This window comes from Acrocarpospora corrugata, from assembly GCF_009687845.1.
Lineage (GTDB): Bacteria > Actinomycetota > Actinomycetes > Streptosporangiales > Streptosporangiaceae > Acrocarpospora > Acrocarpospora corrugata.
Genome location: NZ_BLAD01000061.1, coordinates 56,845 through 113,245, shown reverse-complemented (window position 1 = coordinate 113,245; position 56,401 = coordinate 56,845). Strand labels below are relative to the sequence as shown.

Annotated in this window: 56 protein-coding genes (2 of these 56 running past the window's edge); 27 read left to right on the top strand and 29 right to left on the bottom strand. The window is 69.5% G+C overall.

Annotated features, from left to right (window positions below; translation table 11 throughout):
* On the top strand, positions 1-1,247 hold the 3' portion of the coding sequence (locus Acor_RS24080) for a P-loop NTPase family protein (RefSeq protein WP_155338997.1). It extends 466 nt beyond the left edge of the window; 1,247 of the gene's 1,713 nt are visible here — the last part of the coding sequence; its start codon lies beyond the left edge, outside the window; it ends in the stop codon at positions 1,245-1,247.
* Positions 1,244-2,869 (top strand): GTPase family protein, encoded by a 1,626-nt coding sequence (locus tag Acor_RS24075; RefSeq protein WP_155338996.1) that lies wholly within the window; start codon positions 1,244-1,246, stop codon positions 2,867-2,869. The genes Acor_RS24080 and Acor_RS24075 overlap by 4 nt, the downstream gene beginning before the upstream one ends.
* A 21-nt stretch (positions 2,870-2,890) precedes the next feature.
* Here the strand turns inward: Acor_RS24075 and Acor_RS24070 are convergent, their stop codons facing one another.
* The 9 genes from Acor_RS24070 to Acor_RS24030 all read right to left on the bottom strand — a co-directional run bounded on the left by Acor_RS24070 (position 2,891) and on the right by Acor_RS24030 (position 9,759).
* A complete protein-coding gene (locus tag Acor_RS24070) occupies positions 2,891-3,127 on the bottom strand; it encodes a hypothetical protein (protein ID WP_155338995.1) in 237 nt (78 codons plus the stop codon).
* Between the two features lie 19 nt (positions 3,128-3,146).
* Positions 3,147-3,536 carry an anthrax toxin lethal factor-related metalloendopeptidase gene (locus Acor_RS24065; protein WP_155338994.1) on the bottom strand — a complete coding sequence of 130 codons (390 nt, stop codon included), beginning with the start codon at positions 3,534-3,536 and terminating at the stop codon, positions 3,147-3,149.
* Positions 3,537-3,849: 313 nt separating this feature from the next.
* Positions 3,850-4,029 (bottom strand): hypothetical protein, encoded by a 180-nt coding sequence (locus Acor_RS24060; protein WP_155338993.1) that lies wholly within the window; start codon positions 4,027-4,029, stop codon positions 3,850-3,852.
* A 44-nt stretch (positions 4,030-4,073) separates the two neighbouring features.
* Positions 4,074-5,108 (bottom strand): SPFH domain-containing protein, encoded by a 1,035-nt coding sequence (locus tag Acor_RS24055; protein ID WP_422664832.1) that lies wholly within the window; start codon positions 5,106-5,108, stop codon positions 4,074-4,076.
* A 50-nt stretch (positions 5,109-5,158) separates the two neighbouring features.
* The gene (locus Acor_RS24050; protein WP_155338991.1) at positions 5,159-5,590 is read right to left on the bottom strand and encodes an NfeD family protein; all 432 of its coding nucleotides are present in this window, start codon (positions 5,588-5,590) and stop codon (positions 5,159-5,161) included.
* 56 nt (positions 5,591-5,646) lie between these two features.
* Positions 5,647-6,828, bottom strand: coding sequence for a L,D-transpeptidase (locus tag Acor_RS24045; RefSeq protein WP_155338990.1), 1,182 nt, complete (start codon positions 6,826-6,828; stop codon positions 5,647-5,649).
* 26 nt (positions 6,829-6,854) lie between these two features.
* A complete protein-coding gene (locus Acor_RS24040) occupies positions 6,855-7,889 on the bottom strand; it encodes a fumarylacetoacetate hydrolase family protein (RefSeq protein ID WP_155338989.1) in 1,035 nt (344 codons plus the stop codon).
* Positions 7,890-9,050: a homogentisate 1,2-dioxygenase gene (locus tag Acor_RS24035; protein ID WP_155338988.1), complete on the bottom strand. Its 1,161-nt coding sequence runs from the start codon at positions 9,048-9,050 to the stop codon at positions 7,890-7,892.
* A 73-nt stretch (positions 9,051-9,123) separates the two neighbouring features.
* Positions 9,124-9,759: an IclR family transcriptional regulator gene (locus Acor_RS24030; RefSeq protein ID WP_155338987.1), complete on the bottom strand. Its 636-nt coding sequence runs from the start codon at positions 9,757-9,759 to the stop codon at positions 9,124-9,126.
* A 34-nt stretch (positions 9,760-9,793) separates the two neighbouring features.
* On the opposite strand from Acor_RS24030, the gene Acor_RS24025 reads away from it, so the two are divergent.
* Both Acor_RS24025 and Acor_RS24020 read left to right on the top strand, forming a co-directional pair.
* Complete coding sequence (locus Acor_RS24025) at positions 9,794-10,897, top strand: NAD(P)/FAD-dependent oxidoreductase (RefSeq protein ID WP_155338986.1); 1,104 nt, start codon at positions 9,794-9,796, stop codon at positions 10,895-10,897.
* Between the two features lie 43 nt (positions 10,898-10,940).
* Entirely contained in the window at positions 10,941-12,158 is a 1,218-nt protein-coding gene (locus tag Acor_RS24020) for a hypothetical protein (protein WP_155338985.1), read from the top strand.
* 3 nt (positions 12,159-12,161) lie between these two features.
* On the opposite strand, the gene Acor_RS24015 is transcribed toward Acor_RS24020, so the two are convergent.
* Together Acor_RS24015 and Acor_RS24010 are read right to left on the bottom strand one after the other, a co-directional pair.
* The gene (locus Acor_RS24015; RefSeq protein WP_155338984.1) at positions 12,162-12,368 is read right to left on the bottom strand and encodes an EF-hand domain-containing protein; all 207 of its coding nucleotides are present in this window, start codon (positions 12,366-12,368) and stop codon (positions 12,162-12,164) included.
* A gap of 59 nt (positions 12,369-12,427) precedes the next feature.
* A complete protein-coding gene (locus Acor_RS24010; RefSeq protein ID WP_170317054.1) occupies positions 12,428-13,471 on the bottom strand; it encodes an alpha/beta hydrolase in 1,044 nt (347 codons plus the stop codon).
* A 139-nt stretch (positions 13,472-13,610) separates the two neighbouring features.
* Here Acor_RS24010 and Acor_RS24005 point away from each other — a divergent pair, with 139 nt between their 5' ends.
* Entirely contained in the window at positions 13,611-14,387 is a 777-nt protein-coding gene (locus Acor_RS24005; RefSeq protein ID WP_155338982.1) for a tyrosine-protein phosphatase, read from the top strand.
* Here the strand turns inward: Acor_RS24005 and Acor_RS24000 are convergent.
* Positions 14,375-15,376 carry a ketopantoate reductase family protein gene (locus Acor_RS24000; protein WP_155338981.1) on the bottom strand — a complete coding sequence of 334 codons (1,002 nt, stop codon included), beginning with the start codon at positions 15,374-15,376 and terminating at the stop codon, positions 14,375-14,377. The two genes, Acor_RS24005 and Acor_RS24000, sit on opposite strands and share 13 nt — an antisense overlap.
* A 163-nt stretch (positions 15,377-15,539) precedes the next feature.
* Between Acor_RS24000 and Acor_RS23995 the strand changes: the two genes are divergently transcribed.
* Positions 15,540-15,893: a hypothetical protein gene (locus Acor_RS23995; protein WP_155338980.1), complete on the top strand. Its 354-nt coding sequence runs from the start codon at positions 15,540-15,542 to the stop codon at positions 15,891-15,893.
* Between the two features lie 163 nt (positions 15,894-16,056).
* On the opposite strand, the gene Acor_RS45545 is transcribed toward Acor_RS23995, so the two are convergent.
* The gene (locus Acor_RS45545) at positions 16,057-18,075 is read right to left on the bottom strand and encodes a cellulase family glycosylhydrolase (RefSeq protein ID WP_155338979.1); all 2,019 of its coding nucleotides are present in this window, start codon (positions 18,073-18,075) and stop codon (positions 16,057-16,059) included.
* Between the two features lie 542 nt (positions 18,076-18,617).
* Here Acor_RS45545 and Acor_RS23985 point away from each other — a divergent pair.
* The 7 genes from Acor_RS23985 to Acor_RS23955 all read left to right on the top strand — a co-directional run bounded on the left by Acor_RS23985 (position 18,618) and on the right by Acor_RS23955 (position 26,263).
* On the top strand, positions 18,618-19,910 hold the full coding sequence (locus Acor_RS23985; RefSeq protein ID WP_170317053.1) for a cytochrome P450: 1,293 nt from the start codon (positions 18,618-18,620) through the stop codon (positions 19,908-19,910).
* Positions 19,911-19,914: 4 nt separating this feature from the next.
* On the top strand, positions 19,915-20,808 hold the full coding sequence (locus Acor_RS23980; RefSeq protein ID WP_155338977.1) for a terpene synthase family protein: 894 nt from the start codon (positions 19,915-19,917) through the stop codon (positions 20,806-20,808).
* A complete protein-coding gene (locus tag Acor_RS23975) occupies positions 20,805-22,355 on the top strand; it encodes a prenyltransferase/squalene oxidase repeat-containing protein (RefSeq protein ID WP_246239040.1) in 1,551 nt (516 codons plus the stop codon). The genes Acor_RS23980 and Acor_RS23975 overlap by 4 nt, the downstream gene beginning before the upstream one ends.
* A gap of 253 nt (positions 22,356-22,608) precedes the next feature.
* Entirely contained in the window at positions 22,609-24,945 is a 2,337-nt protein-coding gene (locus Acor_RS23970; RefSeq protein WP_246239039.1) for a sensor histidine kinase, read from the top strand.
* Positions 24,926-25,342, top strand: a complete 417-nt coding sequence (locus Acor_RS23965) for a roadblock/LC7 domain-containing protein (RefSeq protein WP_422664831.1) — start codon at positions 24,926-24,928, stop codon at positions 25,340-25,342. Before Acor_RS23970 ends, Acor_RS23965 begins: the two co-directional genes overlap by 20 nt.
* Positions 25,339-25,698 (top strand): DUF742 domain-containing protein, encoded by a 360-nt coding sequence (locus tag Acor_RS23960; protein WP_308805684.1) that lies wholly within the window; start codon positions 25,339-25,341, stop codon positions 25,696-25,698. Before Acor_RS23965 ends, Acor_RS23960 begins: the two co-directional genes overlap by 4 nt.
* Positions 25,679-26,263, top strand: coding sequence for a GTP-binding protein (locus Acor_RS23955; RefSeq protein ID WP_155338974.1), 585 nt, complete (start codon positions 25,679-25,681; stop codon positions 26,261-26,263). Before Acor_RS23960 ends, Acor_RS23955 begins: the two co-directional genes overlap by 20 nt.
* 7 nt (positions 26,264-26,270) lie before the next feature.
* Here Acor_RS23955 and Acor_RS23950 read toward each other — a convergent pair whose 3' ends face one another.
* Positions 26,271-28,226 (bottom strand): family 20 glycosylhydrolase, encoded by a 1,956-nt coding sequence (locus Acor_RS23950; protein WP_281353253.1) that lies wholly within the window; start codon positions 28,224-28,226, stop codon positions 26,271-26,273.
* Positions 28,227-28,343: 117 nt separating this feature from the next.
* On the opposite strand from Acor_RS23950, the gene Acor_RS23945 reads away from it, so the two are divergent.
* The 7 genes from Acor_RS23945 (at position 28,344) to Acor_RS23915 (ending at position 37,449) form a co-directional block, all read left to right on the top strand.
* Complete coding sequence (locus Acor_RS23945; protein ID WP_155338973.1) at positions 28,344-29,471, top strand: metal-dependent hydrolase family protein; 1,128 nt, start codon at positions 28,344-28,346, stop codon at positions 29,469-29,471.
* A gap of 93 nt (positions 29,472-29,564) precedes the next feature.
* Positions 29,565-30,377: a class I SAM-dependent methyltransferase gene (locus Acor_RS23940; protein ID WP_155338972.1), complete on the top strand. Its 813-nt coding sequence runs from the start codon at positions 29,565-29,567 to the stop codon at positions 30,375-30,377.
* Entirely contained in the window at positions 30,377-31,564 is a 1,188-nt protein-coding gene (locus Acor_RS23935; protein WP_155338971.1) for an isochorismate synthase, read from the top strand. Before Acor_RS23940 ends, Acor_RS23935 begins: the two co-directional genes overlap by 1 nt.
* A gap of 36 nt (positions 31,565-31,600) precedes the next feature.
* Entirely contained in the window at positions 31,601-32,479 is an 879-nt protein-coding gene (locus Acor_RS23930; protein WP_155338970.1) for a 1,4-dihydroxy-2-naphthoyl-CoA synthase, read from the top strand.
* A gap of 150 nt (positions 32,480-32,629) precedes the next feature.
* Positions 32,630-35,023: a glycoside hydrolase family 99 protein gene (locus Acor_RS23925; protein WP_155338969.1), complete on the top strand. Its 2,394-nt coding sequence runs from the start codon at positions 32,630-32,632 to the stop codon at positions 35,021-35,023.
* A 51-nt stretch (positions 35,024-35,074) separates the two neighbouring features.
* Complete coding sequence (locus Acor_RS23920) at positions 35,075-36,154, top strand: tetratricopeptide repeat protein (RefSeq protein WP_155338968.1); 1,080 nt, start codon at positions 35,075-35,077, stop codon at positions 36,152-36,154.
* The gene (locus Acor_RS23915) at positions 36,151-37,449 is read left to right on the top strand and encodes a DUF4331 domain-containing protein (RefSeq protein WP_155338967.1); all 1,299 of its coding nucleotides are present in this window, start codon (positions 36,151-36,153) and stop codon (positions 37,447-37,449) included. The genes Acor_RS23920 and Acor_RS23915 overlap by 4 nt, the downstream gene beginning before the upstream one ends.
* Positions 37,450-37,493: 44 nt before the next feature.
* Here Acor_RS23915 and Acor_RS23910 read toward each other — a convergent pair whose 3' ends face one another.
* Complete coding sequence (locus Acor_RS23910) at positions 37,494-38,111, bottom strand: hypothetical protein (protein ID WP_155338966.1); 618 nt, start codon at positions 38,109-38,111, stop codon at positions 37,494-37,496.
* A gap of 81 nt (positions 38,112-38,192) precedes the next feature.
* Positions 38,193-38,993: an IclR family transcriptional regulator gene (locus Acor_RS23905; RefSeq protein ID WP_155338965.1), complete on the bottom strand. Its 801-nt coding sequence runs from the start codon at positions 38,991-38,993 to the stop codon at positions 38,193-38,195.
* Between the two features lie 54 nt (positions 38,994-39,047).
* On the opposite strand from Acor_RS23905, the gene Acor_RS23900 reads away from it, so the two are divergent.
* Positions 39,048-39,794, top strand: coding sequence for an IclR family transcriptional regulator (locus Acor_RS23900; protein WP_170317052.1), 747 nt, complete (start codon positions 39,048-39,050; stop codon positions 39,792-39,794).
* A 191-nt stretch (positions 39,795-39,985) separates the two neighbouring features.
* On the opposite strand, the gene Acor_RS23895 is transcribed toward Acor_RS23900, so the two are convergent.
* The 5 genes from Acor_RS23895 to Acor_RS23875 form a co-directional block, all read right to left on the bottom strand.
* Positions 39,986-40,777 carry a class I SAM-dependent methyltransferase gene (locus tag Acor_RS23895; RefSeq protein ID WP_155338963.1) on the bottom strand — a complete coding sequence of 264 codons (792 nt, stop codon included), beginning with the start codon at positions 40,775-40,777 and terminating at the stop codon, positions 39,986-39,988.
* Positions 40,778-40,971: 194 nt separating this feature from the next.
* The gene (locus tag Acor_RS23890; RefSeq protein WP_155338962.1) at positions 40,972-41,268 is read right to left on the bottom strand and encodes a hypothetical protein; all 297 of its coding nucleotides are present in this window, start codon (positions 41,266-41,268) and stop codon (positions 40,972-40,974) included.
* A gap of 300 nt (positions 41,269-41,568) precedes the next feature.
* Positions 41,569-41,928 (bottom strand): hypothetical protein, encoded by a 360-nt coding sequence (locus Acor_RS23885; RefSeq protein WP_218034445.1) that lies wholly within the window; start codon positions 41,926-41,928, stop codon positions 41,569-41,571.
* A gap of 129 nt (positions 41,929-42,057) precedes the next feature.
* Entirely contained in the window at positions 42,058-42,825 is a 768-nt protein-coding gene (locus Acor_RS23880; protein ID WP_155338960.1) for a hypothetical protein, read from the bottom strand.
* 468 nt (positions 42,826-43,293) lie between these two features.
* Positions 43,294-43,824 (bottom strand): TetR/AcrR family transcriptional regulator, encoded by a 531-nt coding sequence (locus tag Acor_RS23875; RefSeq protein WP_155338959.1) that lies wholly within the window; start codon positions 43,822-43,824, stop codon positions 43,294-43,296.
* Between the two features lie 114 nt (positions 43,825-43,938).
* Here Acor_RS23875 and Acor_RS23870 point away from each other — a divergent pair, with 114 nt between their 5' ends.
* Positions 43,939-45,168, top strand: coding sequence for an FAD-dependent monooxygenase (locus Acor_RS23870; RefSeq protein WP_155338958.1), 1,230 nt, complete (start codon positions 43,939-43,941; stop codon positions 45,166-45,168).
* 159 nt (positions 45,169-45,327) lie between these two features.
* On the top strand, positions 45,328-46,161 hold the full coding sequence (locus tag Acor_RS23865) for an alpha/beta fold hydrolase (RefSeq protein WP_155338957.1): 834 nt from the start codon (positions 45,328-45,330) through the stop codon (positions 46,159-46,161).
* 9 nt (positions 46,162-46,170) lie between these two features.
* On the opposite strand, the gene Acor_RS23860 is transcribed toward Acor_RS23865, so the two are convergent.
* The 3 genes from Acor_RS23860 to Acor_RS23850 form a co-directional block, all read right to left on the bottom strand.
* A complete protein-coding gene (locus Acor_RS23860; RefSeq protein ID WP_155338956.1) occupies positions 46,171-46,464 on the bottom strand; it encodes a putative quinol monooxygenase in 294 nt (97 codons plus the stop codon).
* Positions 46,465-46,480: 16 nt separating this feature from the next.
* Positions 46,481-46,909, bottom strand: a complete 429-nt coding sequence (locus Acor_RS23855; RefSeq protein ID WP_155338955.1) for a cellulose binding domain-containing protein — start codon at positions 46,907-46,909, stop codon at positions 46,481-46,483.
* A gap of 138 nt (positions 46,910-47,047) precedes the next feature.
* Positions 47,048-47,860 carry a trypsin-like serine peptidase gene (locus Acor_RS23850; RefSeq protein ID WP_155338954.1) on the bottom strand — a complete coding sequence of 271 codons (813 nt, stop codon included), beginning with the start codon at positions 47,858-47,860 and terminating at the stop codon, positions 47,048-47,050.
* A gap of 342 nt (positions 47,861-48,202) precedes the next feature.
* On the opposite strand from Acor_RS23850, the gene Acor_RS23845 reads away from it, so the two are divergent.
* Positions 48,203-49,081: an aminoglycoside phosphotransferase family protein gene (locus tag Acor_RS23845; RefSeq protein WP_218034444.1), complete on the top strand. Its 879-nt coding sequence runs from the start codon at positions 48,203-48,205 to the stop codon at positions 49,079-49,081.
* Between the two features lie 14 nt (positions 49,082-49,095).
* Here the strand turns inward: Acor_RS23845 and Acor_RS23840 are convergent, their stop codons facing one another.
* Entirely contained in the window at positions 49,096-50,004 is a 909-nt protein-coding gene (locus Acor_RS23840; protein ID WP_155338953.1) for an NADP-dependent oxidoreductase, read from the bottom strand.
* A gap of 95 nt (positions 50,005-50,099) precedes the next feature.
* On the opposite strand from Acor_RS23840, the gene Acor_RS23835 reads away from it, so the two are divergent.
* Positions 50,100-50,747, top strand: a complete 648-nt coding sequence (locus Acor_RS23835; protein ID WP_246239038.1) for a TetR/AcrR family transcriptional regulator — start codon at positions 50,100-50,102, stop codon at positions 50,745-50,747.
* 72 nt (positions 50,748-50,819) lie between these two features.
* On the opposite strand, the gene Acor_RS45540 is transcribed toward Acor_RS23835, so the two are convergent.
* From Acor_RS45540 to Acor_RS23825, 3 genes are read right to left on the bottom strand one after another with little or no spacing between them, the layout of a single operon-like run.
* Positions 50,820-50,951: a hypothetical protein gene (locus Acor_RS45540; RefSeq protein ID WP_281353252.1), complete on the bottom strand. Its 132-nt coding sequence runs from the start codon at positions 50,949-50,951 to the stop codon at positions 50,820-50,822.
* A 35-nt stretch (positions 50,952-50,986) separates the two neighbouring features.
* Positions 50,987-53,164, bottom strand: coding sequence for a peptidase domain-containing ABC transporter (locus Acor_RS23830; protein ID WP_155338952.1), 2,178 nt, complete (start codon positions 53,162-53,164; stop codon positions 50,987-50,989).
* A 51-nt stretch (positions 53,165-53,215) separates the two neighbouring features.
* On the bottom strand, positions 53,216-54,205 hold the full coding sequence (locus tag Acor_RS23825; protein WP_155339003.1) for an aldo/keto reductase: 990 nt from the start codon (positions 54,203-54,205) through the stop codon (positions 53,216-53,218).
* Positions 54,206-54,358: 153 nt separating this feature from the next.
* On the opposite strand from Acor_RS23825, the gene Acor_RS23820 reads away from it, so the two are divergent.
* Positions 54,359-55,288: a helix-turn-helix transcriptional regulator gene (locus Acor_RS23820; RefSeq protein WP_155338951.1), complete on the top strand. Its 930-nt coding sequence runs from the start codon at positions 54,359-54,361 to the stop codon at positions 55,286-55,288.
* Here the strand turns inward: Acor_RS23820 and Acor_RS23815 are convergent.
* Positions 55,177-55,620: an Rrf2 family transcriptional regulator gene (locus Acor_RS23815; RefSeq protein ID WP_218034442.1), complete on the bottom strand. Its 444-nt coding sequence runs from the start codon at positions 55,618-55,620 to the stop codon at positions 55,177-55,179. The two genes, Acor_RS23820 and Acor_RS23815, sit on opposite strands and share 112 nt — an antisense overlap.
* Before the next feature lie 79 nt (positions 55,621-55,699).
* Between Acor_RS23815 and Acor_RS23810 the strand changes: the two genes are divergently transcribed.
* Positions 55,700-56,401, top strand: partial view of an SDR family oxidoreductase gene (locus Acor_RS23810; RefSeq protein WP_155338949.1) — the 5' portion only. It continues 168 nt past the right edge of the window; the window shows 702 of its 870 coding nt (coding positions 1-702); its start codon is at positions 55,700-55,702; its stop codon lies off the right edge, out of view.

Here is a 56,401-nt window from a genome sequence, read left to right as displayed (position 1 = left end):
ATCGTGAGCTGGCCGCTCAGCTGCTCGCCGCCGCCGATCTGTGGCTGTTCGTCACCACCGCGTCCCGGTACGCCGACGAGGTGCCGTGGGGATTCCTCCGTACAGCCAAGGAGCGCAGCACGGCGCTGGGGATCATTCTGCAGCGGGTCCCGGCGGAGGCGCTCGACCCGGTGAGCAAGGACCTGCGGCGGCTACTGGCGGCGAACGGGCTGGGCGAGACGCCGCTGTTCGTGGTGCCTGAGCTGATCCTGCCGGCGGAGAACGCCCGCCTGCCGGAAACCGCCGTACGGCCGGTCAAGGAATGGCTGGCGGCGCTGTCCGCGGACGCGAGGGCGCGCGGGGACGTGGTGCGGCAGACCTTGGCGGGGGCGCTGGACAGCCTGGCGGTGCGGGTGCCCGCGCTGGCGGACGCGGCCGACCGGCAGCGGCTGGGGATCGGCGAGCTGCGCGGGATGGCGGAGCGCAGCTACGACGTGGGGATGAGCGGGTTCGACGAGGGCATGCGGGACGGCACCCTGCTCCGCGGTGAGGTCCTGGCCCGCTGGCAGGATTTCATCGGCACCGGCGACCTGATGCGCTCCCTGGAGAGCCGGGTCGGCTGGCTGCGGGACCGGATCGTGGCCGTCGTCACCGGCAGGCCCGCGCCGGACCGGCAGCTCAGGACGGCCCTGGAGAGCGGTGTGGAGTCGCTGATCCGGGCCACCGCCGACGGTTCGGCGGAGCGCGCGGTGGAGGCGTGGCTGGCCACGCCGTCGGGGCGGGACCTGCTGGAACGCGCGGGGGTGGCGACGGCGGGACGGCTGGGGCGGTCGACGCACGACCTGGCCGTGAAGGCGGGCGCGGCGGTCCGCGACTGGCAGGGGTACGTGCTGGATCTCGTCAGGTCGGAGGGCGCGGGCAAACGCAGTTCGGCCAGGGCGGCGTCGTTCGGAGTGAACGGGCTCGGGCTGCTGCTGATGCTGGCCGTGTTCGCGTCCACCGGTGGCCTGACGGGGATCGAGATCGGGATCGCGGGCGGTACCAGTGTGCTCAGCCAGAAGCTGCTGGAAGCGGTTTTCGGCGATCAGGCGGTGCGCAAGCTCACCGATCAGGCGCGGGCGGATCTGCGGGCCCGGGTGCGTTCCCTGCTGGACGATGAGGAGAGCCGGTTCACGGCGCTGCTCGATGGGCTGGGGACGCCGGATTCCGGGGAGTTGCGGGCGGCGGCGAGAGCCGTACAGGAGCGGAAACGGGAGTTGCCGGCGTGAAGATTCTGCGCAGGCAGCGGGAGGTGCCGCTGGAGGAGCGGCTGGGGGCGCTGGGGGCGGCGGCGGAGCTGGCCGAGGGGCGGCTGGACGGGGCGGTGGTGGCGGAGGCGCGGGCCGTGGTGGCGCGGGCCGGGGTACGGGGGAGCCTGTCGGTCGATCACACCGTGGTGGCGCTGGCGGGGGCGACGGGGAGTGGGAAGTCGTCGCTGTTCAACACGTTCACGGGGTCGGCGCTGGCGTCGGTGGGGGTGACCCGGCCGACCACGTCGAAGGCGCAGGCGGCGCTCTGGGATCCGGACGGGTCGGGGCCGCTGCTGGACTGGCTGGACGTGCCGCGGCGGCATGTGATGGGCAGCGGCGACAATCCGCTGTCGGGGTTGATCCTGCTGGACCTGCCCGACCATGACTCGATCGAGCTGTCCCATCGGCTGGAGGTCGACCGGCTGGTCGCCGTCGTGGACCTGCTGGTGTGGGTGCTGGATCCGCAGAAGTACGCGGACGCGGCCATCCATGAGCGATATCTGCGCCCGCTGGCCCGCCACAAGGACGTCACGGTCATCGTGCTCAACCAGATCGACCGGCTGCCCGGCACGGCGGTACGGCGCTGCCTGGACGACCTCGGACGCCTGCTCGCCGAGGACGGTCTGGGCGGAGTCCCGGTGATCGGCGCGTCCACGCGCACCGGGCAGGGCCTGACCGAGCTGCGCGGCCTGCTCACCCAGAAGGTGGCCCGCCGCCGCGCCTGGGCCGGACGGCTGACCGCCGACGTGGTCACCGCCGCCGACACCCTGGCCGAGGCCGCCAACCTCACCGGCGAACCCGCCACGGACTCCGTCGACCGTCTCACGAAGCCACTCGCGGGCTCGCTCGCGGAAGCCGCGGGCGTGCCCTTGGTCGTCGAGGCCGTCGCCAAAGCCCACCGGCATCGTGCGATCGCGGCCACCGGCTGGCCGATCACCCGCTGGGTCCGCCGGTTCCGTCCTGATCCGCTGCGGCGTTTCCACCTGACGCCGTCCTCCGGCGGTTCGTCCAGCGATGTCTGGGTGGCCGGGCGGACGTCGCTGCCCAGCCCGACGGCGGTGCAGCGCTCCCAACTGGACACGGCCATCAGGCAGGTCGGCTCCGACGTCGCCGCCCGAGTCCCGGAACCGTGGGCGACAGCGGTACGGCAGGCGGCCCGGAGCCGGACCGACGACCTGGCCGACACCCTCGACCAGGCCGTGGCGACCACGTCACTGGGCGCGTCCAGACGCCCGCACTGGTGGCGGGCGGTCGGCCTGGTGCAGTGGCTGCTCTTCGCGGCCATGATCGTGGGCGCGCTCTGGCTACTCGCCTACTTCGGCCTCAGCTACCTGCAACTCCCGGAAGCGACCGCCCCGACGATCGGCCGCCTACCGTGGCCGACCGCGCTCCTCCTCGGCGGCGCACTCGCCGGACTCATCGTCGCGCTGCTCTCCCGGGTCGCGGCCTGGCTCGGCGGACGCCGCCGCGCCCGCAAAGCCGGCAAAGCCCTTCAATCCAGCGTCACCGAGGTAGGCGAAAAGCTCGTCCTCACCCCAGCCCAGGAAGAACTAATCCGCTTCCGCAAATTCACCGAAGCAATCACCAAGGCCGCCAGCTGATCGCCGCTATCCGGCGCCGCACTAGGCGGATTTGCGGGAATCGGCGTCGTTGAGTGCTGACCACCTGGCGATGAGCAGGGCATCTTGCTCCGGGTCACCCTGCAGTTCGTCTTCGGCGATCGCGGTGGCCGCGTGCTCCTCGTAGCCAAGGTCACCGGGCCGGAGTTCGACCCCGCCATCGGCGTGCCAGCCGTCGGGAGTCTCAACGTGGAAGGGTGCCAGAAGGGTGCCATCATCCCTACGGATAGTGGTCCACATGCTGTTCGCCCCTCCCTCCCTAGACGCCGTAGTGCCGACGAGAGTATCCCCAGACTACCGCTGCGAGATTCTCTTGACCATTGAGCATGCGCAGAAGGCGGCTGGCCTGCCCGGAGGCACACAGGGCGTAGGCTTCGGCGAACCACTCCACCGTGTCGAGATATCGCGGGTGCTGAATGTGCGGACTGATCATCTTCATGACGGTGGTCCACTCCGCTGAGGACGACATTCCATCCCACATGTCCAGGGCGTGCCCGACCTCGTGAAGGACGAGGCTGGCCGACACATGCGCGCTGGTGCCGATGGCGATGACCCGGCCCGTGCACATCCCCGGCACGACATCCCAGCGAGCCCCTCCCGACCCGGTGGCCTGTCCACGCAGATGGCCGAGATCATCAAGATCGGGCACCGCGCCCGGCCCCAGCCAGATCGCGTCGAGTTCCTCCGCCAGCCGGGTGGCGATATGGACGGAAGATTGGCCAGATCGTCCACCATGTGGATGAGCTCAGCCGCAGGCGGCATGTCGCCGCTCGGTATCCACTGACGGCGCAGCACTCGTTCCAGAACCCCACAGTGTCGCCGGCCATCACGCGGAATGGGGTGGGTGTTCGCTGCCCACGGCAGACACAGGAGGGGGAAGCCACGAGCGCCCATTCTGCCCCGGGCGCTCCCAGCACATGGTCATTTCGCCTGGAGAACCGGCGGGCTGTATTCACGCCGGTTCACGCGAGGCTGTGCTCGCTGCGGATCTCCCTCGGTAGTCCGTAGCGCTCCCAAACGGGAGCCGACAGCAGCGCGCCGTGCGCCTGGACGAGGTGCGAGCGGCGAGCCGGGTGCGCTTCTGGTGCCAACTGGCCACGTCTGATCGACCAGTTGTCCGCCGTGGGTTCGGGTTGGGCCATCGGCACGCCACCGGGTTCAGGCGGCGGCGTGCCGTGAACTGCTGTCAGTTGTCCCGGGGCTTTTCGGCGGGTTCGGGTTGGGCCGTGAATTCCTTGAGTGCGTCGGCCACCGCGTTGGCGGACTCGATCGAGCGCGGCATCCCCAATGGCTGGTCGGCGACTGCCTTTGCTTCGGCGGCGGCGCGTTCGGCTTCGGCGACCGCTTCGCTGCCGGCCTGGCTTGGGCGGTGTTCGCGGGTGGCCGGGGACTGGGGGAGTGCTTCGGTGAAGGCCTTCGAGACGCCCTGGAGTGCTGAGGTGACCTCGCTTGGGATGACCCAGAACGTGTTGCCGGGGCCCTGGGCGAGTTGGGGGAGCATCTGGAGGTACTGGTAGGCGAGTAGTTTCGGGTCGGGGTCGTTGCGGTGGACGGCCTGGAAGACCTCGTCGATCGCCTGGGACTGGCCTTCGGCCTTCAGGATCTGGGAGGTGCGTTCGCCTTCGGCGCGGAGGATCGCGCTCTGCTTCTCGCCTTCCGCGGTGAGGATCTGGGACTGGCGGAAGCCTTCGGCGGTGAGGATGGCGGCCCGCTTGTCGCGCTCGGCGCGCATCTGCTTCTCCATCGCCTCCTTGATGCTGCGCGGCGGGTCGATCGCCTTGATCTCCACCCGGTTGACCCGGATGCCCCACTTCCCGGTGGCCTCGTCGAGCACGCCCCGCAGCTGGCTGTTGATGGTGTCACGCGAGGTGAGCGTCATCTCCAGGTCCATCCCGCCGACCACGTTCCGCAGCGTGGTCACGGTCAGCTGCTCGACGCCCTGGATGAAGTTGGCGATCTCGTACGACGCCGCCCGCGGGTCGGTGACCTGGAAGTAGAGCACGGTGTCGATGTCCACGACCAGGTTGTCTTCGGTGATGACCGGCTGCGGCTTGAATGAGACCACTTGCTCGCGCAGGTCGATCAGCGGCCGGACCCGGTCCACGTACGGGATGACGAAGTTCAGCCCGGGTTCGAGGGTGCGGTGGTACCGCCCCAGCCGTTCCACGTTGCCCGCGCGTGCCTGTGGCACGATCCGTACGGACCGCAGCACCGTGGTCATGGCGAACAGCACGACGACGACTAGGACAACGAGCAGGGCGACTTCCATGGTCACTCCCGGGGGTAGACGAGCGCGGTGGCTCCTTCGATCTCGAAGACGTCAACGGTGGCGCCGACAGGGATGACGAGGGTCTCGTCATATGCCCGCGCGGACCATTCCTCCCCGCCGATGCGGACCCGGCCGTCGCGGCCGGTGACCTCCCGGGTCACGTACGCGGATTTGCCGACGATCGCGGACACTCCGAACCGATGGGCCGGAGCCTGTTGGATGTGCCGCTGGGCGATCGGCCGGATGCCGACCACACCGGCGACCGAGGCCAGAGCGAAGACGAGCAGTTGCAGGCCGGGCGGCAGCCCGACAGCCGCCACGCCGGCGGTAAGCAGCGCCGCGACCGAGATGAGCCCAAGTGCGGCGGTCAACGTGAAGATCTCCGCGACGCCCAGTGCCGCCGCGAGGACCAGCCAGACGATCCACGAGTCCATTGCCCGCCTCCATAGCGTTCAACGGATTCCACCTCTGTGGGGTTCCACTTTTCACGCTACATGTCATAAACGTGGGGAAGCAGTGGGCTCGTGGACGAATTCACAGGTTTTGTGGCGTGGAGTGCGCTTCCCGTCAGCCACGCCGACCACGACAGCTGCCAGAAGCCCCAGCCGTTGTCCGGTTCCAGGATCCGGCTGGTTCCGGTGACCAGGACGGGATCGCCGCGCAGCGCGTTGGCGTAGAACCAGGCCGCCTCGGCGGGCGACGCGTTCACGCAACCATGGCTGACATTTTGCCGTCCCTGGGCCCAGATGTTGTTGAACGCGTGCACGAACTCGCCGCTGTCGGAGATCCGGACCGCGTACGAGATGGTCTGGTCGTAGTAGCCGGGCTCGCCGAGGCCGCGGCCGGGGGACGTCATGTGGACCGGGTTGCCCTTGCCCATGGTCAGGTGCGTGCCGCTGTTGGTGGTGTATTCGAAGCTGGTGCCCTTGCCGGCGCTGATGGGCACGCGACGGATGAGTTCGCCGTTGCGGCGGACCAGCATCTGGTGGGTGAGGGTGTCGACGGTGCTGGTCATCTTGCGGCCGATGGTGAAGGCGAGGGTGCGGTCGGCGGGGCCGTACACGCCGGGGGCGAGGCGGATGCCGGCCAGGTGGGCGGTGAGTTCGACGCGCTGGCGGGGCCGCCAGTAGCGGCGTGGCCGGTAGACGACGTCGGTGGGGCTGAACCAGTGCCAGGCGCCTTCGGCTGGTTTGTCGGATTTGACCTCCAAGGCGCGTTCGATGGCGACTCGGTCGGTGATGGGGGTGGTGAACCTCATGATGATCGGCATGCCGACGCCCACGGTCTCGCCGGGCAGCGGGTCGATGGACACGCCGCCGCCGGGTCCGGCGGGCAGGGTCCGGAAGCGGGCGGCGTGGCGGGCCGCGCCGCCCGCGCCGGACGCGGTGGCGTTGACGACGTGCGCGGTGCCGGGGGGCAGCGTCCAGGTGGAGCGCCAGACGGTGTGGTCGCCGCTGAAGGCGCCCGGGACCTGTTTCCCGCCGGCGAAGGCGGTGACGGCGGTCAGCGTGCCGTACCGGGCTTGGACGACCAGGCCGCGGTCCGGGCGGGCCCGGAGGTCGTCGGCGGCCGGTGACATGGTGATGACCGGAGCGGGGGCCCGCGTCTCCGCCGTCACCGACGAGCACCCGGCGAGAACGAGAACGGTCAGCTGCCAGCCCACGTGACGCATATTCCCAGAGTAACGAACCAATCCCGCTAAGTGACGGTACCGGACACCGTACCGAGGGACATGCCGGAGACGGTGGTCGCGTTGATCGTCACCGTGTCGCCGTCGCGCAGGAACGGCCGGTTCCCCTCGATGAACGAACCCGGATCGTCGGGGCCGGAAACGGTGCCGCTGGCGAACAGATCGCCGGTCCGCAGCGAAGCGCCGTTCACGGTCATATGGGCGAGCATCTGGTCGGGCGTCCAGTACATCCCTCGGTACGGCGGTTCGCTTACCGTCTCCCCGTTCAGCTCCACCCGCAGCCGCAGGTCGAGCCCCCAGGGCGCGCCGCGCTTCAGATAGTCCAGCGGTTCGGGATCCTGCGCCCGCCCCGGCACCCTGGCGTGCTCCAGTGCCTCCAGCGGCGTGATCCACGGCGAGATCGACGTCGCGAACGACTTGCCCAGAAAGGGCCCGAGCGGGACGTATTCCCAGGACTGGATGTCCCGCGCGCTCCAGTCGTTGACGAGCGTCACCCCGAACACGTGGTCCTCGAACGCGCCCGGCCGGTCGCCCAGTTCGGTGCCGACGCCGACCACGAACCCCAGTTCCGCCTCGATGTCCAGCTTCGCCGTCGGCCCGAACTCCGGCCCGCCGATCTGCCCGTACGGCCTGCGGATCGGCGTCCCGGAGACCACGACCGTGCCCGCCCTGCCGTGATAGCCGACCGGCAGATGCCGCCAGTTGGGCTTCAGCGGCTCCTCGCCGGGCCGGAACAGGCGGCCCAGGTTGGTGGCGTGCTCCAGTGAGCAGTAGAAGTCGACATAGTCGGCCACCTCGAACGGCATCCGCAGTTCGACCTCGGCCAGCGGGATGAGGTGCTCGCTGCCCGCCCGGAGCACACTCTGAATCCGACGCCGGGTCGCCCGCCAGGCCGGACGCCCGAGCGCCAGGAACGCGTTCAGGCTCGGCGAGCGGAACTCGGAGTCGCCCAGGGCGGCGGCCAGATCGAGGACGTGGTCCCCGTATCTGACCACGACCCTGTCCCCGGCCACCCCGTACGGCAGGTTGTCCAGTCCGAACATCTACCGGGCCCAGGTCCACGCGTAGTCGGTGTCTTCGCAGGCCAGCGCCGCCGCGCCCAGGTCCAGCGGCCGGAAGGTGTCGATCATGACGGCCAGCTCACTGGTGGTCGTCGCGCCCGAGGCGATCACCGCCTCCACCGCGCCCGGCTGCGGCCCGTGCGTGAACCCGGCCGGGTGCAGCGAGATCGACCCGACGTCGATGCCGGAACCGGCGCGGGCGCTGTAGTCGCCGCCGACGTAGAACATGAACTCGTCGGAGTCCACGTTGTGGTGGTTGTACGGGATCGGCACCGCGTCCGGGTGGAAGTCCAGCGGGCGCGGGCAGAACGAGCAGATCACGAAGCCGGGGCCCTCGAAGGTCTGGTGCACCGGCGGCGGGGCGTGGGTGCGCTTCACGATCGGCTCGAAGTCGGCGATGTTGAACGCGTAGGGGTAGAGGCAGCCGTCCCAGCCGACCACGTCGAACGGGTGGTTGCGGTAGGTCAGTCTGGTCAGCCCGCCCCGGGTTCTGACCAGGACCGGGACGTCCTCGCCCTCGGTGAGCAGGGGTTCGGCGGGCAGGCGCAGGTCGCGTTCGCAGTAGGGCGCGTGCTCCAGGAACTGGCCGTACTGGGAGAGGTAGCGCTTGGGCGGGCGGATGTGCCCGGCGGCTTCGACGACGAGCGCGGTGACCGTGCCGTGGGGGACCCAGCGGTGGATCGTCCCGGTCGGGATTACGACATAGTCGCCTTCGCCGACTTCCATCGCGCCGTAGGTGGATTCGAAGGTGGCGCGGCCGGACTGGACGTACACGCATTCGTCGCCCATCGAGTCGCGGTAGAGCTCACTCGGCAGGTCCCCGGCCGCGTACGCGATGCGGACGTCCCCGTTCCCCGCCAGCAGCCGCCGCCCCGAGACGAGATCCCCGCCCGACCCCAAATCCTGAGTCCGGAAATGTCGTGGTGAAAGCGGCATGTTCGGCGCGAGCTCACCCCCCGCCAGCGCCGGTACGGCCTCCGCCTTCACGATCGCCGTGGGCGCGTACCGGTGATAGAGCAGCGACGAGTCCGACGAGAAGCCTTCCTCGCCCATCAGCTCCTCGGCGTACAACCCGCCGTCCGGCTTCGGGAACCGCACATGGCGCTTCCGCGGCACTTCCCCGACCCGCTGGTAGTACGGCATGAGTCCTCCACGTCCGGATAGCGGACACCTTTGTCCTCTATACGTACGACACTGCCCCGGACTGGCCGTCCTGTCAACGATTGAGCGCGTCGGCGAGCTCACGGGCCGCGCCCAGCACCAGCTCCCCGGTCGCCTCGACGTCCAGCTGCCCGAACGTGATCACCCCGACCGACGCCTCCAGCCACGGCAGCTCCGGAATCGCCGCCGCCACCCCGCGTGCCCCCTCCTGCAACTGCCCGGCGGACGCCTGGAACCCGTCGGCCCCCGCCCGCCGCGCCAGAATCGCCAGCCCGGCCGCGCCCTTCGACAGCGGATGCCGCGACCCCTCCCGATAGGCCACGTGCATGTCCGTCCACGACGGCTCCACCACCGCGATCGCCAGCCCGTCGCCGCCCTCCGCCACGGTCAGATGCGCGGTCGCCCCCGCCCGCTCCGCCAGCTTCCGCAGCGTCGGCAGCGCGGCAGCCCGCAGCAGCGGCTGCACCGCCTGGGCCAGCACCAGCACCCCGAACCCGAGATGAACCAGCCCCTCCGCGTCCCGCCGCGCGAACCCCTCCTGCTGGAGCGTGGTGATCAGCCGGTACACCGCCGGTCGGCTCAACCCCAGCTCGGCGGCGAGCTCGGTGGGCGTACGCCCGCGCTGCCCATCGGCGAGCACGCGCAACAGCCGCAGCCCCCGCTCCAACGTCTGCGCTGCCTCGGCCGCCATTCTTCGATTATGGCCGGTATGGCACCCTGGCCCGATGAGGACCGTAATCGTGGTGGGCGCAGGCATCTGGGGGACGTCACTGGCGCTGCGGCTGGCCGAGTCCGGCTGGCGGGTGACCCTGATCGAGCAGTACGCCCCCGGGCACCTCCGCCAGGCCAGCGCGGGCGAGACCCGCCTGCTGAGCTGCTCGCACGGTCACGACGACTGGTATGCCCGGATGGCCTGGAAAGCCCGTGACGGCTGGCGCCGCCTGGGCGAACGCGCCGGCGAGGAGGTGTTCCTGGAGACCGGCGTCATGCTGTTCGCCCGCCAGGAGCACGGCTGGGAAGCCGCCAGCACCCAGGTCCTGAAAAATCTGGACATCCCCTTCGAGGTGCTGGACCCCGCCGACGCCGGCCGAGCCTTCCCCGACTTCCGCGGCGATGACCTGTCCTTCGTCCTGCGCGAACCCCGCTCCGGCGTGCTCCGCGCCCGCCGCGCCACCCAGCTCACCGCCCGCCTGGCCCAGGCCGCCGGCGTCACCATGGTCCGCGCCGAAGCCCGCCCGGCCCCCGGCGGCGGTGTCCGGGTGGACGGCGAGACCCGGACCGCCGACCGCGTCGTCTGGGCCTGCGGCGCCTGGCTCCCCGCCCTCTTCGACCTCCCGCTCACCGTCACCCGCCAGGACACCCTGCACTTCGACGCCCCCGCCGCCTGGGCGTCGATCCCCGCCTACGCCGAGTACGACAGCTCCGCCTACGGCCACGGCGACCTCGACGGCCTCGGCATGAAGGCCACCAGCGACGTCGAGGGCCCGCCCTACGACCCGGCCACCGGAACCCGCCAGATCCTCCCCGCCAGCGAGACCCTGGCCCGCGACTACCTGCGCCGCCGCTTCCCCGCCCTCGCGGCGGCCCCCGTCCTGTTCAGCCAGGTCTGCCAGTACGCGCTGACCGCCGACGCCGAATGGATCATCGCCCAAGTCCGCGCGGGCGAATGGGTGCTCGGCGGCGACTCCGGCCACGGCTTCAAACACGCCCCCGCTCTGGCCGACTACCTCGCCGACATCCTCGACGGCAGCGCCGAACCCGACCCCCGCTTCGGCCTGCATCCCCGGTCGGCGACGCGCGGTCTTCGCACCAGCGGCCAGACCGGTTGATCTCTATACTGTCGGGGCGATCACGAGGAATCCTGGAGTGAAGATGCGTTTACGGCGGATTGCGGCCATCGGTGCGATCACGGCAGCGATCTCGGTGTGGCTCCCGGGCTCCACGGCGTTCTCGGCCGGTGAATCCTGCAACGACCAGCTCGCCGCGGGCACCCCCTCGTACGTGGTCTGCCGCTGGCTGGCCAAACCCGACGAGGCCCTCGCGATCGCCATGGGCTGGCTGGCCGACGACGCCGGCAACCTCCAGCAGGCCGAGCCGTACGGGGCCGGCTGGGTGGAGCTCGACATCACCTGCACGGACGGCCCCTGCCCCACCGGCGACGGCGACGCCTTCGACGAGACCGACGCGGGACCGGCCGAGGACGGCGGCGACGTCGTCTGCGATCCGCCCGGCACGACCTGCACGGTCGAACCCGACGAGGTCGAGGCCGCCGCGGCCACCCCCACCGGGCAGGCGGTCGAGCTGGCCGGCGAGAACGACCTGCGGGTCTGGATCGACACCGAACTGGCCGACGACTGGAAGGCCGGCGAGCAGGCGTTCGCCGCCGCCGTCAAGAACGTCGGCGCGCTGGCCGCCCAGCCGGGCGTGGCCGGGATCCGGTTCACCACCCAGCTCGGCTACAACGCCAATTTCACTACCGCCGCGGAGCTGACCAAGTTCGTCACCGCCGCCTCGGCCGCGCTGCGCGAGATCGCCCCCGGCAGGAAGCTGGGCGTGCACACCGTGGTCCCCGAGTTCGCCTGCGGCGGCCACGCCGGCTGCGTGCAGGCCATGGCGAAGCAGTACCCGCTGCTCACCCCGGCCGTGATCGAGCCGCTGCTCACCGGCGGCAAGCTCGACCAGCTCACCCTGGACAGCGGGATGGCCCCCGGCTACGGCCAGTGGAAGATCAGCGCCCTGGAGGCCAGGCGGAACCAGTGGATCCAGGTCAAGGCCCGCGCCTGGGACACCCTGGTCCAGGTCGGCGCCGAGGACGCCGGTCTGGTCGGCGGCTCGCTGACCTCGGCGCAGGCCAAGGCCGCCACCGCCGAGCGGATCGTGCTGCCGCTGGAGGACGGCGCGGCGACGGTCAACGTCTGGTCCCGATACCTGGACGTCAAGGGCACCGTGCACGGCATTCCGGCCGCCACCTGGGCCCAGCTGGAGAAGCTCGCACCGCTCCAGCGTCGCCTCGCCACCCTCTACACGCCCGGCACCGACGACCTCGCCAAGCTGGCGAAGGTGTTCAGCCAGGTGTACATCGCGGCGTGAGCCCTAGCGGGTCGACTGGAGCCAGCCGCCGAACTCCTCCAGGTTGATCAGGCCGTCGCCGTCGCCGTCCACCTTGCGGATGACGGCTTCCGCGCCGTCCTCGCCGAGCGGCTGGCCGAGCAGGTCGGCGAGCCGGACCAGCTCTTCGGCGGAGATCAGGCCGTCCCCGTCACTGTCGACCAGGCTGAAGGTCGGAGCGTATTCAGACATGTATCCTCCTCAGGTTTCGCGATCAGCACCTTAGTCGGATATATGGCGATGAAGCAGGGCTATGCCAGCAGCCATTCCAGGGCGGTCGGGAAACGCTGGGTCCACCAGTAGTGGTCGTGGCCGCCGATCCACTCCTCGTGGCGGACCCGGCCGTCGATTCCGGCCAGCCGGCGGGCCCACTCCGCGGCGGCCGAGCGGAAGCCCGGCTCCAGGGTGCCCGCGCCGAGGTAGTGCCTGCCCAGCGTGTGCACCTCGGCCGGCGGCGGGATGCCGGGGCTCAGCGCGGCCACGCCGGTGAACACGTCGGGCCGCCGCTGCGCCGCGGTGAGCGCCCAGACCGCGCCGTTGGAGTAGCCGCCGCTCATCCAGTGCCCCGAGGCCGGGAACTGCTCCTCGGCCCACGGGATGACCTCGTCGACCACGAAGGTCAGATGCGCCGCGAACCGGTCGGGATCGGCGTCCGGCAGGTACTCCCTGGCCCGCGGATCCGGGTAGGCCCCCGAGCCGTGGTCGCTGTCGATCCCCACCAGGACCACCGGCGGGAACGCCCCGGCCAGGATCGCCGGCTCCACCGTACGGGCGAACAGGCCGACCGAGCCGCCGTCGGCGACGATGCAGGCCGGGACCAGGCCGCCGGCGATCGGCGGGCGGTAGAGGGTGATCGCCCGGGGGCGGCCGGCGAACTCCACCTCGTGCCGTTCCACCGTGCCGACCAGGGCGTGCGCGACCGGGCGGGGATCGATCGCCTCAGGGCCGTGCCAGCGGGCCTCGTCCAGGTGGGCGCGCGCGCCGCCGACGCACGGGATGACGTCGATGACGGCCTCGTCCAGGCGGCGGATCCGGAGCGAGGCCTCCCACAGGTCGTCGGCGCCCTCCACCGGCCACAGCTGCGGCCGGATGCCGCCGATCAGCTCCACCCGCCGGGCCACGCCGCGCCACACCACGTGCAGCACGTCGTCCTCAGCCCAGACCGCCAGGCCGTCGTCACCGAGGCGCTTGCGCAGGTAGTCGGGATCGCGGGGCGTCCACACCCGCATGACGTTGATCCCATCGGGGAGCGCGCTGTCGTACCGCTCGGCGGCCTCACGACGCTCCACGTCCACGGGACTGAAACTAGATCGCCTCTGCGTCCCCGTAAAGCGGTATTTGGGTGGATTCACCCAACGGATGCGGAAACGGTACGCAAAGGAGTGTGTACAGCGGGTTCCGACCGTGCCGGGGCCGGTGCGGTAGCCTCGGGGCGTGGAGAAGATCATCGGGCCGCGCCTGACGACGGCGCCCAACTTCCGCGACGTCGGGGGCCACCGCACCGCGGACGGCCGGACCGTCCGCGCCGGCCTCGCGTTCCGCTCCGGCGCGCTGGACCGCCTCACCGACGCCGACCGCGACCTGCTGCTGTCCTGCGAGGTACGGCTGGTCTGCGATCTGCGCACCGAGACCGAGCGGGCCGCGCAGCCCAACACGCTGCCGGACGGGATCGGCTACCAGGTGCTGGACGTGCAGCGCGGCGGCCGGCCCGGGTCGGACTTCGGCTCGCTGTTCGCCGATCCGACCGGCGCGCCGGCGCTGCGCTCCCCGGAGTCCGCGTCGGCCTTCATGACCGACATCTACCGCGACCTGGTGACCGCGCCGCCGGCCAGGGAGGCGTACGGCGAGCTGCTCAGGCGGCTGGCCGAGCCCGGCACGGTGGTGCACTGCACGTCCGGGAAGGATCGCACCGGCTGGGCGTCGGCCGTGCTGCTGATGCTGCTCGGGGTCGACCGCGACCAGGTGATGGCCGACTACCTGGTCAGCAACGACCGCCTGCGCGAGGAGTTCACGCTGATCCTCGGCCTGGCCAGGGACCACGGCATGGACCCGGAGATCATCCGGCTGCTGCTGGAGGTCCGCCCGGAGTACCTGGCCACGTCACTCGCCGCGATGGACGACGAATTCACTGACGTTTATGGATATGTCGTGAAGGGGTTGGGGTTGTCCGAGCAGGAGGTCGCGGGGCTGCGGGCCCTCTACCTGGGCTGACCGGCGTCGATCAGGTCGATCAGGGTCTCGATCGGCATCGAGCCCGGCTCGCGGCGTTCCCGGGCGAACCGGTTCGCCTCCCGCTGCAGGACCACGTTGGCCGGGGTCGGGACCGCGTGCAGGCGGCCGAGCAGGGCGACCTCGCCGTTGATGAAGTCGGCCTCGATCGAACCGCTGCCCTTGGCCAGGCTCTGCCAGGACGAGCCGCCGGGGCGGCGGACGCCGTCGATCGGGGCCAGGTCGGCGCGGTTGCCGCGCCTGTCCTGCTCCTCCTGGGGTGTGGCGTAGCCGATCCCGGCCGCGTCCAGGACCGCGCGGCCCTCGGCGACCGCCTTGGCCAGCACGGTCTCCCGGCCGGGGCCGGGGCCGCAGAGGGCCTCGACCGCGTTGCCCAGGTTGCCGAGGAGTTTGGCGTACTTCCAGCGCATGATGTCGGGGTCGGCCCAGCTGGTGAAGAAGCTCTTGCTCAGGGCTTCGGCGACCTGGGCGGAGAAGTCATCCACACCCTGGGGATAACGCCCGAGGGGGAGCAGGCCGGACAGCGGCGCGCCGTACGCGGCCACGGTGCCGGGTTCCAGGTGGAGGGCGGGGAGCCAGACGAGCATGCCGTACACGCGGGTGAAGTGCCGGAGCGCGAGGCGCTCGTTCTCGACCGAGTTCTGCGCGCAGACGATCGGCAGCCGCTCCCCTGCCGTGCCGCCGCCCCGCACCGGCGCGCCCGCCCACAGGTCCAGGGCCGCCTGGGTGTCCTGCGTCTTCACCGCCAGCACGAGCACGTCGTCGCTCGTGAGCTCGACGTCCTGCGGGCCCTGGGCCGCGGGAATGGGCAGCGTCGCCGAATGGCCGGGCGTGACGAAACGCAGCCCGCCGTCCCGCAGCGCCGCGTAGTGCGCTCCCCGGGCCACTAACACGACGTCGTGGCCGCTCTCGAACAGCCGCCCGCCCATCGTCCCGCCGATGGCCCCTGTCCCAATAATCACGTATCGCATGTTTTGCATCCTCCCACTCCCACTCGGCTTGGCCGCGCCGGTGTCTGGACTGAGGAACGCAGGTCGCGGAGCGGCCGGAGTGACGAGGGAAGACACCGGCTAAGGGGCGGCCAAGCCCGCCGTGCCGGAGGCGCGGCCAATTTGACTGCTAGCCTCCGGGAACATGCTCTACATGACGGCGATTGTGACGCGGGCCGCGGGCTCCGTTGACGACGAAGCCGTGCTTTTGCTGGAGACGCCGGATCCGCGTGGGCCGGTGTTGATGCCGTCGCTGGCGCTCGAACTCGGGCTTGATCCGGCGCCGGGGGCCGTGACGCAAGAACCCATGGGGTTCCGGGTGCAGATTGGTTACGAAGAGGTGGCAGTCGAGTTGCCGGACGGACAGACCTTTCGGCGGCCGGTGGACGGAGATTGGATCTACACCGCGGGGACGCGGCGGAGAGTGCTGGTCGCGGTCGGTTACGAGGCGGGCGCGCTCGGCTCCGGGCAGGTCGCGTACGCGCTCGTGCCCCTCTAGACAGCGGGCATTTCGGTCTACCTAATATGCTGCCGAACGAAAAAGTCACAGGTTACGGAGAGGAACGACATGTACAAGGAGTTCGCGGTCGAGGTCGTCGTCTGGCTGATCCCGGTCGCCATCCTGCTGGGCATCGCGATCCTCGTCACCTCGACCGGCTGACCTACACCAGCTCAAGGCGGTAGTCGCCGGCCGGGCAGCCGGAGATCCGCCATCCGCCGGGGACCTCGCGGAACGCGATGCTGGTGATGCCGGTGGAGGCGACCGCGGGGCGTTCCTCGCCTGGCACCCAGACGTCCAGGTCGCAGTGGCCGCCGCCGCCCGTGCCGGACAGGCGCAGGCCGCGCCGTTCGGCGCCCGACCAGAGTGAGGTCAGGCGTCCGGGCGCGGCCCGGGGGTAGGCCCGGGAGGCGGGCGGGTCCGCGGTGGCCCGGACGGCGCCGCCGATCAGGCCCTCGTCCTCGGCGGCGGCGTGGCGGCGTGGGTCGCCGGCCCAGTCGCCGATCCAGAGGGCGGAGCCGTACCGGCCGGCCATCCTGGCGGCCAGGGCGAGGCCGCGCTCGGGGGCGACCAGGGTGGAGTCCGGCGCGGGGTGCGGGGCGAACACCAGGTTCGGGTCCGGGCTGAAGCCTGGCGGCGGGGCGGCGTCGAAGCCCAGCTCGGACCAGAGCGCGCTGGGCTGGAAGAAGATCAGGTGGGGGAAGCCGCGGGCCGCGCGCTCGGCGGCCCGGATCGCCGCGATGGCCTCGGCGTAGTCCTTGCCGAGCAGCAGGGACGAGGTGAGCGGGGGCTGCTCGCCGGTGGCGGGCTCGTTCATCAGGTCGAACCCGGCGACGGCCGATTCGCCGGCGAACTCGCCGGCCAGGCGGCCCCAGGTGGCGTACAGGCCGGTCGGGGCGCGGTCCTGGCGCAGGTTGAGCACGGTGTAGATGCCGGCGTCCTCGGCCCAGTCGACCGCCTCCCTGATCCTGGCCAGGTAACCGGTGTCCCAGACGCCCGGGGTGGGTTCCAGCAGCGCCCAGGAGATGCCCAGGCGGGCGACGTTCGCACCCTTCGCGGCGAGTTTCTGGAGGTCGTCCTCGGTCAGCGGCAGGTCGAGGTTGGCGCCGCGCAGCAAGACGTGGCTGCCGCGGTCGTCCACGATCGCGGGCGCGGACACCGACAACCGGGGCAGCTGGTCCGCCGTGGTGGTCGCGGCGACGGGCATAGGTGCCGTGGGGGGCATCGTCAGCAGGCTGAACAGGGCCATCGTGGTGACGGCGGCAGCGGGGGACTTGGCCAGCCGGGGGGCGCGCAGGGAGACGGGTAGCGCGATCAGGGCGGTGGCGGCGACCAGGCCGATCGTCGCGCCGTAGGAGAGGCCGAGGGCGAGGCGGAGCAGGGTGGCGGGGAGCACCCAGCGGTCGGAGCCCAGGCTGTCGGCCGGGCCACTGGCGAACAGGGCGAGCACGCTCTGCGCCAGGCCCAGGCCGAGCCCGCCGCAGACCCCGGCCATCCAGGCGCCCAGGAAGGCGCGTGATCGGTGCGGGCCCTGGGCCAGCCGGGGCGCGGTCACGTGCACGCCCGCCAGGAACGCGCCCAGGCCGAGCAGTCCGCCGACGACGCCCGCCTCCGCGGTGGGCGCGACGAACCACCAGCCTTCGCCGAAGGCGTACCCGACGGGGGAGTGGGTCCACCAGGCGCGGCTGAGCAGGAGCAGGCCGCCGATCCCGGCGAAGGCGGCCAGCACGGTCAGCTCCGGCACCGGCTTGCCGGCCGGGCCCGGGGTCTCGCGGCGCAGCATCAGCCACGCGGGGATGGCGGCCGGCCAGCCGAGCAGCCCGACGAACAATCCGGTGAATCCCGTCGACCAGGCCACGAACCGGACGGTCGACCAGGCCGGGATGGCCCCGATCACGCTCACCAGCGACGCCGCGAACCGGGCGACCATCGCCGACAGCACCAGCACGCCCAGAGTCACGAAAAATCCGGATCCGCGGCGTTGGAGGAGGACGTAGCAGCCGGCCGCGAACCCGGCCAGCCACAGGGGGAGGTAGACCAGCATGGAGCCCAGCCGGTGACCGCCCGGGTATGAGTAGAGAGCAACCAGTTTGGAAGGGTCCAGAGCAGCCCCCGCGAGCAGCAGCAACGCCAGCGCGATCGTTCCCGCGCGGGCGGCGCGGAAGGCGGGGGTCGTCGTCATGGTGCTCCCGTAACGCGAGAATGTTTCACTTTTACTGGCTGACGCGTTTCACCGGCAAGCCCCGAGAAGATCCAACCAGGCTGCCCGCCTTTCGCCTAGGCCATTACCGCAGGTAACGCACGTCACTTACCGCCCAATACCCCCTAATTGGGACCGATCCATGTATTTCGGTCACTCGTCTACATAAGTGTCACCGCACTGCAATATTGATCAATCGGAATTGATCATGTGATACTGCGCCAGTGGTGTCGCTGGCGTCTAAAAACATAACTTCGGCGACATGGGTCATGTGAGAGGACGAACTGGAGGTAATCGCCGGACTACTGAACGTCCATCCGGTTCCGATGGCCGACCATTTCGGCTCCACCGCAGGGCGCCCTCCGAGGTGATCGCGGCTTGGACCGTTTCAGGCGCCCCTCCGCCGGGCCGCCTGGTGTGCACATCATCAATGTTGGGGAGCGTCCGCGATGTCCGTCGACCTAACCGCGAGGCCAGCGAAGCAGGCAAGGCTCATCCGATTGCACCGTCTCCTCCCGAAGCTGATGCGAGATCCCGTGAACGGGCTCGCGGAGATCGGGATGGCCTCGGGAGGGGAGATCGTCCGTCTCGATCTCGGCGCCTTCCGCCCCTACCTGATCAGCCATCCGGATCACGTCCAGCACGTCATGAAGGGGAACTGGTCCAACTACCTGCGCGAGGGCATGTTCTGGAAGCCCCTCGAACGGCTGCTCGGCCACAGCATTCTCAGTGAGGGCCCCGGCTGGGAGTCCAGCAGGAAGATCTTGCAGCCGCTGTTCACCGCCAGGTACGTGACCGCGCTCAGCGAGGGTCTGGCTGACACGATCAACGAGGGCTTCGAGGCGCTCAGGCCGTACGAGCAGAGCGGGAAGCCCATCGACGCCGGCGCCGAGATGGCCCGGGTGGTGAACAAGGCCGTCGTCAAGGTCCTGTTCGGCAGCCGGATCTCCGACCTGGACGCCGATCGGGTCGCCCCCGCCTATACGACGGCGGCCACCTCCTTCGGCTTCCGGATGCTGTTCCCCTCGGCGCCCTACTCGATCAAGGTGCCCGGCGACCGGCGCTTCCTCGCCTCGATCAAGACGATCGACGACGTCATGCTCCCCGTGATCGAACAGGCCCGCCGGGAACAAAGCGAGGGCAAGGACATCGTGTCCGCGCTGTGCCAGGCGCGCGACGAGCAGGGCGAGGAGATCAGCGTCCAGCAGATCAGGGACGACCTCGTCAGCATCTACGGCGCCGCGTCGGAGACGACGGGCACGGCGCTCACCTGGCTCTGGCCCGTGCTCGGGGAGCACCCGGAGGTCGCGGCGAAGCTGCGGGAGGAGATCGACCGCGTCGTGGGCCGCGATCCCGTACACCCCTCGCACCTGCCCGACCTGAAGTACACCAAAATGGTCCTCCAGGAGCTGCTGCGGCTCTATCCGTCCGGCTGGATCCTGCCGAGGATGGCCATGGCGACCGAGGAATTCGGCGGCGTGCGCATCAAGGCGGGCTCGCAGGTGCTCATCAGCCCCTATGCGACCCACCGGCTGGAGGAGTTCTGGGACCGCCCGCTCGTCTTCGATCCGGAGCGGTTCGCGCCGGAGAACCAGGAGCGGCGGCACCGGTGGGCCTACTTCCCGTTCGGCGGCGGCCCGCACCTCTGCCTCGGCCAGCATCTGTTCTACATCGAGGCGCCGCTCATGGTGGCGGCCATCCTGAGCCGCTACCAGCCGGTGCTCGTCGACCCCGGCCCGTTCAAGCCGCTCCCGGCTCCGTCCGTACGGCCCGCCCGGAAGGTCGAGATGGCCCTGCTCCCCATCGAGCGGGCGTGACCCAGTGACCCAACAGGACGTCGGCGTCGATGAGATCGCCGCCGCGGCAGAGCACGGACGAATCTGTGCTCTTGCCGCGGACTGCCAGCGTGACCTGCAGAAATGCGCGGCCCGCTATCCGGATCTTTTCGCCGCCGCCCCATTCGACCCGCGGTTCTTCAGCACCGTCTCGCTCGCGAACGCGTTCGGCTCGCCCTGGCTCCCCGCGGATCGGCTGCGGATCGCGAACCGCGCCTCCCTGTGGGTCTCCGGAGCCGACTGGATGGTGGACTACCTCGCCACCTCACGCGAGGAGATCCAGGCGATCGTGCGCGGCTGCCTGGCGGTCGCGGACGGAGCCCCGGCGGACACCCCGCTCGCCCAATTTCTCGCCGACCTGAGGGACGACCTGCGGGACGATCCCGGCTCCGCGCCCGCTTTCGGGGTGCTGGAGCCGGTCTGGCGCGAGGAGCTGGAGCGGTATCTGAGCGCCGAGGCGAGGGAGTGGGACTGGAAGGCGGCATCGGCTCGGCCCGATGCCGACGAGTATCTGGAGAACTCGGACAACTACGGCACCTCCTTGGTGAACGTCTGGCACTGGATCTTCACCAGTTCGCCCGGCTCCCTGGCCCATCTGGACGAACTCCGCGCCGCCAGCCGGAAGGTGGGTCACGTCCTGCGGTTGCTGAACGACCTCGCCAGCGCCGAGCGCGATCGCGAGTGGGGGGACATCAACATCCTGACGCTGGGCCTCAGCCGCGCTGACGTGACCGCGCGGATCGCCGCGTTGATGAAGGAGTGCCGGACGCTGATCGGGCCGTTGAAGGACGTATGCCACCAGGAGGCCGTCTACCTGGAGCGCCAGCTGGGGTTCAGTACCGGGTTCTACGGAATCACCGACTACTGGGGAGAGCTGTGAGCATCCACGAACTGGCCTCGCCCCGGACGGACGGCGCCGAGGAGCTCATCCAGGGTCTCATGTCCCGCCCCTGGGGCCAGGTGTCACCGTCGATCTACGAAACGGGCCGGTTGGTGACGCTCACCCCCTGGCTGACCGGCCATGCCGAGCGAGTCGACTTCCTGCTCGCCGGCCAGCGCGCGGACGGGGCGTGGGGCGCGCCGGACGGGTACGGACTGGTGCCGACCCTGAGCGCGACCGAGGCCATCCTCGCGGTTCTGCACCGAGGCGACGCCTATCCGGACCGTGCGGCGCTGGAGGAGTCCGTCACCCGCGCGCTGGGCGTGCTCTCCCGCTGGCTGAACGAGCCGGGAACCTCCTACCCGGACATGCCGGCGATCGAGCTCATCGTCCCGTACCTCATCACCCTCATCAACGACCGGGTCGCCGCGCCGCTCCCGATCCCCGAGGGGATGAGCACCGCCGCCCTGGCGATGATCCGCGCCCGGCTGGCGTCGGGCGTGGACCTGCCGGACAAACTCCTGCACGCGCTCGAAATCGGGGGCGACGCGGCCAACGGCGCTCCCGCCGTGCACGTCACCCCGATCGGGACCGTCGGTGCGTCCCCGGCCGCCACCGCCGCCTGGCTCGGTGATCGCGGTCTCCTCGACGCGACGCACCCGGCCCGCCGGCACCTGGAGGCGGTCGCCCGGCGGCACGGCGGCCCGGTTCCGGTGGGCATGCCCATCACGGTCTTCGAGCGTGGCTGGGTGCTGAGCTGGCTGACGCGCGCGGGCGTGCCCTTCGAGGCCCCGCCGGAGATGGTGGCCGATCTCCGGGCGGCGATCGGCCCGGTCGGCACGCCGGCGGGAGCCGGGCTGCCCGCGGACGCGGACACGACCGCGGTCGCGCTCTACGCGCTCGCGGCGCTCGGCGAGCCGTATGACCCCGCGAGCCTGCGCGCGTACGAGATCGGCACCCATTTCTGCACCTGGCCCGGGGAGCAGGGTTTTTCCGTCAGCGCCAACGCGCATGTGCTGGACGCCTTCGGGGTCTACGCCGCCGGCCGGGGCGAAGAGGCCCCCGGCTACTACCGGACGGCGATCGCGAAGCTGGTCACGCTGCTGCGCGACCATCAGCGGCCGGATGGGAGCTGGGCCGACCGGTGGCACGCCTCCCCGTTCTACGCGACGGTGTCGTGCGCGCTGGCACTGGACGATTTCGGTGGAGAGTCCGCCGCGCCCGCCGTCCAGCGGGCCGTCCAGTGGGTCCTGGACACCCAGCGGGAGGACGGTTCCTGGGGCAGGTGGGGCGGCACCCGGGAGGAGGCCGCCTACGCGATGCAGATCCTGTTGCTGACCCGGCCCACCGGGGATTCGCGCCACACCGACGCGGTGGCCGGCGGCCACGCCTACCTGGAGCGATCGGCCGACGATCCCGACGGCCCGGCGCTGTGGCACGACAAGGACCTCTACCTGCCGTCCGCCATCGTCCGGGCGGCGGTTCTGGCGGCGAGGCACCTCGCCGGCCGTTTTCTGGGCACTCCAGCTCAGACATGGGTCGAATGATCCGAAAAAGGATAAGTAGGTATTAATAGCCACAAAAATAGGACAGGCTGTCCTTTGTGGCCAATGTGCCTTGAGTGGGTTTCGTGGTGTTGCTAAGGTTCCCCGGGGTGCCGTCAGTTACAAGCCGCAAGGCTCCTCAGGGCGGTTGGTCATTGGTAATCGCCGCGAAACATTCCAGGCGTCTCTCGTTGAGATTTGCAGGGTGAAATCTATGCGTTTCCGCAACTCCCGTGTGCGCGCCAAGGTCGCTGCCATGTTGGTGTCCTTGGCAGCGCTCTGGGCCTTCGCGGCCTGGGTGACACTACGAGAAGGCGTGAACCTGGTCGGCGTCGCCGCGCTGGACAGCAGCGTGGTGGCGCCCAGCGAGCCACTCCTGGTCGAACTCCAGAGAGAACGCCAGCTTTCGATGGTCTTCCTGGGAAGCAGCGGTCGCCAGCCCGGCGAGGGACTGGACGCGCAGCGGGAACGGACCGACAGGACACGGGCGGACTACGAAGCGTCGGCGCGCGAGGGCAGCGTCAGCTTCTACTCCGACGCGGGCAAAGAACGAGCCATCACCGAAACCTTTCGAAAGATGACCGGTCTGGCGTCCCTCAGAGAATCGATCGACGAGGGTGGCATTGACCGAGTCGAGGCGGCCGAGACGTTCACCGATATCATCGATTCCGTCTATCGGATGTATGACTCGATGGCGACGCTCGACGACGAAGCCTTCGCGAAGGACACCAGAACCCTCCTCGGACTGAGCCGCGCCCGCGAGATCCTGGCCCGCGAGGACGCGATGCTGGCGGGCGTGATCGCCGCCGGGAGATTCAACGGTGATGAGCACGCCCAGTTCATGCAGATCGTGGGCGCTCAGCGGTTCGCCACGGCACAGATGGTCGTCCAGCTTCCCGACGGGGATCGCCAAGCCTTCGAGAAGATGCTCGACGGTCCCGCGTTCAGCCGGTTGAAGGGACTGGAATCGACCATCGGCCAGAGCGGGCGGCCGGGCCTGGCCCCACCCGTCACCGCCACGCAGTGGCAGTCGGCGACCGAGTCCGCCCAGGCGGAGATGCAGAAGACGATCCTCTCCGCGGGAGACGGCCTGGTCGAGCGGGCCACCCCGATCGCCATCGGCGTGGTCGTGCGGCTGCTCCTGGCCGGTGGTCTCGGGCTGTTCGCGGTCATCGCGTCGGTGATCCTGTCGGTCACCACCGCCCGCGCGCTCGTCCAGCAGCTGGAGAAACTGCGCACGGCCGCGCTCGAACTCGCCAACGAGCGCCTGCCCAGCATCGTCAACCGGCTCGCGCACGGCGAGAAGGTGGACGTCGCCACCGAGGCGCCGCCGCTGGAGTTCGGCGGCGACGTCATCGGCCAGGTCGGCCAGGCGTTCAACGCGGTCCAGGAGACGGCCGTCAGAACCGCCGTCGAAGAGGCCGAGCTGCGGCAGAGTATCCGCGACATCCTGCTCAGCCTGGCCCGCCGTACCCAGGGTCTGGTGCACCGGCAGCTCACCCTGCTGGACGTGATGGAGCGCAGGGAGAGCGAGCCGGACGAGCTCAACGACCTGTTCCGGGTCGACCACCTGGCCACCCGCATGCGCCGCAACGCGGAGAACCTGATCGTGCTCTCCGGCGCCACCCCCGCCCGCGCCTGGCGCAACCCGGTCCCGATGGTGGACGTGGTGCGCGGCGCGCTCGGCGAGGTCGAGGACTTCACCCGGGTCACCATCATGCCGATGGGCCAGGTCGAACTGACCGGCCGGGCCGTCGGCGACGTCATCCACCTGCTGGCCGAGCTGGTCGAGAACGCGGTGTCGTTCTCGCCGCCGTACACGGTGGTGCAGGTGGCCGGGCAGATGGTGGCCAACGGGTACGCGCTGGAGATCGAGGACCGGGGCCTGGGCATGACCGCCGAGGACCTGGCCGCGGCCAACCAGCGCATCCTGGAGCCGCCGGAGTTCAACCTGTCCAGCACCGCCCGGCTCGGTCTGTTCGTGGTCAGCCGCCTGGCCGAGCGCCACGGCATCCGGGTCCAGCTCAAGGCCTCCCCGTACGGCGGCACCACCGCCGTCGTGCTGCTGCCGCGCGAGCTGGTCATCGAGGACGAGCTCGTGATGATGAGCTCCGGCCTGGCGGACCCCGATCCGCTGCGCGCCCCCGAGCTGCCCAGGATGGCCGTGGTCGCCCAGCACGGACGGCGCACCGACCCGCTCGACCGGGCCCCGGAACCGTCCCGGCCGCTGCCGCTCGCTGCGCCGGTGGCGGCACCGGTCACCCCGCTCGCGGAGCGCCGCCGTCCCGAGCTCGTGCCGGACACCCCCGACATCCCGCGTGACATCCCGCGTGTCCCGGAGGCTCCCGTGCCTGAGTCGTTCACCCCGTCCGGGCTGCCCTTCCGGGTGCCCCAGGCGAGCATCACCCCCTCGCTGCGGGAACGCCCCGCCGAGGGTCCGCAGGAAGAGGACGAGGACGACCGTTCTCCCGAAGACATTCGCAAGATCATGGGCTCGTACCAGTCTGGTACCCGACGTGGAAGGTCCGAGGCCGCGCGGCTGCTCGGACAACAAAAGGACGATGAGGCAACCGATGATGACCGCATCCGCTGATCTGGCCTGGCTATTGGACGATCTTGTCGGGCGCGTCCGCGAGGCTCGGCACTGCATCGTCCTGTCCACCGACGGCCTGCTCATGGCGTCCTCCCGCGGCTTACCCGTGGACGACGCCGAGCATTTATCCGCGGTCGCGGCGGGCGTGCAGAGCCTGGCCCGCGGCATCAGTGAAAGGTTCGAGGGCGGCACGGTCCGGCAGACCATCATCGAGATGAAGTCCGCCTACCTGCTCGTCACGGTCGCCGGCCAGGGCGCCTGCCTGGCCGTGTTCTGCGAGGAGTCGGCCGACATCGGCCTGGTCGCGTACGAGATGGCCATGCTGGTCACCCGCGTCGGCCAGTACCTCACCTCGCCCGCACGGTCCGTAGCCTCTTCCACCAGGAGCGACCCGTGAACTCTGACGATTCGCTGTACGACGAGCAGGTCGTCCGCCCGTACGTGATGACCCGTGGCCGCACCGAGGCGCGGGCCAAGCTGGACCTGATCACGCTGGCCGTGACCGTGCGCCCGGCCACCGGCGTCGAGATCGGCCTCGACCCGGAGCACCTGGCGATCGCCCGGCTCTGCCGGCGGCCGCTCTCGGTCGCGGAGATCGCGGCCCACCTGGACCTGCCCGCCGGCACGGTCCGGGTCCTCCTCGGCGACCTGCTGCACGGCGGCTTCATCGCCCTGCAGGAGCCGCAGCCCGAGGTGGACGTGCTCGACGAGAGAATGTATAGGGCGGTGCTCGATGGTCTCCGGGCCCTCTGACGGCAAGAAGCTGCCCACCCCGATCAAACTGCTGATCGCGGGCGGGTTCGGGGTGGGCAAGACCACCATGGTCGGCTCGGTCTCCGAGATCAAACCGCTGCGCACCGAGGAGACTCTGACCGACCGCAGCATCGGCGTGGACGACCTGTCCGGCGTCGAGTCCAAGACCACCACCACGGTCGCGATGGACTTCGGCCGGATCAGCATCGGCGACGACTTCGTCCTCTACCTGTTCGGCACGCCCGGCCAGGAGCGGTTCTGGTTCGTCTGGGACGAGCTGGCCCGCGGCGCGCTGGGCGCCGTCGTGCTGGCCGACACCCGCCGCCTGGCCGACTGCTTCCCTTCGGTGGACTACTTCGAGCGCCGCGGCACTCCCTTCATCGTCGCGGTCAACTGCTTCGACGACGCCCCCCAGTACGCGCTGGACGAGGTGAAGCTGGCCCTCAACCTGGGCCCCGACATCCCGGTCCTGCTTTGCGACGCCCGCCGCCGCGACTCCGGCAAGGAAGTCCTGATCGCCCTGGTCCAGCACGCCTACGGCCGCCGCCCCCTGGCGAAGGTCTAACGCTGGTCTAACGCTGCACCTCCAGATAGTCCACATTCGGGCCGCCGATCGCGGTGGTGGCGGCGGCGCGGATCGTGCTGGTTCCGGCGGGTAGCGTCACCGTCAGGGTCCTGGTCTGCCAGGTCGCCCAGGCGCCGGTGCCGGCGAAGGCGAGCTCGTCGGCGACCAGGGTTCCGTTGACGGTGATGTCCATCGGGCGGTTGGCCGTGGTGCCGTTGGCGTACCGCAGGCGCAGGGTGGCGGTGCCCGCGGCAGGTGCGGTCACCGTCCACTGGACCCGGCTGCCCGCCACGCTGTCGTAGTTGACGAAGCCGGTGCCGGAGTAGCCGGCGTGGTTGGCCTCGACCACGCCCTGGCTGATGGCGGCGTTCTCGGCCTCGTACCGAACCGTGGAGCCGGCCGCCGGCCAGGTGATCTGCGGGGAGCGGTAGAAGTCGATGCCCATGATCGTCCAGCGCGGGCCCTGGACGGCCAGCCGGGCGCGGAACGCCGTCCAGTCGTGGGTGGACCACGGGGACCAGCCGAGTTCGGCGATCGCGGGCAGCCGCGGGAAGGCCATGAACTCGATGTGCTCCTCGGTGACGATCGTCTCGGTCCACATCGGGGCCTCCACGCCGAGGACGGCGGTGGCGGGCACGCCGCTGACGTGGGTGCCGGGGTTCCACTCGTACGCGGTCTGCACCTCGATCAGGCCCGCCCAGCTCAGCCCGATGGGGGTGGCGGAGGTGTACTTCATGTCGAGGTACGCCTTGTTGGCGGGCGACATGACCACCTTCGCGCCGCGCGACACGGCGGTGGTCACCAGCGAGTCGGACGTGCCGGTCCCCCAGTACTGCACGACCCGGTTCGCCGAGTGCTGCACGGCCGACGCGCCGATCTGGTGCCAGCCCATGACGGTCTTGTTCCTGGCGGTCACCAGCGGCTGCACCCGGTTCATGAAGGTCGCGTACTGGGCGGCCGAGGTGGCGGACGCCTCGTCGCCGCCGACGTGCAGGTAGGGCCCGGGGGTCAGCGCCGCGAGCTCGCCCAGCACGTCGTTGACGAAGGTGTAGGTGATCTCCTTGGTGGTGCACAGCGAGCTGAACCCGACCGCCGTGCCGGTGTAGAGCGCCGGGGCGACGCCGTTGCAGTTCAGGTCGGCGTAGGAGGCGAGCGCGGCGTTGGTGTGGCCGGGCATGTCGATCTCGGGCACGATCGTGATGTGCCTGGCGGCGGCGTACGCGACGATGTCCTGGAACTGGGCTTTGGTGTAGTAGCCGCCGGCGCCGCCGCCGACCTGGGTGCTGCCGCCGAAGGTGGCCAGCCGGGGCCAGGTGTCGACCACGATCCGCCAGCCCTGGTCGTCGGACAGGTGCAGATGCAGGTAGTTGATCTTGTAGAGCGCGATCCTGTCGATGTGCTGCTTGATCGTGGCCACCGGGTGGAAGTGCCGGGCCACGTCCAGCATCGTCCCCCGGTAGGGGAACCTCGGGTAGTCGACGATCCGCCCGCCGGGCACCGTCCACGGGCCCGGCCGGACCGTGGCGCTCTCGATCTCGGCGGGCAGCAGCTGCCGGAGCGTCTGGACGCCGTTGAACAGGCCGGTCGCCGTCTGCGCCCGCAGCACCACGGCGGCGGCGGTCACGTCGAGCTGGTATCCCTGCGCGCCCACGCTCGGGTCGGCGCCGCTGAGTAGTAACGAGATGCCGCTGGTCGGCTGGCCCGCGGCCGCGATCGGCAGCGCGTAACCGGTGGACCGGCGCAGGATGCCCGCCAGGTAGGTCCCGACGTCGGCCGAGCCCGGCTCGGTGAAGATGCTCGCCCCCGACGGCAGCGTGTAGACCGCCGCCGACGGCTGGGTGCTCACCGGCACCGGTACGACATCCGCCATCGTCGCCGCCACCGCGGGCGCGGACGCGGGCAGCACGATCACCCCGCTGCTCACCAGGAGCACTGTCACGACCATGCGCGCGAAACGTCCCACGAGCGCCTCCCAGGCTGTTAATTAGTAAGCTTTATTTACAGTTCGACCGCCGTCAAGACCCGTTTCGAGTAGGGGGATACTCATGCCGGTCTCCGCCGCACGCGGTGCGATGGCGCCATGCTCACCATTCGCGCGCAGCGCATCTTCGACGGGCACGACCTGCTCGACGCACGAGCGGTGGTCGTGGCCGAAGGCCGGATCACCGCGATCCTCGACGACGCCGACGACGCCCTCGACCTGGGCGACGTGACTCTTATGCCGGGATTGATCGACACCCACGTCCACCTCGCCTTCGACGCCAGCCCCGACCCCATCGCCCACCTGGCCGAGGACGGCCTCTACGACCGCATGCGCACCGCCGCCGAACAGCACCTCGCCGCCGGCGTGACCACCATCCGCGACCTGGGCGACAAGGACTACCTGGCGCTCAAACTCGCCCAGGAACTCACCCGGGGCCCCGAGATCCTCTCGGCCGGCGCGCCGATCACCACGCCGCGCGGCCACTGCTGGTTCCTCGGCGGCGAGGCCGAGGGCGTGGAGGGCGTTCGCGCGGCCGTACGGGAACGGGTCTCGCGCGGCGCGCACGCCATCAAGGTGATGGTCACCGGCGGCGAGATGACCCCCGGCAGCCACTCCCACCTGCTCCAGTACGGCCTGCCCGAACTCCGCGCCGCCGCCGAGGAGGCGCACCTGCACGGCCTGCCCATCACCGGCCACGCCCACGCGGGCGCGGGCATCAGCGCCGCGATCGACGCCGGTTTCGACTCGGTCGAGCACTGCTCCTTCTTCTCCGAGGACGGCATCAGCCACGACCACGAGGTGATCGCCCGGATGGCCGAACGCGGGGTCTACGCCTCACTCACGGTCGGCGTGCTGCCCGGTTTCAGCCCGCCGCCCCAGATCGCCGCCAAGCTCCCCCAACTGGCCGAGGGCATGCGCCTGCTGCACGCCGCCGGCGTCCCGATCGTCGGCGGCAGCGACGCGGGCATCGGCCCGCCCAAACCGCACGGCGTGCTGCCCTACGGCGGCGAGATGCTGGTCAATTTCGGCAAGTGCACCCCGACCGAGGTCCTCCGCTCGTTCACCAGCCTGGCGGCCCGCGCCTGCCGGATCGACGACCGTAAGGGAACCATCGCCCCCGGCTTCGACGCCGACCTGCTCGCCGTCGCGGGCGACCCGACCAAGGACGTCAACCTGCTCAGGACCCCGGCCGCGGTCTTCAGGAAAGGCGAAAGATGGTCTTGATCGCGTGCCACTCTGAGTGTCAGATTGATTACTCGGAGTGGCAACTGTCAGCATGCGGATCTGGACCATCTGCTTCTTTCGGGGGAGATCCAGTTGCCGCAAGCCACGATTCCGCACTATGTCTTCGACAACGACGGGGCCCATTCGGCCGACCAACATCGATGTCTGGCCGACCTGCTCGATCCGCTGAGCTTCGCACGTCTCGCCGGCACGGGGGTCGCCGCGGGCTGGCACTGCCTGGAGATCGGCGCGGGCGGCGGCAGCGTCGCCCGCTGGCTGGCCGAACGGGTGGCGCCTGACGGCCAGGTGCTGGCCACCGACATCAAACCGAGCCTGATCCCATCCCATCCCGGGCTGACCGTCCTCCAGCACGACATCGTGCACGATCCACTGCCGGACGCCGGCTTCGACCTGATCCACGCCCGGCTGGTGCTCAGCCACCTGCCCGACCGGCAGCGGGTGCTGACCCGCCTGCTGCGCGCGCTCCGCCCCGGCGGCTGGCTCCAGCTGGACGAGATCGACATCACCCACTGGCCCGCGCTGCTCACCCCCGACGGGGGCGCGCGCGAACTCTACGAGACCTACCTGACCACGCTCGCCACCGTGCTGGGCGCGGTCGGCGGCGACCCGACCTGGGGCAGGTCGGCCGCCCAGGCCGTCGCCGAGGCCGGTTTCACCGCCGTCGACCCGGCCTGCCACGTCGAGGTGTGGGGGCCGGACTCGCCAGGACTCGGCCTGCTGATCAGCAACAGCCATCACCTGGAGGACCAGCTGCTGGCCGCGGGCATGACGCCAGGCCAGCTGACCGGGGTCCGCGCGCTCATGACGGAACCCGGCTTCCGCGCCGTCTCCTTCACCGTGCACACCGTGCACGGGCGCCGCCCGCAGGCGGGAGGCGAGGCCTGATGGAGCTGGTCCGCACCGTCAAGATCGACGATCCTGGCTCATTAGTACAGGTCGCCCCGCACGCCGGGGCCACCTTATGGCTGCGCGGCGACGACGGGATGGTCGCCTGGGGCGAGGCCGCCCGGTTCGAGGTCTCCGGACCTGACCGCTTCGACCTGGCCCGCCGCTGGTGGCGGCGGTGGACGGCGGCCAGCCGGATCAGCGACGAACTGGAGCGTCCCGGCTCGGGCCCGATCGCGTTCGGCAGCTTCACCTTCGACGACGGCCCCGGCAGCTCCGTCCTGATCGTCCCCCGGGTGGTGGTCGGCCGCCGCGACGGGATCGCCTGGCGGACCACGGTCGGCGACCCGGAACAGCTCCCGCGCACCGCGTGGGCGCCGCTGCCGCACGTCGACTGGCGCACGGAGCCGGGCGCGCGGGCCCGCTGGCACAGCGCGGTCGCCCACGCCGTCCAGGACATCAGGGCCGGCCGGCTGGCGAAGGTGGTGCTGGCCAGGGACGTCCGCGGCCGCCTCAGCGGCCGGTTCGACCCGCGCTCGGCCGTGGCCAGGCTGACCGAACGCTTCCCCTCCTGCTGGGCCTTCGCGGTGGACGGCCTGATCGGCGCGTCCCCCGAACTGCTGGCCGCCCGCGTCGGCCGCGACGTCACCTCCCTGGTCCTGGCGGGTACGGCCTGGCCCGGCGGCGCCCACAACCTGGTCACCCCGAAGAACTCGGTCGAGCACTCGCTGGCCGCGGACTCGGCGATCGCCGTACTGGAGGAGTACTGCGACACCCTGGATGTGCCCACCCCGCACGTCCTGCGGCTGGCCAACGTCACCCACCTGGCCACCATGATCACCGGCACCCTGCGCGGCAACACCGATTCGCTCGCGCTGGCCGGGCGGCTGCACCCGACCGCCGCCGTCTGCGGCACGCCCACCCACCGGGCCAGGGAGCTGCTGCAAGCCCTGGAGGGCCTGGACCGGGACAGGTATGCCGCCCCGGTCGGCTGGCAGGATTCCCGGGGCGACGGCGAGTGGTGCATCGCGCTGCGCTGCGCCCGGGTGCGCGGCCAGGAGCTGCGGCTGTTCGCCGGCTGCGGCATCGTCGGCGACTCCAGCCCGGCGGCCGAGTGGCAGGAGACCGAGGCCAAGCTGGGCGCGGTCCGGGACATCTTCGGCATCCGCGAAGCCGTGGGCGTCTAGTTAGAGTTCGGGTGAGACGAGATTGGGGAGCGCGGAATGGTATCTGAGCTGTTCGACGACCAGGTGTGGAAGCCGGTCGAAGGGTTCGACTTCACCGACATCACCTACCACCGCGCGGTGGACCAGGGCACGGTCCGGATCGCCTTCGACCGGCCCGAGGTCCGCAACGCGTTCCGGCCGCAGACCGTGGACGAGCTCTACCGCGCGTTCGACCACGCCCGGATGACGACCGATGTCGGCTGCGTCCTGCTGACCGGCAACGGCCCGTCCCCGAAGGACGGCGGCTGGGCCTTCTGCTCCGGCGGCGACCAGCGCATCCGCGGCAAGGACGGATACCAGTACGCGGACGGCACCCCCGCGACCGGCCGGCTGCACATCCTGGAGGTGCAGCGGCTGATCCGGTTCATGCCCAAAGTGGTGATCTGCGTGGTTCCCGGCTGGGCGGCCGGCGGCGGCCACAGCCTGCACGTGGTGGCCGACCTGACCATCGCCAGCCGGGAGCACGCCCGCTTCAAGCAGACCGACGCGGACGTGGCGAGCTTCGACGGCGGCTTCGGCTCGGCCTACCTGGCCCGCCAGGTGGGCCAGAAGTTCGCCCGGGAGATCTTCTTCCTGGGCGACACCTACGACGCGGAGGCCGCGTACCGGATGGGTATGGTCAACACGGTCGTCCCGCACGCGGAGCTGGAGCGGACCGCGCTGGACTGGGCTCGCAAGATCAACGCCAAGAGCCCGACCGCGCAGCGCATGCTCAAGTACGCCTTCAACCTGATCGACGACGGCCTGGTGGGGCAGCAGCTGTTCGCCGGGGAGGCGACCCGGCTGGCGTACATGACCGAGGAGGCGGTTGAGGGCCGGGACTCCTTCCTGGAGAAGCGCTCGGCCGACTGGAGTCCGTTCCCCTGGCACTTCTGAGTTTCTTGCAAGAGGATCTCGGAAGATTGCGTTGAGATTTCCAACTATTGCACTGGTGTATCGGATCCTGTCACGATGGGGGTCCGAGCCTTTCTGGCGCGCGGCTCACGCGTCCTGATCCGCGCCCTCTGACCTCACAGAGGAGTGCGCGTGGAAATCTCACGTCGGGGGTTCTTGGCCTCCGCGGTGACCGGATCCGCTCTGGCGGCGGCGTCGTCGGCCGGGGTGCTGGCGACGCTGGCCGCCCCGGCCAACGCGGCGAGCCCACCGGGAGACGTGGTCGGCAAGATCACCGTCGGCTATCAGGGCTGGTTCGCCTGCAAGGGCGACGGCGCCCCGATCAACGCCTGGTGGCACTGGAGCGGCAACAACAACCAGGTCCCGCCGTCGCCGGGCAACAACACGATCGTGGCCTGGCCGGACATGCGGGAGTACACCAACAGCTACGTCACCGCGTACTCCAACCTGAACAACGGGCAGCCCGCCACCCTGTTCTCCAGCTGGGACCAGCAGGTCGTGGACACCCACTTCCGCTGGATGCGGGAGAACAGCATCGACACCGCGGCGCTCCAGCGGTTCAACCCGAACGGCGCGGAAGGCCCGACCCGGGACGCGATGGCGGTCAAGGTCCGTTCGGCGGCCGAGGCCAACGGCCGCAAGTGGTACGTCATGTACGACGTCACCGACTGGCTCAACATGCAGGGAGAGATCAAGACCGACTGGCTGAACAAGATGTCGGCCCACGTCGCCTCCCCGATGTACGCCAGGCAGAACGGCAAGCCGGTCGTCTGCATCTGGGGCTTCGGCTTCAGCGAGCCGTCCCGCCCGTTCACGCCGGCCCCGTGTCTCGAAGTGGTCAACTGGTTCAAGGCCCAGGGCTGCTACGTGATCGGCGGAGTGCCGACGTACTGGCGGCAGGGCATCAACGACTCCCGGCCCGGCTTCATCGACGTCTACAACGCCTTCAACATGGTCTCGCCGTGGATGGTCGGCCGGATCAGCAACATCGGCGGTTCCGACCAGTTCTATACCAACCTCACCGTGCCCGACCAGGCGCACTGCAACGCGCGCGGGATCGACTACCAGCCCTGCGTGATGCCCGGCGAGGTCACCGCCCGGCACCGCGCGCACGGCGACTTCATGTGGCGGCAGTTCTACAACGTGATCCGCGCGGGCTGCCAGGGCATCTACATCTCGATGTTCGACGAGTTCAACGAGGGCAACCAGATCGCCAAGACCGCCGAGACGCTGGCGACCGTGCCGGCCAACTCCGGCCTGCTGGCCCTGGACGAGGACGGGACGGCCTGCTCCTCGGACTACTACCTGCGGCTCACCGGCGACGGCGGCCGCATGCTGAAGGGCCAGCTCGCCCTCACTCCGATCCGGCCGACCGCCCCGATGCTCGTCGTCGACCCACCCGACCCCAACCTGGCCCGCGGCAAGCCGACCACCGCGAGCAGCACGAACCCCGGCTTCCCGCCCTCCAACGCCGTGGACGGCAACGCCGGCTCGTACTGGGAGAGCCTCAACGGATTCCCGCAGTGGATCCAGGTCGATCTGGGCATGGCGGCGACCATCGGCCGCCTGGTGCTCAAGCTGCCCCCGCAGGCCGCCTGGGGAGCCCGCAACCAGACCATCCAGGTCCAGGGCAGCACCAACGGCACGACGTACACCAATTTCGCCGGCCCGACGGCGTTAACCTTCAACGCCGCGACCGGCAACACGGTGACCATCCCCATCCCGTCCGGGGTGGCCCGCTACATCCGGCTCAACTTCACCGGCAACACCGGCTGGCCGGCCGCGCAGCTCGCCGAGTTCGAGGTGTACGGCACGACCGTCATCGGTGAGAACGAGCCGCCCACCGTGCCTGGCAACCTGACCCTGACCGGCAAGACGGCCACCAGCGTCTCGCTCTCCTGGAGCGCCTCGGTCGACAACGTCGGCGTGACCGGCTACCAGGTGAGGCAGAACGGCACGGTGGTGGCCAGCCCGAGCGGCACCACGGCGACCATCACTGGCCTCACCCCGGCCACCGCCTACAGCTTCACCGTGGTCGCCGGGGACGCGGCCGGGAACACCTCGCAACCCTCGGCCGCACTCAACGTCACCACCGACGCCGCGCCCAACACCAACCTGGCCAGGGGCAAGCCCACCGCCGAGAGCAGCCACACCCAGAACCTGGGCGCCGGCAACGTCGTCGACGGCGACGCCAACTCCTACTGGGAGAGCGCTAACAACGCCTTCCCGCAGTGGGTCCAGGTCGACTTGGGGGCGGCCGTCACAATCGGCAGGATCGTGCTCAAACTGCCCCCGCCGTCCGCATGGCAGACCCGCACCCAGACGCTCTCCGTGCAGGGCAGCACCAACGGCTCCACCTTCAACACGATCGTCGGCTCGGCCGGATACGTCTTCAACCCCGGCACCGGCAACACCGTGACGATCACGTTCACCGGGACCTCCACCCGCTACGTCCGGCTGAACATCACCGGCAACACCGGCTGGCCGGCCGGGCAGCTGTCGGAGTTCGAGATCTACCAGTCCTAAAATTACCCGCCGCTGACCGGCGGCTCGATCGGCGCCGGTCAGCGGCGTACCATGATCGCCTTCATGGTGCAGGCCAGGACGCTGGGCTTCGGGGTGATCGCCGCCGCGGCGCTGACGATGCTCGGACCGGGGGGCTCGGGCGGGCAGTCACGCCCCGCGCCGCAGGCCGACCTGCTGGCGCGGACCCAGGAGTACCTGCGCGCCCACCCCGGCGACGCCAGAACGTGGGCGTCGCTCGGCAACCTCTACGCGGAACGGGCCCGGCGCACCGGCCAGGCCGGCTACCTGCCGAAAGCCGAAGGCGCGCTCCAGCAGGCCACCAAGCTGGAGCCCGGCAACGTGGACGCGCTCGTCGGCCTGGGCGCGGTCGCCAACATCAGGCACGACTTCACCAAGGGCTACGCGTGGGGGGTCCAGGCCCGGCGCGCCGACCCGCGCCGGGCCTCGGTGCACGCCGTGCTCTTCGACGCCGCCGTCGAACTCGGCCGGCCCGCCCGCGCCGGGCGCGCCCTGCGCCACCTGACGGAACTGCGCGCCGACGTCGCCACCTTCACCCGCGCCGCCCGCCTGTACGAACTCCGCGGCCAGTCCGGCAGAGCCACCGAAGCCCTGCGCCGCGCCGCCGACACCGCCGTCGACCCGGTGGACATCGCCTTCGCCCACCACCGCCTCGGCGAACTCCAGCCCGACCCCGCCGCCGCCCTGCGCGAATACGACGCCGCCCTCCGGGCCGACCCCACCTACGCGTACGCGCTGGCCGGCCGCGCCGGAGCCCAAGCCGCCCTCGGCGCGCCGGCCGAAGCCGCCGCGAGCTACCAGGCCGCCATCAACCGCCTGCCCGCCCCCAAATTCCTGCTCGAATACGGCGAACTCCTCCTGAAACTCGGCCGGGACCGCGAGGCGAACGCCCAGTTCGCCATGGTCCGCGCCACCGGCGACCGGCTCGCGCTCGGCCGCTACGAAACCGGGCACGGCGACCCCCGCGCCGCGGTCCTGCTGCTGCGCTCGGAGTGGCGGCAGCGCAAGACGCCCGAGGTCGCCGGCGCGCTCGACCGGGCGCTGCGCCGCGCCGGACGTCCCCAAGCCCGTCACCTGGCGGAGATCGAACGCGCATATCGGAGGAACGTGTGAAACGCAGCAGACTGGCGCTGTCGGCGGCGGCCGCCACCGCGACCGTGGGGGCGATGACGTGGGGCGTGCTCGCCGGGCCCAGCACCGGGACCGGCACGGCGGCCAGCCATGTGGACGCGCCGAGGCTGATCCTGGATCCGCAGATGGATGGATCCGACCTGTACGCCTTCGTGTGCCCGGATCATCCGGACATGGTGTGCCTGGTGACGAACTATTCGCCGATCCAGCAGTTCTCCGGGCGGGGGTTCGCCACCGACGCGCGCTATGAGATCCATGTTGACCAGCGGGGGACGGGGACGCCGGATCTGACCTATCGGTGGACGTTCGGGAAGCAGAGCGGGGCGAGCCAGCCGTACAAGCTGGAGGAGATCCGGCCAGGTGCGGCGGCCAAGACGCTGGTGGCCGACGGGGTCACCGCGCTGTCCCCGACCGGCGAGGGCCGGGCCGAAGCCGTGGCGGCCCTGCCCGGCGGGGGGCAGACGCTCGCGGCCAAGGCGGCGGACTCGTTCTTCAGCAACGCCAAGACGGTCGGGCTCGCGCTGACCGGGTCGCCGCTGGTCCCGCCGATCGACCTGATCAAGGTGCTGAACGGCAACGTGAACGCGATGGTCCTGCAGGTCCCGAAGGCCGCGCTCGCGCTCAACGGGGACGTGACGCGCAATCCGGTGATCGGGGTCTGGGCGACGGCGGCGCGGCGCGGCCTGGACGGCAACTACCCGCAGATGTCGCGGATGGGCAATCCGGCCCTGGACGTGGTGACCATGTTCACGATGGGTGAGACGTACAACTCGCTCACCCCGGTCGAGGATCGTTTGAACGCGCGGCTGACCAACTTCGTCCTCAACCCGGTCGGGCCGCGGCTGATCAAGGCCAGCAACTGGGGCGTCAAGGTCCCGCCGACCCCGCGGGTCGACCTGTGGCAGGTCTTCTTCACCGGCATCGCCAAATCGACCGGTCCCATCCGCGGCACCGTCCAGGACGACCTGAACGCTCACATCCTCAACAAGGACGTCGACCGGCTCAAGGTCATCCCCTCCGACGAGCTGCGGCTGAACATGAGCGTCCCGCTCACCCCGCGCCCGAACCGGTTCGGCCTGGTCGAGGACGACGCCCAGGGCTACCCGAACGGCCGCCGCTTCGGCGACGACGCGCACGCGACCCTGGTCCGCATGCTCATGGGCGAGCCCGCGGGGCCCGGCTCCCCGTCGCTGATCGTCGCCAACGAGAAGGTCACCGCTCCGACGGCGCCGGTGTCCACCACGTTCCCGTACCTGGCGGCGCCGCACCGCTTCTGACGCCGATCCCGGCCGCCGGGGCTCCGGCGGCCGGGACCCGGTCCTTAAGGCAGGTACTTGACGACCGCGTCCAGGTTGCCGAGCACCTGGCCGATCGGCGGGGCGAAGCCGGTCAGCTTCTTGACCGCCTTCGACCAGGCGGGGCCGACGTAGAACGGCCACACCCGGGGGCCGATGCCGCCCTCAAGCGGGCGCGGGGTGGCGATGGTCGGCATGAACTCCAGCAGCCGGTAGGTGCCGAGCTGGAGTTCCTGCGCCGGGCCGCCGTTGACGGACACCTGGAAGTAGACCCCGTCCACGCGCAGGTAGAAGCGCTCGAACGAGATCTGGTCCCCGGTCGCGTCGTTCACCATCCGGAATCCGCCCGGGTAGAAGACGCCCTTGCACGGGTCGATGTGGTCCTGCTGCCAGCCGATCGGCATGTAGAGGCCGGCGTTCTTCCGCTTGACCTTGACCGGCGCGATGCCCTCCAGCCGGATGCCGTGCTGGTTCAACTGGTCCACGGTCGCGGGGCCGAAGTCGAAGTCCGCCTTCCCCCACGGGCCGAAATATGGCAACTGGAAACAACGGGACGCGGCCGGCGCCGTGTCGGCCTGCGCGGGGATCGCGGTGGGGGTGAGCAGCAGCAACGCGGCACCCGCGAGAGCGGTGGTCAGACGCATTTGGGTAGTCCTTCGCTTGGAGAATCAACTTTGATCTTGATTCCCAGGCGAGGCAGGGCAGGGGGCTGAACTGGGTAAAGTTCAGCCGAGGGCAGGCCGCAGCCTGGCGGTGAGGGCGTCGCGGGCGCGTCGCAGCATGGCCACCTGGGGAGCGGCCTTCGCGGGATCCAGGCGGTTGAGCGGAGCTGCCAGGCTGATCCCCACGAACCGCCCCCGGATCTGGTGGGGCAGGCTGACCGCGACCGACCCGAGCAAAGCCTCACTCTCCCCGATGTTCGAGGCGTAATCCCGCTGCCGCACGTCGCGGAGTTCCTTTCGCAGCTCGGCCCGGGTGCGGATCGAGCGATCGGTGCGCGGCGGCAGGTCGTCGGCCGGATAGAGCCGGTCGAGTTCGTCATTGGTGAAGGCGGCCAGGATGGCCTTGCCCACGGCGGTGCAGTGCGCGGGCAGGGCCCGCCCGGTCCGGGCCGTGGCCCGAAGCTCGCGGCTGCTCTCGACGCAGTCGAGGAAGAGCACGCTCACCCCGTCCAGCGCCGCCAGGTGCACGGTTTCCCCGGATTCGGCCCGGAGCTGTTCCAGGATCGGGCGCGCGGCCCGGCGGATGTCCATCTTCTGGACCACGGCGAGACCGATGTCGGTCAACGCCGGACCCGCGACATACGCCCGGAGCGACTCGTCGTTTCTGACGAAACCGTGATACTCAAGCATCGCGAGCAGGCGATGCGCCGTCGAAAGAGCCACGCCCAGCGCGGCACTGGCCTGAGTCAGCCGGATCTGGGGCTCATCCCGCAGCATGAGCAACAACCGCAACGCGTTACTGACCGACTCGATCGGATACCGAGGCGCCTTCCGATCGGTGTGCTCTTCCGCGACCCCGCTCATGCCGATCAGGTTAGCTCAGACTGTGACAAGCGCTTGCTCTTGTACGATTCCTGCGTGCCGAACACGCTGGAAGGCGACCAGAAGCAGCTCCCGCGCTACCCGCTGGCCTCTGTCGGCAATGCCCTGCGCCTGCTCCTGATGTTCCGTACCAACGAGCAGGTACGGCTGTCCGACGTCAGCCGCGAACTCGACGTGGCCAACTCGACCGCGCACCGGCTGCTGGCCATGCTCGCCTACCACGACCTGGTCCAGCAGATCGGCACCTCCCGGGTCTACGCCGCCGGACCCGCCCTGATCGAAGTCGGCCTGGCCACCGTCGCCGACCTGGACATCCAGGCCAGAGCCCGCCCCTTCCTGGAGGAACTCGCCGCCCGCTTCGACGAGGCCGTGCACCTGGTCGCCCTCGAACGCGGCGAAGTCCACTACCTGGACGCCGTCGAGAGCACCCAGACCGTCCGCGCCGTCACCCGCGTCGGCTCCCGCCTGCCCGCCCACGCCACCTCGGCCGGCCTGGCCCTGCTCGCCGAACTCCCCGCACCCGAACTCGACGTCCTCTACCAGCCGACCATCGCCCGCAAACGCCTCGACACCGCCCTCACCGAAATCCGCACCCGCGGCTACGCCATCGGCGGCGGCGAAGTCATCTCCGTCGCCGCCGTAATCCGCGACCGCTCCCCCCGCGCCGTCGCCGCCATCAACGTGGCCGCCCCCGCCCAGCGCATGCCCACCCCCCGCCGCCACCAACTAGCCAAAGCCCTAATCGACGCGACGACCCGCTTGGCCACAGGCCTTCCGTCGTGAGCCGTTCGGCTAGTGGTTCGCGATGGCGAGACGTTCGGCGTTGCGCCCAGTTGGTGGTGAACGCAAGCCGCAGGACGGGCGACACCGCCCTTTCAAGGCGGTGGCACGGGCGGCAACGCATCGCCTAGAGCCCGGGACACCACCGCCTATCTCCGCGCAGCGGCTTCTTCGGCGTTCGGTGATTCGCTTAGCTAGCGGGTCGCGGTCGTGAGCCGATTGGCGAGGCGTAGTTCGGTGAGGTAATGCTTGGTGATCTGGCTGGCGTATTTGCTGTCGCTGAGGTTGCCGATGCATCGCAGGAGGCCGTTGCGGGCGGCGGGTGGTAGGGCGCGGTGGCCCGAGTAGGTCGTCAGGACGTCGAGGTAGCTCTGGGTGGAGTAGGGCTGGTCCCACTCGAAGCGATGGAACGTGGCGGGTCCGAAGTCGGGTGATGCGTCGATCTCGGCGCTGTCCATTGGGATCTCGTCCGCGGGTTCCAGGAGCAAGCCCGGCGGAGTGTCCGGATCGAAACGCAGGTAGCATTCCTGCGCGTCCGCGAAGAATTCGTCGGCGTCGGTTCCGCTCGCGGTGTGGTGTGTGGAGATGGTGGCCAGCATTCCGCCGGGACGCAGTGCTCGTGCGGCCTTGCTCACCCGGATATCCGGGTCGATCCAGTGAAACGAGGTCGCGGCCAGCACGAGATCGAAGGGCTCCTCCGGGAGTGGCCACGTCTCGAAATCCGTCGTGACGACCTCGACTCGCGGGAATCGGGCCAGCTTCCGCCTGGCGACATCTGCCATCTGGGGGCCCAATTCGACTGCGACTATCTGATTCCCCCGGGCAGCCAGCGCTTCGGTGGCCTGCCCGGTGCCGGGCCCGATTTCGAGCACCCGCCCAACGGGCAACAGATCGAACAGTTCGGCTGGATATCCCGGCCGCGCCCGATCGTAGAGTTCCGCGTCCCCGTTGAACATCTGGCGTAGCGACGCCCGGTCTTCGGCCATTTCAGGAGGATAGCGAGGCGTGCAGGGGGAGGCGAGCCGGTTTAGAAAGGCCCTCCCGCGCCGGAGGATCGACGCGGGATGCGCCGGAGGATCGAGGCGGGGGATGCAGCCGTTTGGGAGGGGCCATTCGCGGCGGAGGGTGGTGACGCGGGGGATGCGGGTGGGCAGGTTTGGAGGCCCACCCGCGCCGGCTGTCAGGTCGGAGAGGACATGCGGGAGTTGCCTGCCATGCGGGACTCCATCTTGGACTTGCCCATGGTGGGCTCGTGTTTGCCGTCCTGCATTTCTTCGAGGCGGAGTGCGACGCCGAGCACGAAGAAGGTCGGTGCCCACTGGCCGATGAAGATGCCCCAATGGTCGGCGCGGTTCATGCCCGAGCCCTCGGCCATCCTGGAGATCATCCAGGACGCGGCCGACAGCCCGACGGACGCGAACCCCGCCATGTACATGTGCTGGGAATTGATCCCGTTCTCGCGAATCTTATTGATCATCTAACATCCCCCTTTTCGTCCGGATTGTGCCCGGCCGTATGAGCGGGAACCTCCAGATAAGTAGACAAACATTGCGATTTTGCACGCTCTTGGAGCGGATTGATGGCTATGTCCGGCGCTGCGGCCGGGGGAGCGCGTCAGACTCGCCACCCTGACGGCAAGAACCCGGGTAACACCGAAAAACGAGCTACGAGGGCTGATTCAAGGGCCTTTGAGGAGTTTCGCTCCGAGGAAGTGCCGACCGCCCTCGTGAGAACAACGCCTCAGCGCGCAAAGCCACCGGGGCAACAGTTGGCGGGGTCACCGGGACCAGAGTTGGTCGTCGGACCAGATTCGGATTTCGGTGACCGCGCTGATGTGACGGCCGCCGCACCGGTCTCCCGGGACCACCAGATGCGGGCCCTGGTCGTCGAGATCCAGGCCGTCCATCCGGGTGCCCAGCACCGCCGCGACCCCGGCGAACTCCGGATCGATCTCTCCCCAGGAGCAAACCGCGTGGTGACCGTCCCGGCCCAGGATCGACAGCAGGAAGCGTAACCGGTCCTTACGCTTGGTGACATTGAACGTGGGCTGGGCCAGCCTCGCCACATCCACCAGCAGCGGCCCCGCGAACCGATGTCGCCGCACACCCGATTTCCGGCACGCGAACACGGCTTCCACTTCAACCAGGGGAAGCGCCCGAAGATCAGCGAAACTCATCGAGCTTTTGCGAAGTACGTCCCCATCTAGACGTACATCACCAGCCTCGCGGGCGGAACTGTCGATCGACGTGGCCTGCATGCGGCCTCCTCATCCAGCGCCAGGCACAGGATACCCAATCCGGCCAACCCTCACACGCAATAGCCTACGTAATAAGAAGATTTCATGGTAAGTGCGAGCTGATTCGACGATATTGACCAGCATCCGCCTAAGCGCCGCAATCCACAGACAGACCCGACTCAAGATGGAGGCCCGGCCACCCGCAACACGATCGTCGCGCCCAACCAACCGGGTCGAGCCTGCGACGCTCTCGTCGGGGTCGGTCGACTGGGTCGTGTCGTATTCGTCCGCGCGATCGTCGAGGCCGGCCGATCGGGTTGAGCCGTATCCGTCCGCCATGCGGTCGTCGGGGCGGGCCGATCGGGTTGAGCCGTATCCGTTCGCGATGCGGTCGTCGGCGTCAGCCAACCGGGTTGAGCCGGATCCACCCGTGACGCGATTGTCGGGGTGGCTCGACTGGGTCGGGTCGTATTCGTCCGTGACGTGATCGTCGGGGTCAGCCAACCAGGTTGAGTCGTATCCATTCGCGGCGCGATCATCGCGGCCGGTCAACCCGATCAGGCTGTACCCACCCGCATCGGCATATTGCCGAGACTGGGCAGGCGAAGAGCTTGTTTCGCCTGCTGGGTGGATTAAGTGGATCTGGCCGACCGAGTCGATGTGGCCAACCCCATCGATTGGGCGTTCTGAGCCAAACAGGTCGTGGGCCGTCGGCCAGGGTGAATCGAGTTGGCCGCTGTCGCCGGGGCGCTGTTGCTCCGGGCGGCGGAACAACTGCCGGGCGGAGGAGATGCGCACGACTTCGCCGGATCGGTCCGGGCCCAGTTGGGTCGGCGGCGTGGGTGGTTCGGCTGTTTGTGGAAGGGAGCCGAGGCATCCGGCTCCGTCGGGTCGGTGTGGTGACCTGTCGAGCAGGATGGTTGGTTGGGCTGGAGCCCGGGTTAAGGAGATCTGTCCGAGGCGGTGGGATCGGCTTCGTAGGGCGAGTCTGGCTGCCTGGCGCGTTAAGTCGACGCGTCCGATGCTGCCGGGTCGGCGTTGCCGCGGGCGGGTGCGGGTGCTCAGCATCAGACTGTGGTCCGGTCGGTGCCGGTGACGAAGCGTGCTCTACCGGCCGGGTTCTGTGCTGTCATGATGGCTCCTCCGCAGCTCTCACCTGGTGTAACACCCTGCAAGCTAGTCGCCATCGACCGGAGAATCCACCCGAAACGGTTGGTTGTTTGGGGCTTTTGTCGGTTTTTTGTATTTGGCAGGACTGCCCAGGGGTCAGCTGCCCGCGTGCAGGGCCGCGAGGGCGGCTTCGACGGCGGCCTTCTTGACGTCCTCGGCGGGGAGCTGGGCGTACTCCACGATGCAGTCGGACAGGCCGCCGACCGCGACGGTCGCGTGGATTCGCGCTCTCTGGGGGGCGGTGGGACCGATGAGGAGGGTGACCAGGGTTTCGCGCCAGGAGAGCATGCGGCCGACCAGGTCGAGCTCGCTGAGGATCGAGAGGTCGGCGACGATCATCATGAGCACGTCGCGATGCTGCCAGGCGAGATCGAAGTAGTCCGCCAGGAGGTCCTCGGGCGGTCCGGGCCGGCGAGCGGCCGCGAAGGCCTCCAGGTCGTCCGTCAGGGGCTGGATGACGCTCCGGAGCAGCGCTTCCCGTGAATCGAAATGGTAGTAGAGCGCGGGTTTGGTGATCCCGAGTCGCTCGGAGATCTGCCGCAGGCTGGTGTTCGTCACGCCCTGCCGCAGGAACAGCTCGCGCGCCACCTCCTGGATGCGGGCCTTGGTGTCCGAGGGTCTCGCCATGGTCACAGGGTAACGCTTACCTATCGTTCGGTAAGTCCCTTGTGGTGGGAACTCCGCCACACTTACCATCCGTTAAGTAAGCGAATTGACCTTCCGTTAAGTAAGGACAAGCGCATGCGGATCCTCATCTCGGGTGCCAGCGTCTCCGGCCCCGTCCTCGCGTACTGGCTGGCCCGATACGGCTTCGACGTCACCGTGGTCGAACGCGCCGCCACGTTGCGCAAGGCGGGTGGTCACGCGGTCGACCTGTTCCGTCCGGCCGTGCGCATCGCCGACAAGATGGGCGTGCTTCCGCTTCTGGAAGCCAGGAACACCGGGACCGAGTGGCTGTCGATCCGCCGGGAGGGGAGTGATCGCGCCCGCGAACTCGCTATCGGCAAGCTGATGACCGCGATCTCCGACCAGCACATCGAGATCATGCGCGACGACCTGAGCGAGGTCTTCTATGACGCCACTCTCGGCGACGTGGAATACTTCTTCGATGATTCCATCGCCGCGCTGCGGGACCATTCCGGCGGCGTAGACGTCACCTTCGAGAACCGGCCCGCCCGCGAATTCGACCTGGTGATCGGCGCCGACGGCCTGCACTCGAATGTCCGCCGCCTGGTCTTCGGCCCGGAATCCGGATTCACGACCTGGATCGGCGCGTACCTCGCGGTCATTTCGATGCCCAACTACCTCGGCCTGCGCGGGCGCATGGAAGGCGTCGTCGGCGTGAACAGAATGGCCGCCGTGTACGGCGACGGTCGCCTGGACGACGCCCGTGGCCTGTTCATGTTCCGGCCGGCGAAAGAGCTCGACTATCACCACCGGGACGTCGCCCGGCAGAAGGAACTCCTCCGCGAACATTTCGACGGCCTGGGCTGGGAGGTGCCCGAACTCCTGGCTCTGGTGGACACCGCGCCGACGTTCTACTTCGATTCGGTCACCCAGTTGCGGATGGACACGTGGTCGCGTGGCCGGGTCAGCCTGGTGGGCGACGCGGGATACTGCCCGGGGCCCGCGGTCGGCGGGAGCACGAGTCTGGCCATTGTCGGCGCGTATGTGCTGGCAGGCGAACTGGCGGCGGCGGGTGGCGACCACACCCGTGCTTTTCCGGCGTATGAGCGTGCGCTCGGTGATTATGTGCGGCGTAGCCGTACCTTCGCGGTCGGGGCGGCGAAGCGGCTGATTCCGGGGAGCAGGGGTGAGTTGGCGGCCATGATGGCGGGGATTCGGCTGTTCGGGTATCTGCCCACGCCGATCGCTCGTGTTGTGTCGAAGCTCGGCGGTGGTGGGCTGCGGCTGCACGATGACGTCACGGTGGCCGAGTACGCGCCGGCCCGCCGGGAAAGCCAACTCTGAGGCATATCTTCACCAAGCCCGCCGGGTGGGCGGATCATGAATCAATCCCCGGTGGCTGGGCGTTGGAACACCGTCCGTACCTCTCCGAACTGCAAAATCCTCCGAAATCGGCCCGCTAGCTTGGGCTGTAAATCGCGTATTCGGGGGAAGGCGGAGATCATGGGGAAAGTCACGGTCGGCCAGGAGAACAGCGACCTCATCAACATCCACTACGAGGACCATGGGTCGGGGCGGCCGGTGGTGCTGATCCACGGGTATCCGCTCGACGGGCAGTCGTGGGAGAAGCAGGAGCGCGTCCTGCTGCAGGCCGGGTATCGGGTCATCACCTATGACCGGCGGGGCTTCGGGAAGTCCAGCCACCCCACCACCGGCTACGACTACAACACCCTCGCCGACGACCTCAAGGCGCTGCTCGACCACCTCGATCTACGCGAAGTGGACCTGGTCGGGTTCTCCATGGGTACCGGCGAAATCACCCGCTACCTCGGCAGGCACGGCTCGGAGCGGGTCCGCAAGGCGGTGCTCATGGGCGCGATTCCGCCCTTCCTGCTCCAGACCGCCGACAACCCGGACGGCGTGGACGGCAAGGTCTTCGACGCCATCAAGGAATCGATCGTCCACGACCGCCCCGCCTACCTGAAGGAATTCCTCGACAACTTCTACAACGTCGACGTCTACCGCGGCACCCGGATCAGCGACGCGGCCTGGCAGAACAGCTTCGTCGTCGCGACCCTGGCCTCCCCGTACGCGGAGTACGCCTGCGTGGACGCCTGGCTGACCGACTTCCGGGCGGATCTGCCGCACTTCGACATGCCGACCCTGCTCATCCACGGCGAAGCCGACCGGATCCTGCCCTATCCCAACACCGCCGCCCGCCTGCCCGGCCTGATCAGGGACCTCACCTTCGTCACCATCGAGGACGGCCCGCACAACGTGGCGTGGACCCACCCGGAGGAGGTCAACCGGGCGTTGCTGGACTTCCTCGCCCGGTGACCCGCCAGGTCATTCGTCGACGTCGGACACCTCGACCACCCGGCTGGCGAGCAGCGGCACGATCTGGCCGAGGGCCAGGTCGATGAAGTGCGGCGACTCGCGATGGGCGGCGAAGGCCTCCCGCGACACGTACCGTTCGATCAGGACGAACCGCCGCTCGTCGTCGAGCGCGCGATACGCGACATAGGAGATGTTGCCGGGTTCGGTACGGCTGGCTTCGACCAGTTTCGGCAGAAGCGCGAGGACCGCGTCCTCGTTGCCGGGGGAAACCGTGTAGTGCGCGATCACTTGCAGCTGGCTCATCGGGCCAGGTTATTCGTCAGAGGAAGGTCACCACGCACGGGACTCCGTTGAGCGTGACGCCGGTCGGATTGGCGTTCACGCCGGTGTAGTTGGCCGTGAAGCCGAGCCCGTACGAAGCGCCCGGAATGATGGCGGGGAACCAGGTCGGATTGGTCGCCTGCACGCTCGGCGGGGTCTGCGACCAGACACCGCTCCAGGAAGTGGAGAGCTGCTGGTTGCCGGAGAAGACGAACTGGAAAATCCAGGGCGTGAACGGGATGGTGCCGGTGTTGCTGATGGAGATGGCGGCCACGAATCCCGTGGTCCAGTCGGTGGTGTCCCAGGTGACGTCGCAGCCGTACGCGGCGGAATTCGCGGACGCCGCGGGAGTGGCGGCGCCCACGAATAGCGGTAACGCGAGGACGACGGCGGCGACGCGGGCGATCGTGGATTTCAGTGACCTCATGACACGCCTTCCCGTTGATGGGCGATGCGCTGTGAGCGTCCGTTCGTCTTTGGACCGCGTCAATAGATCTCCCGCCCACGGCGGACCGCCGCGCAGCTCACCCCGATCCGGCCATGAAGTTTTCAGGTCGCCGGTGAATCAGATGATCGGGCCGCTCGGGGTGCCCACGGCCGCCATGTAGACGTCCTTGAGTCCGCTGTAGGGCTTGGTGCCGTCCGGGTGGGTTCCGGCGGGGTAGCCGAAGCCGAACAGCGGGGTGGACATCGGCTGGTTCCAGGCCAGGCCCTGCCCGCCGACGACTTCCACCAGCCGGCCCTTGTCGATCATGGTGCCGTTGGCGGCGAGATCGACGCCGTTCCAGACGGCGGCGACGGCGTAGTCCCGGCTGTAGTTCCCGGCACGGAGCTCGGTGAGCGCGGCGCCGGTCCGGCCGACGTACAGGCCGTAGGGGGTTTTGCCCCGGTAGGACGTCGGGACGAAGACCCACTTGGCGTGGGCGGCGCCGCCGTTCGCGGGGTCGAACACGCAGTGCCCGGCCGTCGTGACGAGGTTGCGGTAGAACGCGGAGACGCTGGTGGCCGAGCACCAGTGCGGCTGCCCGTCGGCGGCGACGAAGAACACCTTGCCGGTGGTCCTGGGCAGGGCCAGCACGTTGTCCGGGTCCGGATTGTCGGGGAAGCTGGCCCGGTCGGTCGGGGCCATGATCGTGCGGTTCCCGTCCGGGATCGGGGCGGCCGCCGGGCTGACCGTCACCGCGGTCTGCACGTTGTACGGCGTGGCGTTGGCCAGGTTGGCCCGGTCGTTGGACAGCCAGAACTCCGCCACCAGCCGGGCCGACGCGGTGTCGGCCGCCAGCGCCTCCGTCGACGCCAGGCCGGCGGCGCCGGCCGGGGTGGCGAGCAGCGCCGCGCCCAGTAAACCCACGCCTAATACAGCGAATTTGCTTTTCATAATTGACCCCCCAGGTCTTGCCGCGGACGGACCCCACGTCCCTGCGGACGTTTCCAGGGGGCATCCTATTGAATTCGCACACCGGGTCAAACCTATATTTTCGCAGCTCGAAGAGCTGAGAGCGTGTGCGAAGGCGTGTGATGGTGCATGTGTTTAAATCGATGCGGTCTCGCCAAAGAAGCGTTTTACCGGCTGAATTGCGGCGCGCGAATATTCGATTGCACCGTCAGTCGGGGAGACCTCGGGCGCCGATGAGCAGTACGCGATCGTCGTAGGGTGGCAGACGGGTGTGCGGCGGTGGCACGAGTGCCGTCGCGTCATGACTTCAGAACTGAGGTGTTCGTGCGCGCACGCAAGATGCATGCCGACGAGGTGGACCACGACGTCCCCCTCGTACACCGATTGATCGCCACGCAGTTTCCGCAGTGGGCGGATCTGCCCGTCGAGCCGTTCGACTCGTCCGGGACGGATAACGCCATTTATCGGCTCGGTCAGGACATGGCCGTGCGGCTGCCCCGCAGGGGTACGGCGGGTGACAAGGACCTGCGGTGGCTGCCGAGACTCGCCCCGCTCCTTCCGGTGCCCGTTCCCGTTCCCCTCGGCGAGGGAAGACCCGCCGAGGGGTACCCCTTTTCCTGGTCCGTCTTCGGTTGGCTCGACGGCGTGAACCCGTCCCCCGAGACCCTGACCGCGCCGGAGCTGCTGACGAAGGACCTGGCGGAGTTCGTCACCGCGTTCCGCCGAATCGACCTGCCGGACGGGCCGCCCGGCTACCGGGGCGGCCCGCTGTCACTGCTGGATGCACCGATGCGTATCGCCCTCGACGACTCGCGCGGATTGGTCGACACGGACGCGGTGACCGCGGCCTGGGAAGCCGATCTGAAGACTCCCGAGTGGGCGGGGCCACCCGTCTGGATCCATGCGGACCTGATGCCGGGAAATCTGCTGGTGGTCCAGGGACGGCTCAGCGCGGTCATCGACTTCGGCACCGTGGGCGTGGGCGACCCCTCCTGCGATCTCATCGTCGCGTGGAACCTCCTCCCAGCCGCCGTGCGCGATGACTTCCGCGCCGCCCTCCAGGTCGACGACGCGACGTGGGCACGCGGACGAGGCCGAGCGCTCGCCATCGCGCTCATCGCGCTCCCGTACTACCTGAACACGAACCCGGTGTTCGCGGCCAACGCACGACATGTGATCAACGAAGTCCTCGCCGACCACTAGATGGCGGGCGCGAACTAACTCACTACCAGTGCGATCTTCCCCCGGACATGGCCGGTCTCGATTTCGTGGTGGGCCAGGGGTGCCTGGTCGAGGGTGAACTGTTTCCAGATCGGGACGGTGAGGGCTCCCTTCTCGTACAGGGAGCACAATCCGCTGAGGCGGGTCGCGGAGCGGTCGGTGCCGACTCTGCGGACGCCGCCGGCGTGTTGCCAGTCGACCAAGGTGATCGCGCGGTCGGGTGTGCCGAGGAGTTGCACGGAGACGTCGTTGGCCTCGCCGCCGATGCAGTCGACGGCCGCGGTGATGCCGTCGGGTGCGAGTTCTCTGACGCGATTGGCGAGTCCAGGCCCGTACGTCACCGGGATCGCGCCGAGTTCGGTGAGGTAGGCGTGGTTGCGTTCGCTGGCGGTGCCGATCACGGTGGCGCCGCGGGCGATCGCGAGCTGGGTCGCGTAGGAGCCGACGCCGCCGGCCGCCGCGTGGATCAGGACCCGGTCGCCGGTGGTGACGCCGAGTGCGTCGAGTGCGGTGTCGGCGGTCTGTCCGCTGGCGGTCAGGACTCCGGCTTCCGGCCAGGGCATCGCGGCCGGCTTGTGGGCGGCGTTGGCAGCCGGGGCCACGATGGTGTCGGCGTAGGCGATCGAGTCGACGAACACGATGACCTCGTCGCCGATCGCGAATCCGGTGACGTCGCGGCCGATCGCGTCGACGACTCCGGCAGCCTCGTTGCCCAGTCGTGCCGGGAAATCGGCTGGTTTGTACTGGGAGAAATCGCCCCGCCGGTAGCGCGCGTCGACGGGCTGGACGCCTGCTGCCTTCACGCGGATGCGGAGCTCATCGCCGCCGGGATGCGGATCGTCGACTTCGACCACGCGCAGCACTTCTGGTTCGCCGTACTCGGCGAACACTACGACCCTCGCCATATCTGGCCCTTCCTCATGATTCCGTACGGACCTGTGCAGCATCAATCAAACGCATGACGTTTGTCAATCAATCGATTGGGTGGTGTACTGGGGCGGTGATCGAACCCGGACAGTCGCCTCGTCGGCATCGCGGTCGGACGGCGCGGGACGAGGCGGCCGAGCAGACGCGGCAGAAGATCCTCGACGCGGCGATGGTCGAGTTCGGCGCGAAGGGCTACTCCGGTGCCCGGACGGCGGGTATCGCCGCCCGTGCCGGGGTCAACCAGCAGTTGATCGCCTACTATTTCGGCGGAAAGCAGGGCCTGCTCGACGAGCTTCGACGCCGCTGGTCCACCCGGCAGGACGCGGCCGTCCCGGCGGAGTCGACCTTCGCCGAGTCGCTGCGGGCGTATCTGGATCTGACTCTCGATCACATGGACTGGGCCCGCCTGGTCGTGTGGCAGGCCCTCGGTGACTGGTCCGGAGGCGAGGAGTCCCGCGAAACCCAGCGCCAGCGCCTCGAAGAGGGCGTGCGCCGTACCCGCGATCGCCAGCAGGCAGGGGAGCTAACGGACGCGGTGAGCCCGGAGTTCGTCGTCCTGCTCGCGCACCTGGTCGCTTTCGCCCCTGTCGCGATGCCGCAGATCGTGCAGGATCTCCTCGGCGTCGCCCCCGACTCGCCGGACTACCGCCAGCTGTGCCGCGAGCAGCTCACCACTCTGCTCACCCCAGCTGAATGCCCCGAAACACAGGAAACGGGGTGACCTGGTGTGGTCACCCCGTTTTCCCGGGCGGGGGTCGTCCGTGGGTGGACGACCCCTGTGGGTCAGGCTTGTTTACGGCAGAGCGGAGATGACGGCGTCGCGCCAGTCGTAGTTCATCCAGTCGTAGTTCGGGGGCATTCCGCCGGTCACGGCGGCGAGCTCGCTGTCGTCGATGGTGCGAGCGGTGGTCTCGAAGCTGTTCATTTTCCTGGAACCTTTCCTGGTTGGTTTGTGCACTCTCAATGTGACAGGGGGGACTTGGGGAACTCTTGAAGAGCACTGGACGCCGAATCCTCGCCCTCTTGGCCGGCGACCAGGGCCGCGTAGGGTCCGCCGCGTGCCATCAGATCCGCATGAGTCCCGTGCTCGGCGATCCGGCCGTCCTCGATCACGAAGATCTGGTCGGCGTCCCGTACCGTGCTGAGGCGGTGGGCGATGACGATCCGGGTCTGGGAGAGCAGCGACAAATGCTGTTCGATCTGCGTCTCGGTGACGGTGTCCAGGTGGCTGGTCGCCTCGTCGAGCAGCAGGACTCTGGGCCGCCCGAGCAGGGCGCGGGCGAGCGCCAGCCGCTGCCGCTGCCCGCCGGACAGGCCCATGCCCTCCGACAGCGTCGTGTCGTAGCCCATCGGCATGGCCTCGATGTCCTCGTGCACGCAGGCCAGCCGCGCGGCCTCCACGATCTCGGCCGGGGACGCCTCGGGATGGGTCAGCGCGATGTTCTCCCGGATGGTCCCGCTGAACAGGTGCGGTTCCTGCGTGACGACGCCGAAGTGGTGGCGCAGCGTGCCCCGGTGCAGCGCGCCGAGCGGCACCCGGTCGTAGCTGACGCTGCCGAGCGTGGGCTCGTGCAGCCCGAGCATGAGCCGGGCGAGAGTACTCTTCCCCGACCCGGTACGGCCCACCAGCGCGACCTTCTCACCTGGCCGGATATGCAATGAGATCTGCCGCAACGTCCACGGCGCACGCGGATCATGACGGTAGGACACCTCCGCGAGCTGGATCCGTCCCCGCAGGTCACGCACCTGGATCTCGCCCTGCGCCTCAGGTTCGGACCCCAGGATGTCCGCCAGCCGTTCGACGTGTACGGCCGCCTCCTGCAACGTCCGCAGACTCGCCAGCAACGAGGTGATCGGCCCGAGCGCAGCCGCAGAAAGCGCACAGAGCGTCAGGGTCGCCCCCAACCCCGCCCGCCCGCCGAGCACCAGCCAGCCACCGACCCACAGCAGGATCGCCGGCGCCACCAGCCGCATGCTCTCCAGCACGGACGTGACCACGTTCTCCGTCGCGCCCACCCGCCGATCGGCGGCGAGCTGCTCGTTGAACAGCCGTGACCAGCGACCGAGCGCCGCACTTTCTGCGCCGCTGGCCTTCAGCGTCTCCACCCCCTTGATCGCCTCGATCAGCTGACCCTGCGTCTGCACCTGGGCGTTGAGCGAAACCTGGTTCAGATCCGACCGCCGCCGCCTGGTCAGCAGCAGCAACGCGCCCTGAACGAAGGCGAGCCCAAGCAGGCAGAAACCCAGCGGCGGCGCTTTGACCAGCACGATCGTCAGATACCCCACGGCCAGCGGCCCGTCGAGCAGCGCCGTGGTGATCGGCCCGGACAACAACTGCCGCAACCGGCTCACGCTCGCGCTGCGCTGCGCGAGATCACCGGAACCCCGATGCAGGAAGTACCGGTAGGGGAGGCTGAACAGATGCCCGACCACCTGCGTGGTCAGCAGCCGATCAACCCGCAACCGCAGCCTGAGCAGGGTGGCAGAACGCAGATAGGTGAGCGCCATGTGGAGCAATCCGGCCACCGCCAGCCCGATCCCCAGCATGCCGAGCAGCCCGCCGTCCCGCGTGGGCAGCACGGTGTCGATCAGCACCTGGGCGAAGCTCTGCACCACCAGCCCGACGCCCTGCAACAGCAGCGACGCCATCAGAATCGGGGCCAGCAACGCCCGCTGCCGCAGGAGCGCGGTCCCGGCGAGGGCCCGCAGCCAACCCCTGCGGGCCCTCCGCCGAGGCTGGAACTCGGCACCGGGAGTGAAGGTCAGCAGCACTCCGGTGAAACCCGCCTCGAACTCCGCGTGCGTCAGCCTGCGCCGCCCCGCCGCCGGGTCGACCACGTCAACGCCGCGCGAGCCGTACCGCTCGACGACGACGAAGTGGTTGAACTGCCAGTGCGCGATCGCCGGCAGCGGAGCCCCCGCGAGCTCCTTGACGGAGAACGCGTCGGCGCGCAGGCCGTGCTCGCGGGCGGCACGGACGATGGCCAGCGCGGACAGACCGTCCCTGCCGACCCCGCATTGTTCGCTGACCTCGCGGACGCTGCTGTGCCGCCCGTGGTGGCTCAGCACCATGGCCAGGCAGGCGGCGCCGCACTCGGCCAGCCCGCTCTGCAGCCGGATGGGGACTTTTATGCTCATCGCGGGATCGTCGCAGGCGGGTCTTGGGGGCCGCTTGATGCCAAGTTGAAGTCAGCGACCGTCGAGTCGGCCTTCCGCGGAGCCGAACAGCCACGGCCGGGGCCCGAGATTGTCGGTGGCGGGGTAACCCAGATCGAACTCGATCACCGAATTCAACCGATCCACGGCTTCCGCCGGAAGCGTGACGTCGACGGCGGCCAGGTTGTCCCGAAGCTGCTCGGCGTTGCGCGCCCCGATGATCGGATGCACCGCGACCGACCGGCTGCGGGTCCAGGCGATCGCGACCTGCGACGCGGTCACCCCCAACTCTCCGGCGATCTCCTGTACGGCACTTGCGGCCCTGTGGTCCCGCGCGGTCAGCGAGCCCGGATCGACCCTCGTCCCGGTCGGCACGACGCCGGAATTGGTGAACTTGCCGGAAAGCACACCCCCGGCGAGCGCGCCGAAGGTCGCCACGGACAGCCCACTGGCTTCCGCCATCGGCAGCAACTCCCGCTCGATGTCCCGCATCAGCAGGCTGTACGGCACCTGAATCCCGGCGAACGACGTCCAATCCCGCCATTCCGCCAGCGTGTTGGCCCGCGAAACCAGCCACGCCGGCAGATTCGACGCCCCCACATAAAGCACCTTCCCGGCCCGTACGGCATCGTCGAGCGCCCGCATCGTCTCCTCAATGGGCGTGTGCTCGTCCCACGAATGCACCCAAAACAGATCCACGTACTCCGTCCGCAGCCGCCGCAAACTGGCCTCAAGGGACAGCGTCAGGTTCTTGCGATGGCTGCCGCCCGCGTTCGGATCACCCGCGTCCCGGCTGAGCGTGAACTTGGTGGCCAGCACGAACTGGTCGCGCCGCTGCCGCAGCAGGTCGCCGAGGATCTCCTCGCTGTCGCCGTACGCGGAGGCGGTGTCGATCACGTTGCCGCCCGCGTCGGCGTACAGGTCGAGCATCTTGCGGGCTTCCTCCGGGCCGGCGAAGGTCATCGCGCCGAGGAAGAGTTCGGAGACCCGCAGGCCGGTGGGGCCGAGCAGCCGGTATCGCATCACGCCACATCCTTCGCGGCCAGTTCGAAGAAGTCGGTGTCGTCGAAGGTCATGATCCCATTCTGTGGAGCCTGCCGGGCGGGAGGGAGACCGAGGTGAGGCTAGCCCTGCGGGGGCCAGGATCCGGGGCGGCGGCGACCGTACACTCGGGCTGTGAGCAGCACTGAAATGGGGACGTTTCTGCGCAGGCTTCGGGAGGCGGTCAGTCCGGCCCAGGTGGGGTTGCCCACGGGTGATCGTCGCCGTACGCCCGGTTTGCGGCGGGCGGAGCTGGCCACCATTTCGGGTGTGAGCGTGGATTATCTGACGCGGCTGGAGCAGGGGCGCGACCGGAATCCGTCGCCACAGGTCCTGGCCGCGCTGGCGGATGCTCTGCAGTTGTCCGTGGGTGAGCGGGTGCGTCTCCGCAATCTGGCCAAGGCGGCTTCCGGGGCCGGGTTGCTGTGTCCTGGTGGGATGCCGCCGGAACGGGAGGTGCGCGCCACGATGCGGTCATTGCTGGATCGGATGGCGAGCATTCCGGCCGTGCTGCTCAACCGGCTGGGGGAGACGCTCGCCTGCACCTCTGCTTATGAACGCCTTGCCAGGCCGATCGGCTTGCTGGACGGTAAGCCGCCGAATCGGGCCGCGTTCGTGTTCACCGACGACCGGGCGCGGGCGGTTTTCCCGGATTGGGAGTGGATCGCGGACGAGGAAGTCGCGATGCTGAAAGCCGAGTCCTCGTCCGATGACCCGCACTTCGTGCACCTTGTCGAGGAGTTGACCATCGTGGGCGGGGCGCCGTTCGCGGAACGGATGCGGACCTCGCTGGTGCTGCCGCGTCGCACCGGTGTGGAACGGCTTGTCCATCCTGAGGTGGGGGAGCTGAGGCTTTCGTACGAGACTCTGGACGCGGAAGGTCAGCGCCTGATCGCCTATCTCCCGGCCGACGACGCCACCTCCACCGCCCTGCAACGCCTCAACCTGACGGCCTACCGGGACAGGATGTCGGCCGTGAATGGTGCGCCGTCGGGAAGCGTGTCCGCGACCGTCAGTTCGTCCAGGGATGCCTCGATCGCGCGGGCTACACGCTGCTCGACCTGAGCCAGCCGGACGCTCACCGACCCGCCGACCGGGCAGTTGGGCGGAGGCCCGTGGATGCCGAGGACCGGTTCGTCCCCCTGTACGGCCCGCCAGACGTCACCGAGGCTGACCTCGTGTGAAGGGCGCGCGAGCGACCAGCCGCCGTACACACCTGGCTTGGACTGGACGAACCCGGCACGCCGCAACAAGCCGAGCACGCGCCGCAAGTAGACGGGGCTGGAACCGACGCTGGCGGCCATCTGCTCGGAACTCAGCGGGTCCCCGGGGATCGACGCGAGCAGGCTGAGCACGTGATAGGCGACGGAGAACCTCGTGTTCGTGGGACTGCTCACACCGCCAGTGTATAACTGCAACCGTTCTGGATATGATTTAATCGTCACCGTTCTGGTTGCGGAATCACTTGGAGGACCCATGCCGACCATCGCCATCTCCGGAGCATCCGGCCAACTCGGCCGACTCGTCGCCCGGCTCCTGCTCGACAAGGGCGTACGACCCGTCCTGATCAGCCGCACTCCGGCCGCGCTCGACGAGTTCGCGCAGCAGGGAGCCGACGTCCGGCAGGGGGACTTCGCCGACCCGGCCGGCCTGCGGGCCGCGCTGACCGGCGTCGACCGGCTGCTGCTGATCTCGACCGACATCCCCGGCCCGGCGCGCGTCGCCCTGCACGTCAATGCCGTCGAAGCGGCCAAGGCGGCCGGGGTCCGGCACGTCGTCTACACCTCGCTGCCGAGCCCGGATCCGGACAACCCCGCCGGAGTCGCCCCCGACCACCGGGCCACCGAGGCCGCGCTGGTCGACAGCGGGCTGACCTGGACGTTCCTCCGCAACAATGTCTACGCCGAATACCAGATCGGGACGGCCGCGCAGGCGGCGGCGAGCGGGGTGCTGGTGACCAACAGCGGCAAGGGCGGCACCGCGTACGTCTCCCGTGAGGACTGCGCGACCACCGCCGTGGCGGTGCTGACGTCAGAAGGGCACGAGAACACCGCCTACGACATCACCGGCTCGGAGGCGATCGACGCCGCCACCCTGGCCGCGCTGACGGCTGAGATCATCGGCCGGCCGGTGGACGTGGTCGACGTCGACGACGAGGGCTTCGTTCAGGGCCTGATC

Bases quoted from the DNA above. Each gene is read 5' to 3' on its own strand.
- Acor_RS23965 (WP_422664831.1), top strand. From the start codon at position 24,926: ATGATGACCGCATCCGCTGATCTGGCCTGGCTATTGGACGATCTTGTC.
- Acor_RS45540 (WP_281353252.1), bottom strand. From the start codon at position 50,951: ATGAACAGCTTCGAGACCACCGCTCGCACCATCGACGACAGCGAGCTC.
- Acor_RS24035 (WP_155338988.1), bottom strand. From the start codon at position 9,050: ATGCCGTACTACCAGCGGGTCGGGGAAGTGCCGCGGAAGCGCCATGTG.
- Acor_RS23920 (WP_155338968.1), top strand. From the start codon at position 35,075: ATGATCGCCTTCATGGTGCAGGCCAGGACGCTGGGCTTCGGGGTGATC.
- Acor_RS23935 (WP_155338971.1), top strand. From the start codon at position 30,377: ATGGAGCTGGTCCGCACCGTCAAGATCGACGATCCTGGCTCATTAGTA.
- Acor_RS23970 (WP_246239039.1), top strand. From the start codon at position 22,609: ATGTTGGTGTCCTTGGCAGCGCTCTGGGCCTTCGCGGCCTGGGTGACA.
- Acor_RS24070 (WP_155338995.1), bottom strand. From the start codon at position 3,127: ATGTGGACCACTATCCGTAGGGATGATGGCACCCTTCTGGCACCCTTC.
- Acor_RS23905 (WP_155338965.1), bottom strand. From the start codon at position 38,993: ATGAGCGGGGTCGCGGAAGAGCACACCGATCGGAAGGCGCCTCGGTAT.
- Acor_RS23945 (WP_155338973.1), top strand. From the start codon at position 28,344: ATGCTCACCATTCGCGCGCAGCGCATCTTCGACGGGCACGACCTGCTC.
- Acor_RS23860 (WP_155338956.1), bottom strand. From the start codon at position 46,464: ATGAGCCAGCTGCAAGTGATCGCGCACTACACGGTTTCCCCCGGCAAC.
- Acor_RS23995 (WP_155338980.1), top strand. From the start codon at position 15,540: ATGCTCTACATGACGGCGATTGTGACGCGGGCCGCGGGCTCCGTTGAC.
- Acor_RS23930 (WP_155338970.1), top strand. From the start codon at position 31,601: ATGGTATCTGAGCTGTTCGACGACCAGGTGTGGAAGCCGGTCGAAGGG.
- Acor_RS23870 (WP_155338958.1), top strand. From the start codon at position 43,939: ATGCGGATCCTCATCTCGGGTGCCAGCGTCTCCGGCCCCGTCCTCGCG.
- Acor_RS23890 (WP_155338962.1), bottom strand. From the start codon at position 41,268: ATGATCAATAAGATTCGCGAGAACGGGATCAATTCCCAGCACATGTAC.
- Acor_RS23875 (WP_155338959.1), bottom strand. From the start codon at position 43,824: ATGGCGAGACCCTCGGACACCAAGGCCCGCATCCAGGAGGTGGCGCGC.
- Acor_RS23910 (WP_155338966.1), bottom strand. From the start codon at position 38,111: ATGCGTCTGACCACCGCTCTCGCGGGTGCCGCGTTGCTGCTGCTCACC.
- Acor_RS45545 (WP_155338979.1), bottom strand. From the start codon at position 18,075: ATGACGACGACCCCCGCCTTCCGCGCCGCCCGCGCGGGAACGATCGCG.
- Acor_RS24025 (WP_155338986.1), top strand. From the start codon at position 9,794: ATGAGGACCGTAATCGTGGTGGGCGCAGGCATCTGGGGGACGTCACTG.
- Acor_RS23840 (WP_155338953.1), bottom strand. From the start codon at position 50,004: ATGGCGAGGGTCGTAGTGTTCGCCGAGTACGGCGAACCAGAAGTGCTG.
- Acor_RS23825 (WP_155339003.1), bottom strand. From the start codon at position 54,205: ATGCGATACCGGCTGCTCGGCCCCACCGGCCTGCGGGTCTCCGAACTC.
- Acor_RS24060 (WP_155338993.1), bottom strand. From the start codon at position 4,029: ATGGCCCAACCCGAACCCACGGCGGACAACTGGTCGATCAGACGTGGC.
- Acor_RS24040 (WP_155338989.1), bottom strand. From the start codon at position 7,889: ATGTTCGGACTGGACAACCTGCCGTACGGGGTGGCCGGGGACAGGGTC.
- Acor_RS23830 (WP_155338952.1), bottom strand. From the start codon at position 53,164: ATGAGCATAAAAGTCCCCATCCGGCTGCAGAGCGGGCTGGCCGAGTGC.
- Acor_RS23855 (WP_155338955.1), bottom strand. From the start codon at position 46,909: ATGAGGTCACTGAAATCCACGATCGCCCGCGTCGCCGCCGTCGTCCTC.
- Acor_RS24050 (WP_155338991.1), bottom strand. From the start codon at position 5,590: ATGGACTCGTGGATCGTCTGGCTGGTCCTCGCGGCGGCACTGGGCGTC.
- Acor_RS24015 (WP_155338984.1), bottom strand. From the start codon at position 12,368: ATGTCTGAATACGCTCCGACCTTCAGCCTGGTCGACAGTGACGGGGAC.
- Acor_RS23985 (WP_170317053.1), top strand. From the start codon at position 18,618: ATGCGAGATCCCGTGAACGGGCTCGCGGAGATCGGGATGGCCTCGGGA.
- Acor_RS24045 (WP_155338990.1), bottom strand. From the start codon at position 6,828: ATGCGTCACGTGGGCTGGCAGCTGACCGTTCTCGTTCTCGCCGGGTGC.
- Acor_RS23895 (WP_155338963.1), bottom strand. From the start codon at position 40,777: ATGGCCGAAGACCGGGCGTCGCTACGCCAGATGTTCAACGGGGACGCG.
- Acor_RS24000 (WP_155338981.1), bottom strand. From the start codon at position 15,376: ATGCGATACGTGATTATTGGGACAGGGGCCATCGGCGGGACGATGGGC.
- Acor_RS23850 (WP_155338954.1), bottom strand. From the start codon at position 47,860: ATGAAAAGCAAATTCGCTGTATTAGGCGTGGGTTTACTGGGCGCGGCG.
- Acor_RS24030 (WP_155338987.1), bottom strand. From the start codon at position 9,759: ATGGCGGCCGAGGCAGCGCAGACGTTGGAGCGGGGGCTGCGGCTGTTG.
- Acor_RS24055 (WP_422664832.1), bottom strand. From the start codon at position 5,108: ATGACCACGGTGCTGCGGTCCGTACGGATCGTGCCACAGGCACGCGCG.
- Acor_RS23955 (WP_155338974.1), top strand. From the start codon at position 25,679: ATGGTCTCCGGGCCCTCTGACGGCAAGAAGCTGCCCACCCCGATCAAA.
- Acor_RS23865 (WP_155338957.1), top strand. From the start codon at position 45,328: ATGGGGAAAGTCACGGTCGGCCAGGAGAACAGCGACCTCATCAACATC.
- Acor_RS24020 (WP_155338985.1), top strand. From the start codon at position 10,941: ATGCGTTTACGGCGGATTGCGGCCATCGGTGCGATCACGGCAGCGATC.